Raw genomic sequence first — 57,293 nt, forward strand, 5'->3', positions numbered from 1 at the left:
GCACCCCGGCCTCGACCAGGACCGACCCCAGCCCCGCCGACGGTCGGGACAGCGTGAGCAGCGCGTCCATCGCCCACGAGTGGGGGAACAGGTAGCCGATCGTGCTCAGCGTTTCGCCGGCCACCTCGCGCGGCCACAGGCAGCCGCCCAGCATGCCCAGCACGATGCCGACCGGGGGACCGATGGCGGGAGCCTGCTGCGGCGAGCGCACCAAGGCGCCGACCAGCATCGCGGCACCCGTGGCGATCAGGCAGAACAGCGCGACGACCACCCCCACGCCCAGCGGGTCGCCCCACCGCACGTCGAACAGGAGCCGGCTCACCACGATGATCAGCAGGGACTGCGCGAGCGCCACCGCGAACCGGCTCACCGCCTCACCCAGCAGCACCTGGCTGCGCCGCACCGGTGCGGCCAGGGAGCGGCGGACCATGCCGATGCGGCGGCTCTCGACCAGCGCGGCGGCGACGGCCATCGAGTTGACGAACGTGAACAGCAGCAGGTTCGCGGGCGCGGTGTAGGCGAAGCCGGTCGGCTTGGCGGGCTCCTCGGCTCCCGTCGAGGTGACGGTGACCGCGACCGACTCCTCCCTCGCCTTGCGCACGTACTCGTCGGCCCGGTCCGGTGACGCGCCCGCTGCCCGCGCCGCGCGGGTCGCCTCCAGCACCGCGGCCACCCTGCCGACCGCCACGTCGATCTCGCTGCGCGCGGCCATGCCACTGCCGCTGGTCTGGGTCATGACCAGTTCGAGGGTGGTGTCGCCCGGGGTCACGAGCAACCCCGCGGCGAGCTCACCCTGGCGGACGCCGTCGCGGACCTCTTCCGCGGACCCCGCGCGACGCACCTCCAGCGCCTCGTCGGACTCCAGTTCGGCGACCACGGCCGCCGACACCGGGTCGGAGGTGTCGGCGACCACGGCCACCGGCAGCTTCGCGTCCGCCGCGTCGCCACCCAGGGCCATGCCGACGAACACGATCGTCACGAACGGCATGACGACGATGAAGAACATGCCGACCTTGTCGCGCAGCTGGCGCTGCAGGTTGGCCAGCACCAGCGCGGTGACGGGACGGGGCCTCATGCGAACCTGCCTTTGCGGAAGCCGAGCAACGCCACCGTGCCGGCGACGACGCCGATGCCGGTGACCACGGCGATCGGCACGAGCACGGCGGACGGTCCGGCGCCGGTGCCCGCCAGCTCCGACAGGCCCGCCGACACCCATCCGTTGGGCGTGATCAGCGAGATGCCGCGCAGCCACTCGGGCAGGTTGTAGACGGGAACGATGCTGCCGCCGAGGAACGCGAACACGAACGCCACGCCGAGCGTGTAGCCGTCGGCCTGCGCATCGGTCTTCGCGCGGCTGGCCACGAGCATCACGATCGCGGTCGCCGCGAACACGTGCGCCAGCAGCAGCGGGAACACCCCGAGCGGGTCGCCCCAGCTCGCGCCGAAGACGAGCACGGACGACAGCCAGGTCGCGCACATGCTGAACAGAGCCAAGCCGAACCCGACCGCGCTCTTGCCCACCAGCGCCGTCCACAGGGGCACCGGCGCGGCGCGGATCCGGTCGAGCGTGCTGTTCTGCCGCTCGACGAGCAGGCTGCGGGCCGTGGTGCCGACGACGAAGAACGCGAACATCACCGCCATGCCGGCGCCGTAGTGCACCGCCAGGTCGACCCGGCCGCCCGCGACCGGGTCGCCGACCAGGGACAGCGCCGGGCCGGCCGCGCCGTTCTCCTCGACGAACAGCTGCACCCGGTCCGCGGGCACGCCCGCCTCCAGCGAGGCGCGCACGGCCAGCGTCCTGGCCTCGACCAGGGCCGAGATCCGGTCGACCATGCTGCGCGCCACCACACCCGCCAGGGGCGACTGGGGCGACTCCAGAACGGACACCTGCCCGCCGCGGCCCGCGCCGACACCCTCGCTGAACCCGGCGGGGAACACCAGTGCCGCACCCGTCTCGCCGCCGTCGACCGCGCTGCGCGCCGCGGCCTCGTCCGGGTACTGGCGGAAGGTCAGCACGCCCTTCAACTCGTCGGTGTTCAGCGCTTCGCGCTGCACGCTGGCCGGGAACTCGCCACCGTCGAGGTCGACCACGCCGATGGTCGCCTTGAGCGGCGGGTCGTCGTCACCGCCCAGCGCCAACCCGAACAAGGTCGCGAGCAGAATCGGCGCGACGAGCGCTATCAGCGGCGCGGTGCCGTCCCGCAGCCGCGACCGCAACTCGTGGCCGCCCACGACCAGCAGGGCACGCAAAGTGCTCTTCCCCAAGGTTTTCGCCCAATCTCTGGCTCGGTCCGCGTCAGTCCCGCAGAGTGCTACCGGTGAGGTGCAGGAACGCCGCCTCCAGGTCGGGCTCGACGACCTCGACACCGGTCACCGCGCCCGCGTCGCCGACGGCGGCCAGCAGTGCGGGCAGCAGGTGCCGCCCGCCGGCGACGAGCAACCGGATCGACGACGACCCGGTGACCACCGCCTCGGACACGCCCTCCACGGTGCGCAGCTTCTCGGCCGCCGCGGTGACGTCGCCGTCCAGCGCCAGCTCCACGCGGTCCGTGCCGCCCAGTTCGGCGACCAGTTCGCGTTTGGTGCCGTCGGCGACCACGCGGCCCTGGTCGATGATCCCGACCCGTGTGCACACCCGCTCCACCTCCTCCATGTAGTGGGAGGTGTAGAGCAGGCTCATGCCCTCGCCGACCAGCGCCTCGACGCGGTCCAGGATGGCGACGCGGCTCTGCGGGTCAACGCCGACCGTCGGCTCGTCGAGGATGAGCAGGCGCGGCCGGTGCAGCAGGGCCACGGCGATGTTGGTGCGCCGCTTCATGCCGCCGGAGTAGGTGTCCACCTTGTCGTCGCCGCGACCGGTCAGGCCGACCAGGTCGAGCACCTCGCCGATGCGCGAGGTGAGCTCGCGCCGCGGCAGGCCGTAGAGCCTGCCGAAGTAGCGCAGGTTCTCCCGGGCGGTGAGCTCCGGGTACAGCGCGATCTCCTGCGGCACGTACCCGATGAGCCGTTTGGCCGCCACCGGGTCCTCGTCGACGTCGATGCCACCGACCCGCACCGAACCCTCGTCCGGGCGCAGCAGCCCGACGAGCATGGAGATGGTCGTGGTCTTGCCGGCCCCGTTGGGGCCGAGCAACCCGTACGCCTCCCCCTCGTCGATGTGGAAGCCGACCCGGTCCACCACAGTCTTGTCGCCGTAGCGCTTGACCAGGCGCTCGCACACCAGCGCAGGCGTCATGTCGTCCTCTCGATCAAGATCCGCACCCGTCGATCAGCTCTGGCTGGGAGGTGCCCACCACGTTGTTGCGGAAGCGCTGGTTGCCGGGGTCGGTGCCGATCTGCACGTCGAACGGGCTGTTGCCGGTGATGGTGTTCCACTCGAAGGAGTTGTCGACCGAGTCGGAGCCACCCCAGTCCGCCGACGAGGCCAGCACCAGCGCGGCGCCCATGACCGACGGACCCGTGGGTTCGTTGCCGTGCAACCGGTTGTCGACGACCGAGACGCGCTGGACGCCGATGGCGGCGATGCCGACGCCGGACATCGGCGGTCCGGCGAAACCCAGCACGCCGGGCTCGTCGCCACCGGAGGCCAGGGTGTTGCCGGTGATGTCGTTGTCCGCGACGAGCACGTCGGCGACGCCGCCGGGCAGCTCACCCTCGTAGGTCTGGTGCAGCAGCAACACGCCCGCCGCGTTGCCGTGGCAGCGGTTGCGCAGCACCCGCGCGCGGCTGGAGTTGTCGACGAACACGCCGAAGGCGTTGGCGGTGCTCTCGCTGTCGGCGATCAGTGCGTCGGCGGCCGGGCAGAACGCCAGCGCGATGCCGCCGTACTGGCTGCCTTCCGCGCGGCAGCGCAGCACTTCCACCACGGCCGACTCGCGCACGTACAGGCCCCACACCGCGTTGCCGGCGGACTCGACGTCGACGAGCCTCAGTCCGGTGGCGGTGTGCGCGTAGACGCCCGCCCCGGAGAAGCCGCGCACGGTGAGGCCCTCGACGGTCACACCGGACACGTCGTGCACGGTGATGCCGTTGACCACGTCGGCGGGGGCGTCGTGCAGTGCCGGCACGGCGCTGGGCGCGACGGGGCCGGGCACGACCACCGTGCGGCCCGCGCCCGCGCCGACGAGCGCGACGTCCGGGCGGCCGACCACCAGGCTGCCCTCGTACGTCCCTTCGGCCAGGCGCAGCACCGTGCCCGGTGCGCAGGTGTCGAGCGCTTCCTGGACGGAGTCCCCCGGTCGAATGCGAACCTCGGTCCTGACCTCGGTCACGGACATCGCAGCGCTCCTCTCGGCATGGTGATCAGTATGGCAAGGGCGACGATCAGGTCACCGCGAAAACCCCAGCGGGCCATGCCCACGACGGTGGCGCTGTCGCCAGGGGCCGCGGATCGCTCGGTGAGCCGGGCCAGGGCGGCCGACCCGCTGGCACCCAGCACGGAGTAGACGCACCGCTCGGTCATCGAGACCCTGGTGGCCGCCTCGACCTCGGGCACGGCGGCGGCCAGCAGCGGGTCCGCCCACTCCGCACCGGGCAGCGGCACCTCGCCGCACGCCTCGAAGTCGTGCCAGGAGAACCCGCGCGGCCGGCCGCCGATCGCCTTCACGAGGCACTCCTTCACCGCGACCGCGGCGGCGGTGGCGAGGCCTGGGTCGGCGTGCAGGTCCCGCTCGGCGGGGGAGGCGACGTGCCGGGTGTAGGCGGGCCCGCTGTAGGACATGGCGCGGGTGACCCTGGCGACGTCGACCACGTCCACCCCGAACAGCATCGGCGGCGCGGTCACCCGGTGACCTCGTCGAGGAACCGCAGCAGTTCAGCGGTGTAGACCTCGCCGCGCTCGATCATCGGGATGTGCCCGCAGTCCTCCACGGTGACGAACTCGGTGTTCACGTGCTGTGGCACCAGTTCGAGCCACGGCTCGATCGGCGTCATGCGGTCGTGGCGGCCCCAGATGTACAGCGACGGGCACGTGACCTTGTCCATCGCCGGGTCGACCCGGTAGGTCCTGGTGGCGCGGATGCTGCGGGCCATCGCGACCATCGCCGAGCCCTGGCGCAGCAGCTGCGCCGTCGACTCCACCTGCTCGTCGGTGAACAGCGGTTCACCGTGGAAGAGGGCGGCCAGCATGCGGTCGCGGAACTGCTCGCCCTGCAACCGGACGTCGCCGCGCCGGTCCATGTTCAGACCCACGTCGGGGTCGGCGCTCAGGCCGGGTGCGCCGCTGACCGCGATGGCCCTCACGCGGTTCGGGAAGCGGCCCGCGAGGTCGATGGCGACCAAACCTCCCAAGGAGTTCGCGCAGACCACCACCTCCTCCGCGCCGACCTCGTCCACGGACTCCATCAGGGCGTCCCCGAGTCGTTCGATGGAGCCCGCGATCTTCGCGTCCACCCCGCAGATGGGTTCCTCGGTGCGCAGCACCGGCCACCCGGCGTCGGCGAGGGCGGCGAACGGGTGGTCCCAGATCCAGCCGCCCGCGAACAGGGCGGACATGAAGACCACCAGTGGTCGACCGCCCGCCGCGGGCCGGTGGTCGGCGGTGAAGACCGTCATCGGGCAGCTCCTGGCGTCATCAGAACAGGGGGTCGGGGGTCGGGGTGGTGCCGCACGCGCAGGTCTTGCCCGCGCCCGCGTCGACCATCTCCTCGCAGCCGGGGCAGCGCAGGTGCAGGGTCTCGCGCTCCAGCACCCACACGCTGGTGTACGCCCCGGTGCACAGGCCGCCGCGGAAGAACTTCCGCAGGGACCGCTGGTGCGGCCGGGCGTGCACGGCGCGGATCGACTCCGGGCGGTCGAAGGCGCTGATCGTGTACTTGCGGGTGCCGATCTCGAACGTGCTCACGCCGAGGAAGCCCTTGGAGGCGCGCATCGACTTGACCACCTCGGTGCTGAGCAGGTCGACCTCCGCGCCCTCGACGTCGTCGCGGACGTCGAGGTAGGTGAACGTCAGCACCCGCGGGTAGTCGGTCCTGTCCATGGTGGTGCGTGCGCTGATGCCGTACTCCTGCACCTCGTCGCGGCTGAGGAGGAAGCGCGCCGTGTGGCCGAGCGACGAGGCCAGGGCGACCCGGTCGAAGTGGCGGCGCACGCGCACCGCGCCGTCCACGACGGTCAGCACGTCCACGCCGTCCACCCGCGCCGTACCACCCGTGCCCGGTATCCCGAGGTAGGGGGCGCGGTGCGTGCCGGTCAGGGTCCAGGTGAGCACGGCGGTGCCGCCCGAGTCGGCGGCCGGCGCGAAGTCGAGCACCACGTCCGGGAACCGGGTCAGCACGGCCTCGACGTGCGCGACGAGCCCCGCGCCCGCCACCGGCTCCGGGGTGTCCGGGTCGGAGAACTCCGCCACCGCGTCCGCGACGGCGGCGGCGTCGCGCTCGCGCCAGGCCGCGGCCCACCGCGCGGCGATCTCGATCAGTTCCACGTGGTCACCGCTTCCAGGTCGTGGTCCTCGGCCAGCCGGGCCGCGGTCAGCGCCACCGCGAACGCGAGGTCGGCGGTGTGGCTGACGGAGACCCGGACGCGGGTGCCCGCCGCCTCCCGCCCGTCGAGCGGGCCGATCAGGCGCACCCCCGGCGGGTGACCGTGCAGGCAGGCCGCCGTGCGGCTGCAGAGGGGAGCGGGCAGGGGGAGCACCTCCACGGCCCCCAGGTGCTCCGCGGTCACGGGTTCGTCCAGCAAGCGCAGCACGGCGTACTTGGCCGCGAGCCTGCCCGCCCAGTGCTGCAGGGTGCGGCCGGCGCCGGACCGCAGCCGTTCCGGGCGGGTGAACACGGCCTCCAGCGGCATCGGCTCGACCAGCTGCCACGGTGCGGTCAGCCCGCCGAAGGCGACCGCGGCGCTGCCCCACCTGGTCATGCCGCGGGCTCCGGGCGGCGCAGCCTGCGCACGGCGGCCGGGTCGGCCATGCTGACGCAGCTCGAGCCGACGCCGCGCAGCAGGCCGGCGAGCACCTTGCTGTCACCGACCTCGACCAGGGTCTCGGCATCGGCGAGCACGCGCATCGTCGCGGTCCACCGCACCCGCTCCGTGAGCTGCGCGATCAGCGCCTCCACGATGGTCGGCAGGTCCGTGGTGGGTTCGGCGGTCGCGTTCGGGACCACCGGGACGCGCGGCGAGCGCATCGGGGTCGCGCGCACCGCCTCGGCCCAGCCGTCCAGCGCGCCCGCCATCAGCGGCGAGTGGAACGCGTTGCTCACCTTGAGCGCCACCACCTTGCGGGCGCCGGCCGCTCCGGCCAGCGCGACGAGCCGCTCGACGGCGGCGGTCGCGCCGGAGACCACGGTGTGGTCCGGGGCGTTCTCCAGGCCGACGACCAGCGGCTCACCCGGCTCGGCGGCCTCGGCGGCCAGTTCCTCCACCCGCTGCGCCGTCAACCCCAGCACGGCCGTCATGCCGCCGGTGCCCGGCAGGTCGGCCATCAGGCGGGCGCGGACGGCGACCAGGCGCAGCGCGGTGTCGGCGTCCAGCACCCCCGCCGCGCACAACGCGCTGATCTCACCGACGCTGTGCCCGGCGACGACGTCCGGTTCGACGCCGCGTTCCCGCAGAACCGCGAGCGCGGCGAGGTTGCACGCGATCACGGCGGGCTGCGCGTGCAGGGTGTCGACGAGCTTGTCCAGCGGCCCGCGGGCGCACAGCTCCGACACCGGTTCGGGCAGCAGCCCGTCGGCGCGCGCGACCACCGCCGCGCCCACCGGGTCGCGGCGCAGCCAGCCGCCCATGCCGATCCGGACCGTTCCCTGGCCCGGGAACACGAAGCCGATCACCTGCGCACCTCCAGTTCTCGCGCTGTCCTTGCCGACGAGCCGGGCACGGGGTCAGAGCCGGCGCCGCCGGGTGGGCACCGCCGCGGCCTTCTCGGTGCCCAGGAAACCCAGCAGCAGCTTCGTGACGATCTCCGGCTGGTCCAGCGGGATCCAGTGGCTGGCGTCCTCGACGCGCTCGTAGCGCCACGAACCCTTGACGAACTTCACCGAGCCCGTCATGCCCTCTTCGAGCAGCGCCTTGTCCCCGGTGGACCAGATGCCGAGGGTGGGCGCGAGCACGGGCGGGAAGTTGCCCTCCACGCGCAGCTCGGCCTCGGGCGAGCGGTTGGCGCGGTACCAGTTCAGCGCCGCGGTGAGCGCGCCCGGCTTGGCCAGCTCGCGCGGGTAGCGCTGGTGGTCGCCCTCGCCGCCCATGATCTCCTTGAACAGCCGCCACCCGTTGCGCCGCAGCAGCTGCTCGCTCACGCCGGGGAACTGGTAGAAGAGCATGTACCAGCTGGCCTTGCGCTGCTCGATCGACGGCGTGCCGAACACGCCGGGGTGGCCGACCGACAGCACGGCGAGGTGGTCGACGCGGCGCGGCATCAGGAACGCGTACATCCACGCGATGGCGGCGCCCCAGTCGTGTCCGACGATGTGCGCCTTGGGGATGCCGAGGTGCTGCGTCAGCGCCACGACGTCGTTGACGATCGTGCGCATGTCGTACGCCTCGACCTCCTGCGGCTTGCCCGACTCGCCGAAGCCGCGCAGGTCGGGCGCGATGACGCGGAAGCCGGCCTCGACCAAGGGGTCGATCTGGTGCCGCCACAGGTAGTGCGAGTCGGGGAAGCCGTGCAGCAGCACGACCGGGTCGCCCTCTCCCTTGTCCACGTAGGCGATGTCGATGCCGTTGACGTGTGCCGACCCGGTCAGCAGGGTGTCCTTGACGCTCATGCCCTCTCCCTGAACAGCCTCTCGGCGAAGAACTCGCTGAACCCGAACTCCGGCACGTCCTCGGGCGGGACCATGTTGAGCAGGCCGGTCACCGACGCGGCGAAGTTGTCGGCCATGAGCTCGCGCGCCCGGCGGCGGCGCTCGGCCGCGACGGGACCGAACTCGCAGTGCAGCTTGGCGATGATGTCCGCGCCGAAGTGCAGCCGGTCCATCCGGAACTTCCGCTCGGCCAGGTATCCCTCGAAGGCGGCGGGGGACCAGTCGTCGCCTCCGGTCAGCACCTCGCACACGGCACGGGTGTCGCGCAGGCTGCACGACAGGCCGGTGCCGAGCACGGTGTCGGCGTTGCCCGCCTCGTCCCCGACGAGCACCACGCCGTCCATGACGATCGGCTGCTCGGGGAACATCGCCACCGACGGCCACAGCTTGAGCGGCCCGATCGGCTTCGCGGCGCCGTGCACGGCCTTGCCGCGGTCGGGCAGGGACGCCAGCTCGAAGTCCGCGATGAACCGCCTCTCGCCCTCCGGGCCCTGGTAGAGCTTCCGGTTGGCGGTGGGGAAGTTGATGTAGAGCCGGGCGTTGCCGTCGCCCTGCGGGAACACCATGAACATCTTCTCGTCCTCGGTGCCCATCGCCTGCACGTCCATCGGCCAGTCGTCCAGACCGGTGACCCGCAGCCCGCCGCCCCAGTGGTGCACCGAGGTCGCCATGGACACGCCGACCTGGCGGCCGACCGTGCAGCCGCGGCCGGTGGCGCCGATGACGATGCGCGGCCTGGCCAGGTGTTCCTGCCCGGCGTGGGTCCAGCGGACCTCCGGGCTGGTTCCGGCGGTGACCCGGACCCGCTGCGCGCCCATGACCACTCTCGCGCCGCCGTCCTCGGCCTGTTCGGCCATCAGCGCGCAGACCTCGTGGTGCGGGAACGACATGGGGCCGCCGACACCGGGCACGAACCGCGTCATGTCCACGGTCTCCGCCTCGGCCGGGTCGACCGTCTCGTCCCACTGCGTCCACTCGCGGATCTCCCACGCGCCGCCGAGTCCGAACGCCTCTTCGACGCCCAGCGTCTGCGCCTCGCGCAGGCCCCACGGCGCGATCCACTCGCCGCGCACGATGTCCTGGTAGGTCTCCTGCTTCTCCAGCAGCACCACGGACAGGCCGTTCTGCACGAGGTTGGCCGCGGCGGACGCGCCGGCGATCCCGCCGCCCACCACGACCACGTCGATCCCGTTGTGCTCGACGGTCATGCCTGCCACCTCTCCCAGGACGTGCGCTCCTTGGCCGGAACCCGCTTGGCCGGGCGGAAATCGGTGCCGATCGTGTAGGCGACCGGTACCAGGCAGACCTGGGTGACACCGGCGGGGATGCCGAGCAGCTCACCCACCTGCCGTTCGAACGGCAGGTGCATGCACGTGATCGTGCTGCCGAGGCCGCGGCTGCGCAGGGCCAGCTGGAACGACCAGACCGCGGGGAAGATCGAGCCGTAGAAGTTGCTGGCCCGCATGGCCCCGATCCGCACGCCCTCCTGCCAGGTGCCGAGGTTGCGGGTGCCGGTCGCGCCGAGCCACTCGGCGTCGATCGCGCCGATGTCCGGCGGCCGGCCGAGCACGCACGGGATCACCAGCGCGGGCACCCCGGCGATGGTCTCGGCCAGCGCGGCGGCGGAGGCGTGGTTCTTCATCGCCTGCGGGTTGGTGCGCCGGCGCCCGGACCGCGTCCACACCTCCTTCTGGTGGAACTGCCAGGAGATGTCGAACAGCTCGGCCAGCTGGTCCTTCACCGCCTGCTCGGTGATCACGACCCAGCGCCAGTTCTGCTGGTCGTTCGCGGTCGGTGCCTGGACGGCGATCTCCAGCGCCTCCTCGAGCACCTCGCGCGGCACGGGCCGGTCGAGGTCGAGCCGGCGGCGCACCGACCGGGTGGTGGTGAGCAGCCGGTCGGTCTCCAGCACGTCGAAGGGCAGACCGGTCATACCGCACCCAGCAGGGTTCCTCCGCGCACCGAGCCCGGTGCGGCGCTGAGCACGAGGGCCTTGGCCGGCGTGGCCGGCAGCTCGGGCTTGGTGACGTAGGACTCGACCGTGCCGGCACGAGGGCTGTTCAACCCCGGGATGGCCGGTGCGACACCGTCGCGCAGGGCGAGCGCGGCCAGCGCCAGGTTCAGCGCGCCGGTGGCCGCGCCCGCGTCACCGGTCAGGCCCGCGGTGGCGGTGAGCCGGGCGGACGGGACGGCGCCGAGCACCGCGTGCGCCTCCGCCTCGTCGGCCGCGCCGCCGGTGGCCGCACCGACCACCAGGTCCACGCCTTCGGTGGGCAGCGCGGCGATGCTGCGCTCCACCAGGGACCGCTCGTCGCCCGCTCCCGCGCTCGCGTGGGCGCTGCCCAGCACCCGCGCGTACGGGGTCGCGCCCCTGGCCGCGGCGTGCGCGGCGGACTCGACGACCAGGGCCACCGACGCGGACGCGGGCGCCTCGCCCGAGTCCCGGTCGTAGGGGTCCACCCGCGTGCCGTCGCCGGGCCTCGGCGCCTCGTCGGCGGCGACCACGATCACCACGTCCGCCTTGCCGGCCCGGATGGTCTCCACCGCGCAGTCCAGCGCGATGGACGCCGACGCGCCGCCGTTGCAGATCGTCGTGGTCGGGCCGCGCAGGCCCAGGGTCTGGCAGACCGCGCCGCCGGTGGCGTTGAGCACCACGTTGGAGAAGCTGAGCACGGCGGGCTTGTTCGGGTTGGCCAGCACGCTCTCGTCGAACCCGTCGGTGCTCTCCACCGAGCCGGCCGCGGTGGCGAAGATGACGCCCACGTTGTCCAGCGCGGCGCGGGGCAGCTTCAGGCCGGCGTCCTCCCAGGCGAGCCGGGAGGCGGCGATCGCCATGCGGGACAGGTTGTTCATGTGCCGCCACAGCGAGCGCGGCGCGAACGTGCGGCCCTCCAGGGACGGCTCCGCGCCGACCGCGGTGCGGCCGTTGGCGACCGCCTCGGCGACCTCGGCGATGCCGGTGCCCAGGCCGGTGACGGGTCCGAGACCGGTGAGGACGACCTCGGTGGCGGGCAGTTCGTCGTACTCGCGCGGCCCGCCGGGGCGGCGCAGCACGAGCGATGCGTTGTTGCCGCCGAACGCGTAGTTGTTGGACACCACGACGTCCATGTGCAGAGGGCGCGCGGTGTTCGGCACGAAGTCCAAAGTGGACTCCGCGATGGCCTCGTCGGTGAACCCGATGGTGGGCGGCGCGGTCGCGGTGCGCAGTGCCAGCACGCTGGCCACCGCCTCGACCGCGCCCGCCGCGCCCAGCGTGTGCCCGATGAAGCTCTTGATGCTGCTGGTCGGCACCTGCGGCGCCCGCTCGCCGAACACGGCGCGCATGACCTTCTTCTCCATGGCGTCGTTGGCGGGAGTGCCGGTGCCGTGCCCGTTGACGTAGTCCACGGCATCGGGATCCAGACCGGCGTCGGACAGCGCCCGGCGCATGGCCGTGGTGCCGCCGCGGCCGGTCGGGTCCGGCGCGGTGGCGTGGTAGGCGTCGGCGGACAGGCCGTAGCCCGCGACCTCTGCCAACGGCTCCGCGCCCCTGGCCAGCGCGTGGTCGAGCGCCTCCACGACCAGGAACGCGGCGCCCTCGCCCAGGTTCAGGCCGTCCGAGCGGCTGTAGGGGCCGCACGGGCGGGCGCTGAGGGCCTGCAGACCCGCGAACCCCGCGTAGGTGCCGAACAGCAGCGGGTCGACGCCACCGGCGAGCACCACGTCCGCTTCCCCGGTGAGGATCTTGTCCTTGGCCAGGCCGACCGCGTTGCCGCCCGCCGCGCACGCGGTCGAGACCAGGATGCGCGGTCCGGTCATGCCCAGCTTGCCGGCGACGACGTCACCGGTGGCGTGCATGGGCTGGTAGCCGCCCGCCGCGGTCGGGGTGGCCTGGCACTTGCCGAGGACCAACCCGAACCGCTCTCCAGGCAGGTCCGCGCTCAGCCCTGCCTGGGTGACCGCCTGACGGGCGGCGACGAGCGCGAGCCGGGCCGTGCGGTCCAGCCCGGTGTCCTCGGCCGGCAGCTGCGCGTCGATCCACTCGTCGGGCACCTGGCCCGCGAACCTGGCCTCGAACGCGGCGAACCGTTCGTCCTCCACGGCGGTGATGCCGCCCGCGCCCGCGGTGAGCCGCGCCCAGAACTCCTCCGGGTCCCTGCCCACCGCGCAGATCACCCCGACTCCGGTGATGACCACTGGCCGCAGCGCCATGCTTGCTCCTCCTCGCGACCCCCGGGCGACGGCCCGGGTGACCAGATCAGATGATCGGGGTGCTCCAGCTCTTGGGCGTGACGTACGGGCTGGTCAGCGTGACGACCTCGGTGTCGCCGACGGTGAGGGTGAGCCCGGCGGCGGCCAGGTCCGGCGGCAGCCGCAGCAGGCCGAGGGAGGACTTCAGCCCGACGCTGTGCACGGCGTGGACGACCTCGCCGATCTTCTCCCCGCCCACGGTGACCGGCGTACCCGGTGCGGGCACCTCGGTGCCGCCGGAGAAGCCGACGGTGCGGCGCTCCGCCGTGCCCTCGAAAGCGGCCACCACGGCGTCACGTCCGACGAACTCGTCCTTGGTGATGTCGACGAGCCAGCCGGCGCCCATCTCCAGCACGTCGACGCCCTCGCCCGCCTCGTGGCGCACGACCGGCTGGCGCACCTCCAGCATCGCCAGCTCGACGGCCTCCTGACCGGCGGGCACGGCGTGCTCCAGGGCTTTGGACCACAGCCGCTCGGCCGACTCGCGCGGCACCAGCACCTTGTAGCCGTACTCACCCGTCACGCCGGTGCGTCCGAAAAGGATGTCCACACCGTCCCACTGGCTGTCCACAACAGACTCGAACGGCAGCGAGGCCAGCTCGCCGTCGATCAGCCGGCCGACCACGCCCCACGCGTACGGGCCTTCCAGGCCGAAGAGCGCGTACTCGGCGGTGCGGTCGGTGATCTCCACGCCGGGCTCGGCGTGTGCGCGCAGGTGCTCCAGCAGCCGGGTGCCCGCGCCGGTGGACGACTCCAGCAGCAGGCCGTCCTCCCGGCCCCACACCACGACCTGGTCCACGACGGTGCCGTCCTCGGCGAGCACCAGGCTCGTCATGCAGCGCTCGGCGGTCAGGTACTCCACGTCGCGCGCCAGCACCTTCTGCGCGAAGTCGACGGCGTCGCCGCCGGAGAGCTCGATGATCCGCTCGCCGGACAGGTCCAGCAGGGCGGCCCGCTCCCGGATCGCCTCGTACTCGGCGTCGAGCGTGCTGAACCGAAGCGCGACCTCGGCGTCCAGGACGGTGCCGTACGCGGCGCCCTCGGGGTGCGCGGCCTTCACCGGCGACGTCAGGGATTCCATTGGCGTGTCAGACCTTTCCGGTAGGGCTGGTGGCTGCCGGGTCGGCGATGGTGATGGTGCCCTCGGCGGCGACCTGGCCGTCGACCCTGGCGCTCACCTTGAACTCGGTGAAGCCCCGGCCTCCCGCCGTGCGGTCGGCGGTGAGGAGGAGCTGGTCCCCTGGCACGACGGGGCGGCGGAACCGCATCGCCCGCACGCCCGCCAGGTAGCCGATGGGCCCCGCGCCGGCGAGGGCGACGACCACGCCGGCCAGCTGGGCCATCGCCTCGACGACGATCACGCCCGGAAGCACGGCCGCGCTCGGGAAGTGCCCCTGGAACCACATCTCCGTGGCCGCGACGTTCTTGATCCCGACCGCGCCGACGCCGGGGGAGACCTTCTCGACCCGGTCGATCAGCAGGAAGGGCCACCGGTGCGGCAAGATCTCCCGGAGCTGGTCGTTGGTCAGCGACGTCCCCGCCCGCACGGGCTCCCGGGTCGCCGTCATGCCGAACCGGTCGGCGCCCGCTCGGCCAGCGCCGGGTTCACGTGGTCGGCCAGGCGTGACACCGAACCGAACACCGACATGTCGCTGTCGTAGAGAGCGACGCCGAACTCGGCCTCGATCGCCACGTACAGCTCCAGCACGTCGAGGCTGTCGAGCTCGAGTCCGCGGCCGAACAGGGGCTGGTCGTCGGTGATCCACGCGGGCTCGATCGGCAGGTCGAGCCGCGAGACGATCATCTTCTTGATCTGGGCGCACGTGTCGTGCCGGGCGGCCGCTGTGGCGCGCAGTTCGTCGAGGGTCACGCTTGTCCTTCCGTCCACTGTGTACTGCGGCTCGGTGGTGTTCCGGCTCGGGGGTCAGCCGAGCCCGCCGCCGTTGGCGACGAACGTCTCGCTGGTGATGTAGGACGCCTTGTCGGAAGCCAGGAACGTGACCAGGTTCGCGATCTCCTCCGGGCGGCCCATGCGGCCGAGCCGGATGCGCGAGGCGTAGCCGTCGCGCAGCTTCGCGGGGATGACCTTGGTCATGTCGGTCTCGACGAATCCCGGCGCCACCACGTTGACGCGCACGCCGTGCGGAGCCGCCTCGTAGGACAGCGCCTTGGTGAACGCGATGATCGCGCCCTTGGACGCGACGTAGTTCGTCTGGCCGGGGAAGCCGCCGTCCAGGCCGCTCGCGGAGCTGAGGGTCACGATCGCGCCGCGCCGCTGGTGCTGCATGATGCGCATCGCCTCGCGGCAGGCCAGGAACGTGCCGTGCACGTTGATGTCCATCGTCTCGCGGAACAGGTCGCTGCTCATCGCGACCAGGTGCCGGTCCCGCGTGACGCCCGCGCTGGTGACCAGCACGTCGAGCCTGCCGTGCTCGGAGCGCACGGAGCGGAACAGCTCCCGCACCGCGTCCTCGTCGGTCACGTCGGCCCGCACCGCGCTCGCGCTGCCGCCGTTCTGCTCGACCTGCGCGACCAACTCCTTGGCCTGTTCCTCCGAGCGCGAGTAGTTGACCACGACGTGGACGCCGTGGGCCGCCAGGTCGACCACGACGGCCCGCCCGATCCCGCGCGACCCGCCGGTGACCACGGCGACCGATCCTTCGGCGAACATGCTGCCTCCCCACGTTGTCCAAGGCTTGCCCGCTGCGCACGCCGTCGTTCGGCGCAACGCTACTGACCTGCGATTTCAGTGCTCTATCACTTCGATATCCGCCTCCTTGACGTCCCCGCGGCGGTGTCGCAGGCTCCTGCTCATGGCTGACTTCGAGGTCGACGTCCTGATCATCGGTGGTGGCCCGGTCGGCCTCGCCGCGTCGATCGAGTGCTCCCGGCACGGGTTGACGTCGCTGCTGGTGGAGCGGCACGCCGGGACGTCGATCTTTCCCAAGGCGCGCCTGGTGTCCACCCGCACGATGGAGCTGGTGCGGTCGTGGGGACTGGCGGAGGAGGTCGAGCGCGCCGGCCTGCCGCGCGAGGACAGCCTGGCCGTCGGCGTCGGCTCCTCGCTGACCGCGGACGACTTCCACCGCGAGGTCGCGCCTCTCGCCGAGGACGCGCCGCAAAGCCCCACGTACACCTACATCTGCGCGCAGGACAGGTTCGAGGTGGTGCTGCGGGGCCTCGCCGAACGCTCGCCCGGCTCGGACGTCCGGTTCGCCACCACACTCACGTCGCTGGACCAGGACGAGTCCGGTGTGGACGGTGTGGTCGAGTCCGCCTCGGGGCGCGCCACCGTGCGCGCCCGCTACGCCATCGCGGCCGATGGCGGGCGCAGCACCGTGCGCGACCGGCTCGGCATCGGCGTCGAGGGTCCGCCTCCGCTCGGGCACATGATCAGCATCATGTTCGACGCCGACCTGGTGCCGCTGCTGACCGACAGGATGTGCGCGCTGTACTTCATCCGCAGCGCGATCCCGTGCGCGGTGGAGGCGGTGGACAACCAGCGGCGCTGGATCATCCAGACCGGCTACGACCCGGCGGAGGGCGGAAGCGCCGCCGACTTCACGCCCGAGTTCTGCGTGCGGGTCGTGCGCGAGGCCGTCGGCGTGCCGGACCTGGACGTCGAACTGGTCGGAGTGATGCCGTGGCTGCAGCAGGCGGTGACCGCGACGCGCTTCCGCTCGGGCCGGGTGTTCCTGGCGGGCGACTCGGCGCACGTGTCGACGCCGCAGGGCGGGTTCGGGATGAACTGCGGCATCCAGGACGCGCACAACCTGGTGTGGAAGCTGGCGGCGGTGTTGTCCGGCACGGCGGGCGAGGCCCTGCTCGACACCTACGACGCCGAGCGCCACCCGATCGGCGAGCGCACCGTCGGCGAGAGCCTGGCGAACGCCTTCATCACGTTCCGGATGATGGAGGGCGAGCTGTCCATGAAGGAGGCCATCGCGCGGCAGGCGGGCCGGCGCAGCTGCGAGGGCTTGGTCCTGGGTTTCCACTACGACTCCGCCGCCGTCGTGCCGGACGGCACCGGCGCGCCGGTGGTCGAGGACCCCTACCGGACCTACGTCGCGACCGCGCGACCGGGTCACCGCGCGCCGCACGTGCCACTGACGCGGGGTGCGGAAACCCTGTCCACATTGGACCTCTTCGGTGCGGGGCTCGTCCTGCTCACCCCGGCGGGCAGCGGCTGGGCGCAGGCGGCGAAGGAGGTCGGCTCCCGGACCGGCGTGGCGATCACGGCGGTCGAGGTGTCGGCCGACGGCTCGACCGCGGTGGTGTCGCCGGACTGGGCCGCCGTCTACGGCGTGGGTGCGGCAGGCGCGGTGCTGGTGCGGCCGGACGGTCACGTGGCCTGGCGCAGCACGGCCGCCGCGTCGGCGGACGCGCTGTCGGCGGCGGTCGACGCCGTTCTCGCACGTGGTTGACCGGCTCACCGGCCGGGGTGGTGCCGCCCGCCGCGCGGTTGGCGGGCAGCACCGGTCAAGCAGGCACGCCGGCCAGTCGCCGGCGGTCCTGGCGGTGCGGTGCCGCCCGGACACCCGCCGCCGCGCGGCGCAGCGACAGCGGGAAGCCGTCCGCCGAGCCGACGATCCTGTTCGCCTCACCGCGTTCCTCGGCCACCCAGTCGTGCCCGAGCAGCATGGTCAGCAGCTGCCACGACTCCTCCGCCGTCAGCGGTTCCAGGAACGCCCGGTGCGCGCCCTGACGGGCGACCAGCTCGTCCATCGGGTGTCTGCTGGTGACGATGACCCTCGTGTGCGCGCCGCCGGGCAGCAGCGGCCGGACCTGCGCGTGGTCCACCGCACCGTCCAGCACCACCAGCACGCGCTTGTGCGACAGCGTGCTGCGGTACAGCGCCACTTTCTCACCCGGATCGTCCGGGATGGACGCCGCGGTCACGCCGAGCGCCCGAAGGAACCGGTCCAGCAGCACGGTCTGCGGTACGGGGCGGCCGAAGTCGTCCACCAGGTCGGCGTGCAGCTGCCCGTCCGGGAACCGGTCCTGGCGGTGGTGCGCCCAGCGCAGCGCCAGCGCCGTCTTGCCCACCTCACCGGGACCCGACAGCACGGCCACGCCGGGCGCGTCGGGGCCTGCCGCGAGGGCGGCGTCCAGCTCGGCCAGCTCGGCCGACCGACCGGCGAACGGCAGGACCTGGCGCGGCAGCTGGGACGGCGCCACCGCCTGCACCTCGACGCGGACCGGCGCGAGCAGCGCCGGCGCGTCACGCAGCACCTGCTCGTGCAGTTCCCGCAGTTCCGGACCGGGTTCCAGGCCGATCTGCTCGACCAGCACCCGCCGGGCGTCCTGGTAGGTGCGCAGCGCGTCGGCCCGCCGGCCCGACCGGTACTGGGCGAGCATCAGCTGGGCCCGTGCCCGCTCGCGCAGCGGGTGCTCCGCCACCACCGCGGCCAGTTCCTTGCCGACCCGGTGGTGCAGCCCGAGCCGCAGCTCCAGCTCGGCGCACGCCTCCACCGCGTCCAGCCGCGCGGACTGCAGCGCCACCGCTTCCGCGCGCAGACCGGGCAGGTCCTCGAACGGCACACCGCGCCACAACCCCAGCGCCTCGCGCAACAGCGCCGCGGCGCCCGCCACGTCACCACTCGCCGCGCGCGGCCGGGCCCGGCCGACGAGTCCGTTGAACCGCAACCAGTCCACGGCGTCCTCGTCCAGTCGCGCCACGTAACCGGGGCTCGCGGTGTCGATGACGCGGCCAGCCTCGCCGAGCGCCCGCCGCAGCCGGGACATGCAGATCGCGATCTGACCGCGTGCGCTGGCCGGCGGGTCGCCGTGCCACACCGCCTCGATGAGCCGGTCCACGCTGACCACGCGGTTGGCGTCGAACACCAGCCGCGCCAGCACCGCGCGCTCGCGGGGACCGCCCACCCGTTCCTCCACGCCACCGCGGAGGAACCGGACCGGGCCCAGCACGCCGAACTCGGCCTGGGTGGGGATCAACGCGACCGCGCCAGGTGCTTCTCGACCTCGTCGGCGGCGCGCACCGCACCGCCCGCTTCCGCGACGGCCTTGCGCATGAGCTCCGACCGGGCCGCGACCTCCGGGTCGCCGAGCACCGACGTGACCGCGTCGGCCAGCGTCGCGGGCGTGAGGCCGGCGGGATCCAGCACGGTGCCGAGGCCCAGTTCGCGGACCCGCCACCCGGTGGGCCGGTCGAGCGCGGAACCCGGCACGCACACCATCGGCGTGCCCGATCGCAGTGCCTCCATCACGGTGCCCATGCCGGCGTGGGTGACGCACAGCGCCGCGTGCTCGAGCACCGCCACGTGCGGCACGAAGTCGTGCACCTCGACGTTGGGCGGCAGGTCGCCGAGCGAGGCGCGGTCCACACCGCCGCCGGTGGTCATCACCGCATGCCACGGCCTGCCGCGGAACGCTTCGACGCACGTGCGGAAGAAACCCTCGTCCTCGTTGAACACCGCGCCGAGCGACACCAGGACCACGGGCAGGTCGCCGGCGGGCGGCGTCCACGTCCCGAGGAAGCTGCGGTCGCCGACGCACGGCCCGACGAACGCGAACCGCTCGTCGAAGGTCTCGCCCGCGTACTGGAACTCCCGCGGCACGGTGACCAGGCTCAGCGGCGGCACCTCGAACCACACCTCGTGCGGCGCGGCGGCCACCCCGTAACGGGCGCACAGCGCGCCGATGCGCCCCATCGTGGCGCCGACCCACTCCGGCATCTCCTTCGGCCGTTCCGCGGCCGGTCGCTCGGCGGCGTCGGACTCGGGGTTGTACATGGCGTTGAGGAAGGAGAAGTGCTCGTTGGAGGCGAACACCGGGATGACCTGCGTGGCGGGGAGGTCCCAGTGCCGGGCCAGCACGCGGGCCGCGTAGAGCACCGAGGTGTCGTAGACCAGGCAGTCCGGCCGGTCGCCGTCGAGCTCGGCCGTCGCGGTGGCGAGCATGGCCTCGCTCTCGTCGAGCAGCACGCCCATCAGGTAGCCGGGATCGTTCGCCACGCGGGCGAAATCGGCGTCGCGGTACCGGGACGGGTAGGTCACGACGGTGGCGCTGGCCTCGGCGGCGATCTCCGCCATGCTCGGCGCGGTCAGGTAGGTGACCCGGTGCCCGCGCGCGGCCAGTTCGGTGACCACAGCGAGGTTCGGGATGACGTGCCCGTGATCCGGGTGGCACATGAACAGGAAATGCCGCGACATATTGTCGTCCTCGCCCCGATTGTTGTGCTGGAATCCGGCGACCCTGCCGGGAGCGTGGTCACCGTAAAGCGCCCGCAAGCAGCCTGGACACCCCTATCACCCCTGTTCCCGCGACGCGGCCGGACGAGTGGCCGTGCGCCTTCGCGCGGCCTCCGGCGACCACCCTGACCTGCAGATTAGGGGTTACCCCCTAGTCGGGGGCCCGACCTAGGCTGGCCGGGATGCCGACCACAGCGAAAGGGCTGCCGATGGCCACGCTCGTCTGGGACTACTCGCGCGAATACGAAATGGAGCGCAAGGACATACTCGACGCGGTCGAGACGGTTTTCTCCTCCGGCAGACTCGTCCTCGGGCCGAGCGTGTCGTCCTTCGAGGCGGAGTTCGCGGCCTACCACGGCGTCGCCCACTGCGTCGGCGTGGACAACGGCACGAACGCCATCCGCCTGGCGCTGCAGGCGCTCGGTGTCGGCCGCGGCGACGAGGTGGTCACGGTGGCCAACACCGCCGCGCCGACCGTGCTGGCGATCGACGCCGTCGGCGCCACACCGGTGTTCGTCGACGTGGACCCGGACACCTACCTGATGGACGTCGCCCAGGTGGCCTCGGCGATCACACCGCGCACCAAAGCCCTTCTGCCGGTGCACCTGTACGGCCAATGCGTGGACATGGAACCATTGCAGGAGCTCGCACGGCGGCACGGCCTGCTGGTGCTGGAGGACTGCGCCCAGGCGCACGGCGCGCGCCACCACGGCCGGGTGGCCGGGTCGATGGGCGACGCCGCCGCGTTCTCGTTCTACCCCACCAAGGTGCTCGGCGCCTACGGTGACGGCGGCGCGACGATCACCGACAACCCGGAGGTGGACGCGAACCTGCGCCGGCACCGGTACTACGGCATGGAGAAGACCTACTACGTCGTGGAGACGCCCGGCCACAACTGCCGGCTCGACGAGGTGCAGGCGGAGATCCTGCGCCGCAAGCTCGTGCGCCTGGACGACTACGTGGCGGCGAGGCAGGCGGTGGCCGCGCGGTACGCGGAGGCGTTGGCGGACACCAACCTGGTGCTGCCCACGACCGCACCGGGCAACACGCACTCGTACTACGTCCACGTGGTGCGCCACCCGCGGCGCGACGACATCCTGGAACGCCTGAAGGCGCACGACATCCAGCTGAACATCAGCTACCCGTGGCCGGTGCACACCATGACCGGTTTCGCGCACCTGGGCTACGCCGAGGGCAGCCTGCCGGTGACCGAGCGGGTGGCCCGCGAGATCTTCTCGCTGCCGATGTACCCGTCGCTGCCCCAGGAGACGCAGGAGCACGTGGTGGACGCGCTCAAGCACGTGCTGGCGACGCTCTGACCGAGCCGGTGGCGGGCGGCGACGCCCGCCTCATCCGCGCGCGAGGAGACTCCGCAGGCACAGCAGCAGGCTGCGCGCCTGGATGTTGACGTAGAAGCTGTGGCGCAGCAGCTCTTCGTACTGGTGCAGGGTCAGCCACCGGTACTCGGGGTCGTCCCGTGCGACCTCGGCGTCGGTCTCGACGACCAGGTAGCGGTTGCGGGCGCCGAGGAACCGGCCGCCTTCCTCGGACAGCACGGCGTCGAAGCGGATCCTGGCCGAGCCGAGCACCTCGTCGAGGAACCGGGGCCGCACCGGCAGGTGCTCGTGCGTCTCGGGGACGCATTGCACGGTGGGCGCCAGCTCGGTCACGTCGGCGTAGCCGGCCTCGGTGCGCGCGTGGGTGAGCACGTGCAGCACGCCGCCGATCTCCTTGACCAGGAACGCGATCACCCCCGTGCCGACCGGTTCGATCATCGGCTGGGACCAGGTCCCCACCTCACGCCCACCGGCCCGCACGTCCACGCCCACGACGGTGAAGAACCCGCCGCCGCGGTGCGCGATGACGCCGTCCTCGCGGGTCCAGTCCGGCAGCCCGGCCAGCGGACCGAGGGTGGCGTGGAGGTCGGTGCGCGTGCGGACCTCGGTGATCCAGCTCAGCACCTCCCCGGTGGTGTGCACGCCGGGAGTGGCCGGGTCGCCGGAGCGGACCAGGGCTTCGCCGAACGGGTCGGCCGCCGCTGCGGCGAGGGCCGCGCCACCGCCGGGCAGGCAGGCCAGCACCGTGCGGGCGTCCATGTTCACCAGGTCCGGCACGGTCATCAGGCCGGCGATCTCCCCGAGGGTGAACCAGCGGAACCCCTCGCGCACCTCGACCTCGCCGTCGACCTCGACGACCATGTTGCGGTTGCGCTTGCGGTAGAACCACGCGCCCTGCTCGGACTGCCGGATGTCCACCAGCACGTGGTGGCCGGAGGTGTCGCGGAAGTGCTCCAGGTAGGGGATGGGCTTGCCCTGGTGCACGCGGGTGTAGTTGCTGCGGGTGGCCTGCACGGTCGGCGACAGCTGCAGGCCGTTGGCGTTGCCCGGTTCGTGCTTGGCCTGCATCAGGAAGTGCAGCACGCCGTCGAACTCCCGCACGAGGATGCCGAGGATGCCGATCTCCGGCTGGTTGATGATCGGCTGCGACCAGCGCGGCACCGGCGTGCCCGGCAGGTCGACGGCCAGCCCCTCGACGCTGAAGAACCGGCCGGTGTGGTGGCGCAGGTTGCCGGTGCCCGGTTCGGTGAGCCAGCCCGCGAGGCCGTCGAGCGGCACGCGCTCGACGGTCATCCAGCTGTGTTCGGCGGTGCGGGCGAGCCAGGCGTGCACGGCGTCGGCGTCGCGCGTGGCGAGCATCGACTCGGCCAGGCGCGTCCGGGTGGGACGGCGGGTGGGCGCGGTCACCTGGTGTGCTCTCCTCGGCTCAGGCGGCGTGTACCGGAAGCAGTCCGTTGTCCCGTGCGAGGACCAGGCCCGGCGCGGTGCGGTCGCGTTCGGACAGCACGGCGTCGGCGGGCACGGGCAGCGCCAGGTCCGGGTCCACGATGGACACCGCCAGCTCGTCCGCGGGTTCGTAGGCGCGGGAAAGCAGGTAGTGCACGGTGGAGTGGTCGTCCAGGGCGATGAACGCGTGGCCGAGTCCGGGCGGGAGGTAGACGGCGCGGAAGTCGTCTCCCGCCAGCTCGACGGAGTCCCACGTGCCGAACGTCGGTGAGCCGACCCGCAGGTCCACCACGATGTCCAGCACCCGCCCACGTGAGCAGGTCACGTACTTCGCGCAACCCGGTGCCGTGCGGGCGTAGTGCACGCCGCGGGCGACCCCGCGGCGTGACACGCTGGCGCTGGCCTGGGCCACGGTGAACAGCGGCGCACCGACCGCTTCGGCGAACGCCTCGTGCTGGAAGGGGGAGACGAACAGGCCGCGGTGGTCCGGGAAGACCTCGGGCTCGAACTCCCAGGCTCCGCTGACAGAGAGTGCGCGGGCTTTCATCGACGACCTCCGTCTCAGGACGGTGATCAGCGTGCAGAGGCCCGGACCGCGCGGTCAACCAGCTTAGGGGAACCCCTATCCGTGCTTAGGGGTGCCCGGCGGCACACCGTCCACTGAGGACCGGAGGAGGTGGCTGACGGTTCTCGCCACCGCGTCGGCCAGTGGCACCCGGGGCCGCCACCCGGTGACCAGGGTGAAACCGGCCGGGTCGGCCACGAGGCTGCGGAAGTCCGACGCGGTGGCGTACGGCGGTGGCGGCACCGACCGCACCGGCACGGCCGGGCGACCGGTCAGCTCCGCGACGGTGGCGGCGACGAGCTCGAACAGCGCGCGCACCTCGACCCCGGCGCCCGAGCCGATCAGCCACGCCCGCCCGGCCAGCCGGTCGGGGTGCGCCACGGCCGCCGCGAACGCCTCGGCGACGTCCTCGACGAACACCAGGTCGCGCCGCACGTCCCCGGCTCCCCACACGGTCAGAGGCTCGCCCGAGAGCGCGCGCCGCGCCATCGCGGTCACCACGCCCCGGTCCGGGGAGCCGGTGGAGGGGCCGAACACCGTGGGCAGCCTCAGGGAGCAACCGCCCGCATCGAGCACGAGCCGTTCGGCGGCGCACTTCTGCCGGTCGTACTCCGACTCGGGGTGGTCGGTCTCGGTGCCCTCGATCCGCTCCGGCGCACCCGGCCCCACCTGGGAGGTGGAGCCGGCGAACACGACGGTCCCGCGAGCCGCGTCCACCGCCTCGGCGACGATGCCGACGTTGACCCTGGCGGCGTCGGCCGCGCCGCCGTCGGCGACCCGCCAGGTGCCGCTGCCGGTGAACAGCACCAGCGGTAGCACCACGTCCGCACCCGCGACCGCGGCGGCCACCGCGCCGGGTTCGGTGAGGTCGGCCGCGACGACCTCGGCCGGGAACGGCGGCACGCCGGGGTCGCGTGCCACCACCCGCACCCGCGCGCCCCGCGCCGCCAGCCGTGCGGACACGGCGGAACCCACGAACCCCGACCCGCCGAGCACCGCGACGAGCGCGCCGGTCAGTTCTCCCGCCACGCTCACACCACGTGGACGTCGGGCACGTACAGGATCCACTTGCCGCCCGCCTCGCGGAACGCCTGCTCCTTGGCCATGATCTCCGCGGCGTGGTTCCAGGCGAACAGCAGCGCGTAGCCGGGGTAGGGGTCGGCGAAGGCGGCCGGCGGGCGCACCGGGATGCCCGAGCCGGGCGCCAGCCTGTGCTGTTTGGCGGGCGTGGTGTCGCTGATGAACTCGACCAGGTCCGGTCCGATGCCGCAGAGGTTCGTGACGGTGGCGCTCTTCGCGGTCGCGCCGTAGCCGACGACCCGCTCTCCCTTCGCCTTCAGGTCCTCCAGCAGCGCCAGGAGGTCGGTGCGGATCGTGCGCACCCGGTCTCCGAACCCGTCGAGGACGGCGCGGTCGTGCAGGCCGCGCGCTTGCTCCTCGGCGAGCAGGGCGGCGACGGCCGCGGAGGGCGTGCGCGCACCGGGCAGGGCCAGGGTGTAGCGGACCTCACCGCCGTGCACCGGCAGGCGTTCGACGTCGACCAGCTCCAGGCCGTGCCGGCGGGCCATGGCGTCCACGGAGGTGGCGCTGAACAGGAAGAAGTGCTCGTCGTAGATCTGGTCGAACGAGGTCTGCTCGACGATGTCGCCGAGGTAGGGGTCCTCGAACACGAACGCCCCACCGGGCTTGAGCAGCGCCACGACGCCGCGCAGGATCGAGTCCGCGTAAGGGATGTGGCAGAACGTGTTCGCGGCGTACACGAGGTCGGCCGGACCGTCCTGGTCGCGGATGGACAGCGCGGTGGACTCCTCGAAGAAGTCCTTGCGCACCCGCACGCCCGCCTGGGCGGCCAGGTCGGCGACGGCACCGGACGGTTCCACGCCCAGGTGCCGCACGCCCGCCTCCGCGACGGTGCGCAACATGGTGCCGTCGTTGCAGCCCAGCTCGACCACGAGCGGGTCCTCGCCCGCCAGCTCGGTGCTCAGGAACCGCTCGGCCAGGGCGCGGAAGTGCTCGCGCATCACCGCGGACCCCTGGGACAGGTAGGGGTAGTCCTGGTGGAACATCTTCTCCCTGGGCACCTCTTCCATCAGCTGCACCATCGCGCAGTCCGCGCACGCGCCCACGGCGAGGCGGTAGGTGAACTCGACGGAGGTGTCCTCGGGCAGCCGGAACGCGTCGGACAGCGGCTGGGAACCGAGGTCGAGGAACTCGGTGACCGTCCCGGCGCAGACGCGGCAGGGGGACTGGTTGGGCATCGGCGGGTTCTTTCTGCTCGGTCTGCTCGGGGGTGGTGCGGAGGTCAGCCTCGTGCTTGGAAGGCACGAGGGGCGGCGCCGGTCCGTGGGGACAGGCGGTGCGGCAGGTCCGCCCGGCTGCGCATGCCGAGCTTGCGGTAGACCCTGGTGAGGTGTTGCTCGACGGTGCTGACGGTGATGTAGAGGATGCCGCTGATCTCGCGGTTGGTGTGGCCCTTCGCGGCGAGCTCGGCGACGCGCAGCTCGGAGTCGCTCAGGACCGATCGCCCGTCACCGGCGTCACCGTCCCCCCGGTCGACCGGGAGGGGCAGCGCACCGGAGCAGGACGTCTTGGTCCCGGCCACCGCGATCCGGGACAGCTCGCGGGCCTCGCCGTGCTCGCCCGCGGTGCCGAGCGCTTCATCGAGATCGGACAGGGCGCGGGCCAGCTCGACCCGGTCACCCGCCCGCCGCAGGTGCCGCACGGCCTCGCGCAGCAGCGCGGGTCGCTCGGCGGGCTCGCCCGCGGCGGCGAGCACCCGCAATGCCGCGCCGCGGGTGCGGCGGTCCCCGGCCGGCAGCAGCATCTGCTCGCTGATCAGCTCGCGAGCCGCCTCCGTGCGGCCGAGGGTGAGGTTGGCCTGGGCGAGACCGCAGCGCCACGGCGCGAGCACCGGCAGGTCGACGCGCCACTCCCGCATCCGGGTGCCGCAGTTCTGGAAGTCGCTGATGGCCGCGAGCACCCGCCCGACGGCGAGGTTGCCGTTGCCGCGGGCGTGCAGGTAGCGCAGGCCGGCGGCGGTGGCGAACATGGCGTCGGGCACGCGCAGCCGCATCACGTCGGCGATCGCGCGGTGCCGGCCCAGCGCGGTGTTGGCCTCCATCAGCACGGCCAGCGGGTAGCCGATGGAGAGCCCCCAGCCCTGGTGCGGCAGCAGGGCGAGTGCGGCTTCGGCGCGTGCGGCGGCCACCACCACTTCTCCGCGCCGCAGGTCGATGTCGGCTCGGACGACCTCCAGGATCGCCTGCCAGGTCACCGCGCCACCGCGGACGGCCTCGGCGGTGAGCCGGTCGCACCACCGCTCGGCCCGGTCGGGGTGACCGCTGTGCACCAGGATCAGCAGGGCGGTGAGCACGACCTCCAGCGACATGTCGCCGAGCCGGCAGCTCCGCAGGACGTGCTCGGCGCTGGCGATGGCGTCGGGGTGGAACTCGGCGGTCCAGAAGGTGCCGATGGCCTGAGCCGCGGCCACCCACGGGTCCGCGTCAGCCACCACGTCGGCGGCGACGGCGGTCGCCGGACCGAGGCCGTGGAACCACTGGCAGACGATCCGCAACTCGGCCGCGCTCTGCGCGTCGAGCATGCCGGGGTTCTGGTCGAGCACGGCGAGTGCGCGCACGGCCGTGGCCTCGTCCCCGATCCACAGCGCGTGGTGCACGACGGTCATGGCGTCCCGGCCGCGCAGTTCGCCCGCCCACATCGCCTCGTGCAAGGGGTCCATGTGCACGACGGCGGCGGCCGGGTTGACCCGCCACAGCGCCCGGACCAGGACGCTGGTGACGCCCAGCCGCTCGTCCGGCTCGACCGCGGGCAGCGCGGGTTCCAGGTAGCGCACGGCCGCTGCCACGTCGTCACCCATCAGCGCCTGTTCGGCGGCGATGCGCAGCACGGCGACCGGCCAGCCCGAGGTGATCCGATCGGCGGCCACGAGGTGGTCGGCCACCACGGCCGCCGCCGCGCCGCGCTGGTAGAGCAGTTCGGCGGCACGCGCGCGCAGCCGCACCCGTTCGGTGCCCGGCGTGCTGTCGAGAACCGCCGCCCCCACTCCCGGGTGGCGGAAACGACCGTCGAGGAGCAGGCCGGCGGCGGTGAGCACGTCGACCGCCTGCTCGACGGCCTCGGGTGTGGTGCCGGCCAGCCGGCCGAGCAGGACCGGGGTGCGCTCCTCGCCGAGCACGGCGATGGCGCGCGCGACCTCGAGCAGCCCCGCCTCCCAGCGGTGCAGGCACTCCAGCACCGCGCGCTTGAACGCGGGACCGACCTGGTCGCGACCGGTGTCGTGGCCGGCCTCGAAGTCTTCGACCAGGGCGCGGACCAGCATGGGGTTGCCGCCGCTGAGGGCGTGCCAGGCGGGCGCGAGCGCCTCGGCATCGGGCACCCGGTCGCGCAGCAGTTCGACGATGCCGCGCTCCGACAGCGGTGCGAGCCGGATGCGGTGGTGCGGCCGCCGGGTCAGCTCGGCGTGGAACAGCGGCAGCGTCGGCTGCGGCTGCTGCCACTCGGCGAGCACGACGACCACCCGCCCGGCCCTCATCCTCCGCCGCAGGTAGAGGATGAACTGCAGCGAGGAACTGTCGGCGAATTGCACGTCGTCCACGCACACCACGACCGGGCGTTCCCGCGACAATTCGAGAAGAATTTGACACAATTCGTGCACGGGCCGCACGTAAGAATGATGGATTCCCCGCACGTCCGCGCCGGAGTCGTTCACGGCCGTGGCGATCGGTGTGATGAGGTGGGAAACGCGGTCCGCTATTTCCGGCGGCAGTCCGGCGCCGTGGAACAACTGGTCGATGACACCTGCCTGCAGGGGCCGCTCGGCCGGTGAGCCGGTCGCGGTCAGCAACAACGCCCCCGAGGCGGCGGCGTGCCGCTGGAAACGCTGGAGCAGTTCGGTCTTCCCGCAGGCCAAACCCCCGCTGACCAGCGCGAGCCTGCCAGGCCCCGCTGAGCACTCTGCGAGCAGGCCGACCAGTTCAACGAGCGCATCACCATGGTCCGTCGGCACCAACCGTCCAGTTCCCTCCAACATGGCCACCGATGGTCTTTCCAGTCCAGCGCACCCCCAGGTGCACGTTTTATAGCACGGCTTCCCGACTTGTCGAGAGCATCTTGCAGCACTTCCCTGGAACGGCGGTCAAACGTCTTCCTGCGCTTCATGCGGCTATTGGAATTACGAATACGAATTTGAGCAGCCGCGTCTCAACAGGTGCCGAACGGGTCAACCGGTTCGGCCGAATCGCCGACCGCCGAACCTCGGGTGCGCGATTCCGGAACGCCCCTTAGCACAGCTCGGGCGGCGCATCATCGTGTTGATCGGATCCGTGTCGCAACCGTAGCCGTGTCTCCGCGGTGGGCCCGTACCGGCGACGTCCGGTGCGTCCGGGTCGCGACCGGGATCCGCAACCGGCCGCGGTCGGCAGGCCTTCGGCCGGTGGAGGGCAAATGACATGGGTAACCGATACATCGCCGGAACGGTGAATCCTTCCCCTGAATCGGACATAACACCGATATGCAGATTCGAGTGTGGACGCTCGAGCCGGCCGTTTCGTGCACCCGTGACGTGTGATCGATCATGTCGTCGCGACGGCGTCGGCGCCTTTCCGTCCACAAAGGTTTTCCGCGAGCATTGATCACCTGGTCGTGATCCGGGAGGCGGATCCGAGCCGCCCGCAGCGACGGGTGCCCCGGGACCGGGGGATGGGCGGCAGGGTCGGCTTCGGGGTGGGGACAGCGTGCCGTGGTTGAAGCGGGAAGCTGGTCTGCGTGGCTCCCGGGCCCTGCCGCGGGCGCAGGCGACGGCGGCCATCCGGCGCGGCCACCCCCGGTTCACCCCGCGCCGTCCGGCCGGTCCGTTGTGGACGACGTGGCAAAGGTTCGCGGATCGGGCGATGCGGCGTTCACCGCGACGACGGCCTTGGTGACGCGCGGTCCGGTCAGGCCGTCGCGGACCGGCTGCCCGTCATCTGGTGGCGATTCAGTGTCACCGGGAAATACCGCCGACCTGTACCAACGGGTCCACCGTGAGCTCGGCGCCCGGCGGGAAGTGGTCGCAGGTCGTGCCCATTTCTTGACAGATGCGCTCCCACGAGGACAGTCGTCCTCCGGTTCCGGACCGCGCAATCCGCGATCACTCCGCTACTCCCAGTAGCAGAGCGCGTAACGATGTTGTGGTGCTCCTTGGAATCCCTGCGGCCGAACTGCTGGTCCAGCCGGTTTCGTGGTCTCATCACCGCGTGCCGGCGTTGCCGGACGTCGAAGGCTGATCACCCGCGCTGTCACACCGCGTGACGGGACACGGGAAGGGCGGATCGGTGAAATATCGGATTCTGCACCTTCGGACGGTATTTTCGGACCCGGCACACCGCTAGCCTGTACTCCGGTACACACTTAGACGGGAGTTCACACATGGCGGGGACGCGGCGCGTGGCCGAGCCCGCGGCGCCGGCTCAGGCTGTCGGGAGGCGCGAGCGGCACAAGCGGGCCACGTACGAACGGCTGTACACGGCGTCGATCGACCTGTTCACCGGACAGGGCTACGAGGAGACGTCGATCGAGGAGATCACCGAGCGGGCCGATGTCGCACGAGGCACCTTCTTCAACTACTTCGACAAGAAGGAGGAGGTCATCGCGGCGTGGGGTGCGCGGCGACGAGACACGCTGCGGGCGGAGCTCGGCGCGATCGCGGGTGAGAACCACGACGTGTCGACGTGCCTGGAGAACTGCATGCGGGCGCTCGCGAAGATCAACAAGATGGAGTGGCGCACCACGCAGGTCATGCTCACGGCCTGGGTGCGGTGCGGCCACCCCATCTTCGAGACGCCGTACGCGACGTCGTTGTTCGCGGAGATCATCGCCACCGGCAAGCAGGCCGGCGAGATCGCCGACCACGTCGACCCGACACTGGTCGGCAACATCCTGCGGGACGTCTACCTGGGGACGCTCTACCGGTACGTGGGCCGTGGCAAGCAGCCGACGACGCTCGCCAACGAACTCGTCACGACCCTCCGGCTGGTGATGAACGGCGTACTTGTCAGGTGAGGCTGTCGGCGAGCGCTCCTACGTCCTCAGGCCCCAGCAGTTGCGTCGCCGGAACCGTTCGCCCGAGGGACTTCTTCAGCCGGGCGGCGAGTTGCGCGGCCATCAGGGAGTCGAGTCCCAGGTCGCGCAACGCCCTCCGGGTGTCGAGGCGGTCGGGCGTCGTGCCGAGCACGGCGGCCACGTGGCCCAGCACCACCTCGCGGACGGGCTCGCCGGGTTGTTGAACGACCACGGGCTCCTCGCGCCGGGTGGGAGTCCGCTCGGGCAGCGGTGCGGGCGTCCTGGCTGACCTGAGCAGGTTCGTGACGCTGCTGACCAGCTCGGTGAGGCGGCCGAACGGCGCCGAGGCCCCGGTCCTCACGGTGATGCCGGTCAGCTCGGCGAAGCAGTCGTGCCGGTCGTCGTACAGGCGGACGTCGACAACGGGTTTGCCGCGCCGCCGCCGTGCCACCGCCCAGAACTCGCCGGTGGCCCTGCCGGTGATCCGCACGCGGTCCACACCCAGCGGGATCGCCGAGGAGCCCAGTGCGAGCATCACGGTCTGCATCCCGGTTTCCAGCGCCACCGGCCCCGATCCCGCGGCGCCGAACCGGGCGACGGCCATGTCCTGGCCGCGCCACGCCTGGCGCAACGAGCGGAACGGGCCCTCGAACTCGTAGCCGTGCCGGGCGGCCAGCTCCCGGAAGTCGCTGTCGCGCACGTACTCCCGGCAGCGTTCGAACGCCCAGTCCAGCTCGACCGTGCTGATCGACCCGCCGCGTTCGAGCTCACCGCTCGCCAGCAGGAGGCCTTCGCCGGTGTGCACCGTGAACGCCCGCACCCCGCCGCGTTCCGGTCGCAGCGCGACCGTCAAGGTGGGCAACGACTCGGGGTCGACGGTGCACAGCTCGTGGAACCGGACGTTCTTGAGCGCGTGCGCCGCGGACGTGCCCGTGCCGCGGGCGACCGAGAGCACGGCCTCGAACAGCGCCGCGCACGGAAGTGGTGTGAGACCGCGAAAACGCAGCCCCTTCAGCGCTTCCCCGATGCCGAGCGCGGCAGCGTCGACCTCGCGGACGAGTTCGGTGTCCTCGGTGAACGACTCGAACCAGTACTCCTGGTGCTGCCACGGGTAGGCCGGCAGGGGCACGCACCGGCCGCCGCCGAACCAGCTCGCCCAGTCGATCGGCACACCCGCGGTGTGCAGGTGCCCGAGGGCTCTGGTGATCGTGCGCAGTTCGGGTTCCCCGCGCAGCAACGACGGCACGGTGACGGCCTCGCCGATCTCGCCGACGGCGGCCAGCAGCACCGGGTGCGGGCTGATCTCCAGCACCACGGTGTGACGGGAGTCGGTGAGGATGCGGCGCATGGTGTCGTTGAGCCGCACGGTGCGCCGCACGTTGTCCGCCCAGTAGCGGGCGTCGAGCTCACGCCGGCCGTCATCCACGGTGGAGCGGAAGTCGATCCGCGGTGCCTCAGGGCGCAGCGCGTCGAGCTGTTCGCGCAGCGCCGCCGCGACCTCGTCCATCAACGGCGAGTGCGACGCCACGTCGACGTCCTTGACCGGGCGGTGCGCGACGCCGAGCGAGGAGAGGTCCTCCGCGACGGTCTTCATCAGCTCCACCGGACCGGCCAGGACGCACGTGCCGGGGGAGTTGTCGGCGGCCACGCACACTTCACCGCGATACCGCCGCAGGAGCCCTTCGGCGTGCGCGGCGGACAGCTCGGCCCACAGCATCGCGCCGCTGCCCGCGGTCTCCTGCATCAGCGCGCTGCGCCGGCAGATCACCGCGGCCGCGTCCCGGGTGGACAACGCGCCGGCGACCTGTGCGGCGGCGACCTCACCCATGCTGTGCCCGACCACGACGTCAGGGTGCACTCCCCACGACCGCCAGTGGGCGGCCAGCGCGACCTGCACCGCCCAGAGCACCGGCTGGATGACCTGAATGGTCTCCTGCCACGGCGCCGCGCCGGTCAGGACGTCCACAACGGACCAACCGGCTTCGTCGCGCACCGCGGCGTCGCACTCGTCCAGCGCGGCGCGGAACGCCGGTGACACCTCGTACAGCTCACGGCCCATGCCGCGCCACTGCGAGCCCTGGCCGGGGAACTGGAACACGACCTGCGGCCGTTCGGACGCCCGGCCCGGTGAGGTCTCGCCCGCGAGGAACGCGCGCAGTTCCGACCGGAACTCGGCGGTGCTCGTACCGGTGACGGCGAGCCGGTGCTCGTGGTGGTCGCGACGCACCGCGGCGGTGTAGCAGGTGTCGTGCACCGCGCCGGTCCCGTCCAGGTGGGAGAGGTACGCGGTGGCGGCGTCCCGCAGCGCGGTGACCGACTTGGCGGACAGCGCGAGCACACGTGGCCGGTCGTCGTCCGCGGTGGAAACGGGATCCGGTGGCGAGGTGAGCACTACGTGAACGTTGGTACCGGAGATGCCGAACGAGCTGACCCCGACTATCGGTTGTTCGGCGGTCAGCGGCTGGTTGCGGGTGACGAGCCGCAACGGTCCGTCCGCCAGGCCCTCGGCGGGCACGTGGGCGTGCAGCGAAGCCGGAACCGTGCGGTGTTCGGCGATCAGCACGGCCTTGATGAGCCCCGCGACCCCCGCGGCGGCCTCGGTGTGGCCGATGTTGCTCTTCACCGAGCCGAGCAGCAGCGGCTTTTCGCGTCCCTCGCCCGCGATCTCGCGCAGGGCGGCGAGCTCGACCCGATCGCCCACGCTCGTGCCGGTGCCGTGCGCCTCGATGTAGTCCACAGTGGAGGGTTTCAGTCCCGCGTCCCGGTAGGCGGCCTCGAGCATCTCGGCCTGGCCGTGCACGGCCGGTTGCAGCAGGAGACCGCTGCCGCGTCCGTCGTTGCTCACCGCGCTGCCGAGCAGGACGGCGTGCACGCGGTCGCCGTGCTCCACCGCGTCGTCCAGGCGTTCGAGCACCACCGCGCCGATGCCCTCGCTGCGCACGAACCCGTCCGCCCGCGCGGAACCGAACTTGCAGCGACCGTCGGGAGCGAGCATCGACGCCTGCGAGTAGGCGATCGCGTCGTCGGGCAGCAGGATCACGTTGACCCCCGCGGCGATCGCGACGTCGCACTCGCCCGCCAGCAGGGCCTGCCGGGCGTTGTGCACGGCGACGAGCGACGACGAGCACGCGGTGTCGACCACGACGGACGGTCCGCGCAGGTCCAGCGCGTAGGAGAGCCGCCCCGAGGTGACGGCCCGGAGCTCCCCTCCCGCCGCGTGCCGCACGTCGTGGTTGCCCGCGTTGCGGCTCGCCTTGCCGTACTCGGCGGTGGCCTGGCCGACGAACACGCCGACGCGCCGCCCGGCGAGCCCGGACGGCCGGATCCCCGCGTCCTCCAGGGCTTCCCACGCCACCTCCAGCAGCAGCCGCTGCTGAGGGTCCATCGCGCGGGCCTCGCGCGGTGAGATGCCGAAGAACTCGGCGTCGAAGCCCCGGACGTCGGCGAGGAACCCGCCGTGCCGCGAGATCGTCCTGCCGGGAGCGGGTTCTGTCGAATACCAGTCGTCGATGTCGAATCGATCGCGCGGGATCTCGCTGACCGCGTCGACGCCGCCGGTCAGCAGGTCCCAGAACTCGGCCACGGATCCGGCTCCGGGGAAGCGGCAGGACATGCCCGCCACCGCGACTTCCCTGGAGGTGCTGCCGGGTCTGGTGGAGGCAGGGCGGTGTGTCACGGTTCCCCCGGTGGGTTCAAAGTGGTTTCAAGTACAACCCTGTACCCGGAGCCAACTTTAGTCCGGCCGCAGTCTCGTTGGAAGCCAAACTACGCAATTGCCGGTTCGGGCCGGGAGTGCGGCAACGACGTTCTCGCAAGGTGGAACGTGACGCCCTACACTCAAAATAGGTCTTGCGTTCAAGTTTGTACTGGCGTACTCACTACAGCGGTCGACGGTCCATCAAGGGGGAGATCCACATGGCCAGGTTCGTGGTCGAGATGGTGTTCGAGACAACGGACGAGCGGTTGGCCGAGGTCCGGCCCGCTCATCGCAGATACTGGGAGGATCTGGCCGTACGTGGCGTGCTGCTGGGGGGCGGCCTGTACGCGGACGAGTCGGGCGGGCTGATGCTGTGCGAGGCGGCGGACGACGACGCGTTGCGCCGTCTGGTCGACGGAGATCCCTATGTGCAACGGAAACTCGTGCGCAGCGTCAAGGTTCGCGAGTGGCACGTGCTCGTCGGTGGACTGACGCTGTCGTCCGGCCGCGATCCCGAGCCGCAGCAATTGGGATTGACTATGGCTTCCTCCGAGATCTCCGGTTCGCTGATCTCCCGGATCGAGAGCGGCCCGCGCATCACCCGTGCCGCGGTGGCGGACGGTCGCGCTCTCACCGCGCACGAGCACCGGATCGCCGCGTTGATCGTGGGCGGCAAGACCAACCGGGAGATCGCGCACCAGTTCCGGGTCTCGGTCCGCGCGGTCGAGCTGCACATCACCAGCATCTACCGCAAGCTCGGCATCAACCGCAGAGCGCAGCTCGCCTCCGCGCTGGCCGCCTGACTCCGGGAGCACCTGATGAGGTTCGGCGTCAACATCCCCAACTACGGCGACCGCGCGGCGCCCGGCGAGATCCTGCGCTGGGTCCGGCACGCCGAACAGCTCGGCTACCACCTCGCGATGGTCTCCGACCACGTCGCGCTGACCCCGGACGTCGAGCGACTCTTCCCCGCGCCCTTCTACGACCCGTTCGCCACGCTGTCGTGGCTCGCGGGCCAGACCAGCCGCGTCGAGCTCGGCACGACCGTGATCGTGCTGCCGTACCGGCACCCACTGCTGATGGCCAGGATGGCCGCTGCGGTCGACCAGTTCAGCGGCGGACGGCTGGTGCTGGGCGTGGCCGCGGGCTGGGCACCCGGTGAGTTCGCCGCGGTCGGCGCGGACTACCGGTCCCGCGGCCGGATCGCGGACGAGTCGCTGCGCGCCATGAAAGCGTTGTGGAACAACGACATAGCGAAATTCGATGGCTCTTTTGTCCGTTTCGGACCGGTCGCGACGGGTCCGCGGCCCGTGCGGTCCATCCCGATCTGGGTCGGCGGGCACAGCACGGGTGCGCTGCGGCGAGCGGTGGTGCACGGCGACGCGTGGCATCCGACGTCGGTGCCGCCGGGCTACCTCGAGCAGATCGGGATGCCGCAGCTGCGACGTGTCGCCGAGCAGGAGGAACGGCCGGTGCCGGCGCTGGCACCGCGCATCAAACTGAGGATCACCTCGCGGCCGTTGCCCGATCGCGACCGCATCCTGGGGGAGGGCACGGTCGACCAGCTCCGCGGCGACCTGGCCGCGCTGGCCGAGCTGGGGGCCACCCAGGTGGTCCTGGACACGACCTATCCGGGTGAGACCGTGCGCAAGCCGGCCGAGCACTACCTGGGGTTGCTCGAACTCGTCGCTTCCGAGATCGTGGATCTCGGAACCGGTGGGCTGCGGTGAACCGGACGTGCACGCCGTGCGCTGAGGGGGCGTGATGGGGGACCTGGACGTCCGCAAGCTGCGGATGCTGCGCGAACTCGACCAGCGGGGCACCGTCGCTGCTGTCGCACAGGCCCTGCACCTCACACCGTCCGCGGTGTCGCAGCAACTCGTGGCGCTGTCGAAGGAGGTGGGGGTCCGCCTGATCGAGCCGGTCGGCCGCCGGGTCCGCCTCACCGACGCCGCACGCGTGCTGTTGCGGCGCGCCAACGACATCTTCGCCGAGCTGGAACGCGTGCAGGCCGATCTCCTCGCCCATTCGGAGGGCTCGGTGGCCGAGGTGCGCGTCGCGGGGTTCGCCGCCACGCTGTCCGGCCTGGTGCTGCCCGCCGTGCGCGAGCTGCGCGACAGCCATCCCGGTGTCGCGGTGCGGCTGGTCGAGTCGGATCCGCCGCACTCGTTCGACCAGCTGGTGCGCGGCGACGTGGACGTGGTGCTGAGCCTCGAGTCCAAGGACAGTCCCGCGGCCACCGACCGCCGCTTCCACCGGGTCGCGTTGCTGGCCGAACGCTTCGACGTGGCGTTGCCGGTTCACCACCCGTTCGCGCACGCGCCGGTCGTGCGGCTCGCGGACCTGGCGAACGAGGCGTGGATCTTCTCCAACACGGGGACGTGCCGCGACATCTCGTTCGCCGCGTGCATCGCGGCCGGCTTCACGCCCGAGATCGTGCACCACATCGGCGACTGGGAGGCCACCCTGGGGGCCGTCGCGCTCGGGCTGGGCCTGGCGCTGGTGCCGAGGCTCATCAACGCGGGACCGCGCGACGACGTGGTGATCAGGGTGCTCGACGCGGAGCAGCCCACCCGGCACGTGTTCGCGGCCGTGCGCAGGGGCAGTGAGGAGGCGCCGCACCTCGCCGCGGTGCTGGGCGCCCTGGCCGAGGCGGCCGAGGTCAAGGTGGCCCGGCGGGGCTGATCGTTCAGTTCCGCTGCACGGTCGAGAGCGCAAATTCTCGATGGAACTCCACGCACGCGCGTGTGAAGCTCGTCCTGCAACTACTCCGGTCTGGATTCCCGACGTGAGGAACAGGGATTTTCGATGTCTGCTGCCGTGTCCAGGATGAGCCTGGTGAGGTTGATCGCGCTCGGCCTCATCTGGGGCTCGGTCTTCCTCTTCATCAAAATCGCCGGATACTCGTTTTCCCCGGTGCAGATGGTGTTCGCCCGGCTGGTGCTCGGGGCGGTCGTGCTGCTGCCGTTCGTCTACAGCCGGGGCGGAAGGCTGCCCAAGGGCGGTGCGATCTGGGGCCACCTCACCGTCGCCGCGTTGCTGGGCAACGCCATCCCCTGGGTGCTCTTCGCGTGGGGTGAGCAGCACGGTTCGTCGAGCGTCGCGGGCGTGGTCAACTCGACGACGCCGCTGTGGACGATCGTCGGTGCCTACGTGCTCGGCCAGGACCGCAAGCTGACCGCCACCAAGATCGGCGGTGTGCTGTTCGGCATGGTCGGCACGATCATCATCGCGGCGCCGTGGCAGTCGGGGTCGGCGGGGACCACGAGCAGCATCGTCGCGTTCGTCGTCGGCACCGTCAGCCTCGGCGCGAGCTTCGCCTACATGGGCAGGTTCCTCGCGGGCAGGGGCATCCCGCCGCTCACGCTGGCCGCGGCCCAGCTGACGGCCGCGAGTGCGTTGTTGCTGGTCGCGATGCCGTTCGCCGGTCTGCAGCCGGTGCACCTGCGGACCGACGCGCTGATCGCGATCGCCGTGCTCGGGCCGATCTGCACGGGTATCGCCTACGTCCTGAACTTCCAGCTGATCACCAAGGACGGCCCGACCGTGGCGTCGACCGTCACCTACCTGTTCCCGATCGTCTCGGTCGCGCTCGGCGCGCTGGTGCTCAGCGAGCCCGCCGGCTGGCCGTTGTACGTCGGCGCGATCGCTTCCGTCGCCGGGGTGATGCTCGTGCGCCGCAAGCCCAAGGCCGCGGCGCAGGCACCCTCTCCCTCCCCGGCACCCGCGGCGGCGAAGGGCTGACCCCCACCCCTGTCCGCCCGGCGAAGGGCCTCCCGGAATGCGACCCGGGAGGCCCTTTTTCGTGACGAGAATCGCTTCGGATTCCCGAAGTCCATTATCCACGCGGCCATTCTTCGGACTTCCGTAGTGAATTCCTTCCGTCCCGCCAATAACGTCGGTTGCAGCGCCAACAGAGCCGCATCGGGACGCGAGGAGGACATGGGGGAATGGTCAACCCAACCGCTCCACGACTGGGTGTCGTGGTGCCGTCAGGAAATGCGGCGGTCGAGCCGGAACTCGCCGCTCTGCTGTCCGGTCACGTGCACGTCCACGCCACGCGTTTCCCGTTGTTCACCGAGTTCGAGCAGCGGGAGCGGATCGCCGAGTACAACGAGGCGCTGGCGCCGGCGATCGCCTCGTTCGGCAGGCTCGGCGCGCGGGCGATCGTGGCCGAGTGCAGCGGCTCGCACTACCTGCAGGGGCCGGCGCGCGAACAGGAGTTCTGCGACGACCTGAGCGCGCGGTTCGGCGTCGAGGTCACCACCGTGACGCGCACCGTGCTGTCGGCGTTGGCGAGCATCGACGCCACCGAGGTCACGCTCGTGTCGCCGTACGCGCAGTGGCTCACCGATCTCTCCCAGGCGTACTGGGAGGCGGCGGGCATCAAGGTCCGCGACATCGTGAAGGTGCGGTCCAGCCGGGGTTTCTCGCCCTACGACGTCACCACCGGCGAGCTGGTCGAGCAGGTCCGCGCGGCTGATCGCCCGAAGGACGAGGTGCTGCTGATGACCGGCACCGGCATGTTCACGCTCGCCGCGCTGGAGGAACTCGAGGCGGGCACCGAACGCACGATCATCACGTCGAACCTGGCCACCGCCTGGTGGGCGCTGACCAGGCTCGCGCCGGACGCCGTCGTGGATTGGCGGCTGGCGCCGTGATCGCGGTGATCGGAGCGGGCCCGGTCGGGCTCACCGCGGCCCTCGTGCTGGCGCGCGACGGCGTTCCGGTGACGCTGCTGGAACGAGGTCCCGCACTCGGCACGACCTCGCGCGCCTCGACGTTCCACCCGGCCACGCTCGACCTGCTGGCAGGGCTCGGTGTCGCCGACGAGTTCATCGCGCAGGGCCGCAAGGTCCACGACCTGCAATGGCGCAGCCGGACCGGTGCACTGCTGACGCGGATGAGCTTCGACGCCATCTCCGGCCGGACTGCGCACCCGTTCCGCCTGCACGCCGAGCAGACTGTGCTGACCCCGTTGCTGCTCAGGCGGCTCACGGCCGAGATCCGGTGGAACACGGCGGTCGCCGAGGTCCACCAGGACGGGGACGGCGTCGAGCTGATCACGAACAACGGCACGGTCCGCGCCGACTACGTGATCGCGGCCGACGGCGCGCACAGCACCGTCCGCACGGCGCTGGGCCTCGACTTCCCCGGCAAGGAGTACCCGACCTACGCGCTGCGCGTCATCACGACCACCGAGCTGGACCGGTTGCTGCCGGGCCTCTCGCCGATGACGTACTTCCGCGACCCCGTGCAGTCCTGCAGTGTCCTGGGCCTGCCCGACCACTGGCGGGTCATCCTGCGCCTGCCGCACACCGCCGATCCGGCAGCGGTAGCGGTGGAAGCGCTGCTGCACAAGGCTCTGCCGACACTGGCCGACCGGATCGAGGTGCGCGAGGCGCACACCTACCGCACCTCGCGCCGCGTGATCGACGACTACCGGGTGGGACGCGTCCTGTTCGCGGGCGACGCGGCCCACCTCACCTCCACCGCCGGTGGCATGAACATGAACTGCGGCATCCACGACGCGGTCGACATCGCCACGGCACTGTCCCACGTGGTCAACGGCGACCACGGAAGCGCACTGCTCGACGAAGCCGCGCGGCGCCGCCGGAACGTGGTCACCGACCACGTCATCCCGGCCAGCGAAGCACGAGTGTCCGGGGTGGACGGACAGGCGGGCTCGGTCGACGCCGCGGTGCGCGAACTCGCTGCCACAGCGAGCAATCCAATCGAAGCGGCGCGGTACCTGGTGCGGGCGTCGATGCTCGACTCGGCTCCCAGGTACCCCGCGCCCACACTCGAAGGGTCCGTCGCCCCGTGAAGATCTGGTTCCACAAGCACACCGTCGAAGGCCGCCTGCCACTGCTCGACGAGTGGTACCGCAAGCACCTGGCCGAAGTCACCTCACCCGGCACCGAGATCGTCATCAAGACCCTGCCGGAAGGCACCTACGACACCGAAACCCCGTTCGACCTCGTCAAGTTCGGCGCGCTGCAGATCCACTTCAACGCGTACTTCGCCCGTGGCGCGGTCGAGGCCGAACGCCAGGGGTTCGACGCCTGGGTGATCGCCGCGGGCCAGGACCCCGGCCTGCACGACGGCCGGGCCCAGACGTCGATCCCGACGCTCGGCTACGGCGAGACGAGCTTCTTCTACTCCGCCATGCTGGGCTACCGCTTCGGCGTCCTCGGTTTCATGCCGGCGTTGCGCGAGATCATCGTCGAGAACATCGAGCGTTACGGCCTCACCGGCAGGCTGGCGGCCTACGAACTGGTCGACGACGGCCACGAGGCCGTGCGCCAGGCACTCGACGGCGACTTCGACCGGTTCGTCGAGGTGTTCGACGCAGCCGCGAAGAGGGCCGTCGCCGCCGGCGCCCAGGTGCTGATCCCGGGGGAGGGCATCCCGGCGGAGATCTTCTGGCACCTCGGCACCAAGGAGCTGCACGGCGTCCCGGTGATCGATCCGGCCGGGCTGCTCGTGCGCCAGGCGGAACTCGCGGTGCACCTCAAGCGCCTCGGCGTTGTTTCGCGTTCCACGGCGGGCTACTGGTTCCGCCGCCCCGACGACGCGCTCACCGAGCACGTCGAGAACGTCTTCCTCGGAAAGGCCGTCTGATGTCCTCCCACTCCTCCCTGGCACAGTTCCCCGTCGCCCGTCCCCGCAGGCTCCGCCGCACGCCCGCGTTGCGCAGGCTCGCCACCGAGACGCGGCTGCACCCGAGCAACCTGGTCCAGCCGCTGTTCCTGCGCGAGGGCATCGACCAGCCGCGCGAGATCAGCTCCATGCCGGGCGTGTTCCAGCACACCCGCGAGTCGCTGCGCAAGGCCGCCGCGGAGGCCGTGAGCGTCGGTGTCGGCGGTCTGCTGCTGTTCGGCATCCCGGTGGAGAAGGACCCGCTGGGCCTCGGCGCGACCGACCCGGACGGCATCCTCCAGGTGGCGCTGCGCGACGTCGTCGAGGAGGTCGGTGACGCGACCGTCGTCATCGGCGACGTGAACCTCGACGAGTACACCGACCACGGCCACACCGGCGTGCTCGGCCCGGACGGCGACGTCGACAACGACGCCAGCATCGAGCGCCTGGCGGACATGGCCGTCGTGCAGGCGGAGGCCGGTGCGCACGTGATCGCGCCCAGCGCCATGATGGACGGCCAGGTCGGCAGGATCCGCGAGAAGCTCGACGCGGCGGGCTTCCCGCACGTGCCGATCATGGGCTACTCGGCCAAGTACGCCTCGGCGTTCTACGGCCCGTTCCGCGATGCCGTGGAGTCGTCGCTGAAGGGCAACCGCCGCGCGTACCAGCAGGTGCCGGGCAACATCCGCGAGTCGCTGCGCGAGGTCGACCTCGACCTGGCGGAGGGCGCGGACTTCGTGATGGTCAAGCCCGCGGGAGCCTACCTCGACATCGTCCGGCTCGTCGCCGACCACGTGGACGTCCCCGTCGCGGCCTACCAGGTCTCCGGTGAGTACTCGATGATCGAGGCCGCCGCCGCGAAGGGCTGGCTCGACCGCGACCAGGTCGTGGTGGAGAGCCTCAACTCCATCCGGCGCGCCGGCGCGTCGATCATCATCAGCTACTGGGCGACCGAGTTCGCCACACGTCTGGAGCGGTGACCGTGGGAGACGTCAAGCTGACCCTGCTGGGCATCAGCCACTCGTCGGCGCCGGTGGACGTGCTGGAGCGCGTGGTCATCTCCGGCGAGGAGCTGGACACGGTCCTCAGCGAGATCAACTCCGCCGAGGAGTTCGGCGCCGTCTACGCGCTGTCGACGTGCAACCGGATGGAGTTCTACGTCGAGAAGCGGACGGACGAGGCCGCTTCCCTGCTGCACGCCAGGCTCGTCGAGCGGCTGGGGCTGTCCGAAGAGGACGCTTCGCGGTTCCTGTACCGGCACGAGGGCACGGACGCGGTGCGGCACCTGTACTCGGTGTCGAGCGGCCTGGAGTCGATCGTCATCGGCGAGGACCAGATCCTCGGCCAGGTCAAGGACGCACTGGACCGGTCGCGCCGCCTCGGCACCGCCGGGCCGTTGATCAACCAGCTGGTGCAGTCCGCGATCCGCCTCGGCAAGCGGGTGCGGACCGAGACCGACATCAACCGGGCAGGGCGTTCGCTCGCCACGGTCGGTCTCTCCGCCCTGGAACACGTGGTGGGGGCGATGTCCGGCCGCTCCGCGCTGGTCGTCGGCGCGGGTGCGATGGCAGGCGTGGTCGTGGCGGCGTTGCGCGGCAGTGGGCTGGGCCGCATCGACGTGGCGAACCGGACGCCGGAGAAGGCCGCCCGCCTCGCGGAGACCACCGGTGGCAGGGGTTTCGGGCTCGACGAGCTGCCGAGGCTGCTCGCGGACGTGGACCTCGTCGTGACGTGCATCGGCGGCACCGGGGCGTTGATCACCGCCGCGGACGCGGAGGAAGCCGCGCGCCATCGCGGCGGTTCACCGTTGTTCCTGCTCGACCTCGCCCTGCCGCGCAACATCGCGGGCGACGTGGCGAAGGTCGAGGGTGTGTCGCTGGTCGATCTGGAAACGCTGGCGGGCAACCGTCCTGACGAGGCGGCGCTGTCCAGCGTGGCCTCGGTGCGGTCCTTGATCGACGGCGAGGTCGAGGCGTTCCTCGCCGCGCAGCGGGCGGCGAAGGTGGCGCCCGCGCTGGTGAAGCTGCGGACGGTCGCGTCGACGACGGCGGAGGCCGAGCTGGGCAGGTTGTTCCGCAAGGTGCCGACGTTCGACGAGCAGCACCGCTCGGAGATCACGCTGTCGGTGCACCGGATCGTGGAGAAGGTGCTGCACGGGCCGACCGTGCGGGCACGTGAGCTGGCGGGAGCCCCGGACGGCTCCCGGTACGTGGAAGTGCTGGGGAAGTTGTTCGACGTCCCCGGCGAACGGGATGAGGTCGTGGCATGAGTGAGTTGTCCCTGTTGTGGAACGCCGAGTCGGTCGCGGTCATCGGCGCGACCGAACGCGAGGGCGCGCTGGGCCGCAAGCCCGTCGCGTACCTGCAGCGGTACGGCTACGCCGGCCGGATCCTGCCGATCAACCCCAAGGGCGGCACCATCCTCGGCTACCAGGCCTACCCGTCCGTCCTCGAGGCGCCGGGCCCGATCGACCTCGCGTTCATCGTCGTGTCCGCGGACCGCGTGCCCGCCGCCGTCGACGACTGCGTGGCCGCCGGGATCAAGGTCGCGATCATCGCGTCGTCCGGGTTCGCCGAGACCGGCGACGAGGGCGCGGCGCTGCAGGCCGAGACCGTGGCGCGGGCACGGGCCGGTGGACTGCGCCTCGTCGGCCCGAACTGCATCGGTGCCGTCGGTTTCGGCAACAGGGTGATGGCCACGTTCAGCCCGCTGTTCTCGGCTGACGCCGTGGTGTCGCTGGAGCCGGGCGGTCTCGGCATCGTCAGCCAGAGCGGCGCGCTGGGCTTCGGCGCGGCGTCGCTGGGCATCGAGCGCGGCATGCGGCCGGGCTGGGTGATCACCACCGGCAACGACGCCGACGTGTCCGCGCTGGAGGTGCTCGCCGAGCTCGCCGGGGAACCGGCCTGCACCGGGCTGCTCGGCTACCTGGAGAACGTGCCGGACGTCGGCGCTCTGCGGTCGCTCGCGAACTCGGGCAAGCCGGTGGCGCTGCTGAAGTCCGGCCGCAGCGAGGAGGGTGGCCGTGCCGCCGCCTCGCACACCGGCGCGCTGGCCACCGACGACCGGGTGCTCGACGCGGCGCTGCGCCAGTTCGGCATCGTGCGCGCCGAGGACGTCGACGAGCTGCTCGACGCCGGTGACGCGTTCACCTCCCCGCGCAGGCCGAAGGGTCCGCGGGTCGCGATCGTGACGACCTCGGGAGGTTCGGGCATCCTCGCCGCGGACGACGTGGTGGCGCGGGGGCTCGAGCTCACCCCGCTGGAGGACGGGACGCGGGCGGCGCTGGCGGAGATCATCCCGAGCTTCGGCTCGGCGAACAACCCGGTCGACATCACCGCCGCCGTCCTGAGCGACCCGTCGCTGTTCGACAGGTCGCTGGAGGTCATCGCGGCCGACGACACCGTCGACATGATCATCGGTTGCTTCTGCGTGATGACCGACGGCGACGTCGACAAGGCCGTGCGGGCGCTGGCGAAGGTGGCGGAGAAGTCCGGCAAGCCGGTGCTGGTCTCCCGCACCGGTGCGGACTTCCTCGCCCCGAACGCCCGGGCGACGCTGCGGGAGGCCGGTTTGCCGGACTACCCGTCGCCGGCGCGTGCTGTTCGTGCCGCGGCGGCCCTGTGGCAGGTGAGCAAGCCGCGTGCCGCGGACTCGCTGGCCGGCCTGGGGGTCGCGACCCCTCCCGCCGAGCTGACCGAGCCGGAGCTCAAGGCGTTGCTGGCGCAAGCCGGTCTGTCGGTGCCGGTCGGGAGGGTCGTGGCGACGGCTTCCGAGGCCAAGGCGGTGGTGGACGAGGTCGGCGGGACGGCCGTGTTCAAGGCGGTCGTGCCGGGCCTCGTGCACAAGACCGATGTCGGCGCGGTGAAGGTCGGCGTGTCGTCCGCCGACGCCGCGGACGCGTTCGACGAGCTGTCCGCGTTCGGCGGTGGCGTGCTGGTCGAGGAGCTGGTCGGTGACGGTGTCGAACTGATCATCGGTGTGCACACGTCCGACCTCGGTCCGGTGCTGACGCTCGGGCTCGGCGGCATCTTCACCGAGGCGCTCGACGACGCGACCTCACGGCTGCTGCCGCTCGCGGACGGTGACGCGGAGGCGATGGTCCGCGAGCTGCGCGGCAAGGCACTGCTCGACGGTGCGCGTGGCCGCGCCGCCGCGGACGTGCCGTCGCTCGTCCGCACCCTGGAGACCGTCGCGGCACTGGTCTCGGGCTGGGAGGGCGGTTTCGAGCTCGACCTGAACCCCGTGCGGGTCCTGGAGTCGGGCACGAAGGTGCTGGACGCCGCGCACGTGATCGCAAAGGAGGCGTGACGGATGACTCTGTCCATTGTGGATTCTGATCGCATCGGCGAGCCGGCGGCGGCTCCCGCGTCGGACGCGCTGTTCCACCGGGCGCAGAAGGTCGTGCCCGGTGGCGTGAACTCACCGGTGCGGGCGTTCCGCGCGGTCGGTGGCACGCCGCGGTTCATGAAGAGCGGCAAGGGTGCGTACATCACCGACGCCGACGGCCGTGAGTACGTCGACCTCATCTGCTCCTGGGGTCCGATGATCCTCGGGCACGCGCATCCCGCCGTCCAGGAGGCCGTGTACGGGGCGATCGGGCAGGGCACGTCGTTCGGCACGCCCACGCTGAACGAGGTCCTGCTGGCGGAGGAGATCGTGGCCCGCGTGGACCCGGTCGAGTCGGTGCGCCTGGTCAGCTCGGGAACCGAGGCCACGATGTCCGCGATCCGGCTGGCGCGCGGCTTCACCGGCCGCACCAAGGTCGTCAAGTTCGCGGGCTGCTACCACGGTCACGTGGACGCGCTGCTGGCGGCGGCGGGCTCCGGTGTGGCGACGTTCGCGCTGCCGGACACGCCGGGCGTCACGGGTGCGCAGGCCGGCGACACCATCGTGTTGCCGTACAACGACCTGGGCGCGGTGCGGGCGGCCTTCGAGGCGAACCCCGGCACGATCGCGTGCGTGATCACCGAGGCGTCGCCGGGCAACATGGGCGTCATCCCGCCCGCACCCGGTTTCACCGCGGGGCTGCGCGAGCTGACGTCCAGGTACGGCGCTCTGCTGGTCTCGGACGAGGTCATGACCGGGTTCCGGCTCTCCCGCTCGGGGTGGTTCGGGCGCGAGGGCGTGGCCGCGGACCTCTTCACGTTCGGCAAGGTCATGGGCGGCGGGTTCCCGGCGGCCGCGTTCGGCGGGCGGGCGGACGTGATGGCCCACCTCGCGCCGGCCGGCCCGGTGTACCAGGCGGGCACGCTGTCCGGGAATCCCGTTGCGACGGCGGCGGGCCTGGCCACGCTGCGGCACTGCACGCCCGAGGTGTACACGCACCTCGACGCCACGGCGACGGTCGTCGGCGGCATGATCTCCGACGCGCTGACCCGCGAAGGCGTGGCGCACCAGGTGCAGCACAGCGGGAACATGTTCTCGGTGTTCTTCGCCGAGCAGCCCGTCACCGACTTCGAGTCGGCGAAGGCCAGCGAGACGTTCCGGTACAACGCGTTCTTCCACGCGATGCTGAACCAGGGCGTCTACCTGCCGCCGTCGGCGCTGGAGTCGTGGTTCCTGTCGGCCGCGCACGACGACTCGGCGCTCGACCGGATCGCCTCGGCGCTGCCGCTGGCCGCGAAGGCCGCGGCTTCGGCCTGACAGAACGGGAAAGGGGGATGCCGGCGATCAACCGGCATCCCCCTTTCCCGCGCGTTCTCAGACCTTCGCGGTGACCTCGACGTCGATGTTGCCGCGGGTGGCCTTCGAGTAGGGGCAACGCCGGTGCGCCTGGCCGACCAGGTCGTCCGCCCGCTCCTGGGTGAGACCGGGCAGGACGGCGACGATCCGTGCGCCGAGGTGGTAGCCGTCGTCGCCCTTCACCAGGTCCACCGAGACCGTCACGGTGCTGTCGGTGAGGTCGGCCTGGGCGTTGCGGGCGACCAGCCGCAGCGCCGAGTGGAAGCACGCGCCCCAGCCCGCGGCGAAGAGCTGCTCGGGGTTCGTGCCCGCGCCGCTGCCGCCCACCTCCCTGGGGCTCGCCAGCTTCAAGTCGAGCACGCCGTCGGCGGACGTCGCCGCGCCCTGCCGGCCGTCGCCGCTCGACGTCACGTCCGCCGTGTAGACCACAGACATTCTCGTTGCTCCTCAGGGTTCGTGTTTGGCGCCGAAACTAGGAGCCGTTGCGGTGGCAGGTCACTACGGAACCTCGTAGGGACATCGCGCGCCCGCGCGGGAAAGGTGGGCGGTGTTGACGTTCTCGAGTTGTGGGAGGGACCGTGCCTGGTCCGTTGGAAGGCGTGCGGGTGCTGGAGGTCGGCGGGTCGGTCGCCGCGGCGTTCGCCGCGACCGTGCTCGCCGACCTCGGCGCCGACGTGCTGCGCATCGACCGTGCGGCGCAGGTGCCGGACGCGCCGGCCGAGCCGTTGCCGGACCCGTTGGCGCGTGGCCGCCGATCCGTGGCCGTGGACCTGAAGCACGCGGACGGCCCGGCGGTGGTCCTGGACCTGGTGGAGCGGGCCGACGTGCTGGTCGAGGGCGGACGGCCGGGCAGCGCGGAGAAGCTCGGCATCGGCCCGGAGATCTGCCTGCGGCGCAACCCCGGGCTGGTCTACGGCCGGGTCACCGGATGGGGACAGGACGGCCCGCTGGCCAGACGGGCCGGCCACGACATCACGTTCCTCGGTGTCACGGGCGCGTTGACGGTGCCCGGCCAGGCGCCTGCCACGCCGCCGCCGTACTACCTGTCGAGCTTCGCGGGTGGCGCGCTGCAACTGGTGATCGGCGTCCAGGCGGCGTTGCTGGAGCGCGCCAGGTCCGGTCAGGGCCAGGTGGTCGACGCGGCGATGGTCGAGGGCACCGCGCTGCTGTCGGTGATGGTCGACCAGTGGCGCAGGACCCCCGGCCGCGTCACGGTCGTCGACGCGCCGTTCTACACGACCTACGAGTGCGCGGACGGCCGCTTCCTGTCGGTCGGCGCGGTGGAGCCGCACTTCTACCGCGAGCTGCTCGACAAGCTCGACCTGGGCGATCTCGACCTGCCCGGCCAGTACGACGAGTCCGGCTGGCCGCTGCTGACCGCCAAGATCGGGGAGGCGTTCCTGTCCCGGGACAGCGCCGAGTGGGAGAAGGTGTTCGCCGACTCGGACGCGTGTGTGGCACCGGTTCTGGCACCGGGGGAGGTCGCCGACCATCCGCACCTGCGGGCTCGACGGTCGTTCGTGGACGTCGGAGGTCAGCAGCAGCCCGCACCGGCGCCGCGCTTCTCCCGCTCGGAGGGTGTGGTTCCGGCACCCGCTCCCTACGTGGGGCAGCACACCGCGTCGGCGTTGCGCGACTGGGGAGTGGACGGCTGGACGGACAGCGGCGCGGTCCGAGGCGTCTGATGCCGCGGGTGTTTCCGCTCCTGCCCGGCATGGTGGCGCTGGGGCTGGACGCGTACGTCGTCGCCGGCGTGCTGCCCCAGCTCAGCGCCTCCCTGCACCAGCCGGTGCCCGCGGTGGGCCAGCTCGTCACCGTGTTCACGCTGTCGTACGCGCTCCTGTCGCCGATCGCCGCGACACTGCTGACCGGCAAGCCGATGCGCGCGGTGCTCCTGACCGCGCTGGCCGTCTTCACCCTCGGCAACGCGCTGAGCGCGGTCGCGGAGACGTTGACGTTCCTGTTGCTGTCACGGGTGGTCGCGGGCTTCGGTGCGGGCCTCTACTCACCGATGTCCGCCGCCACCGCGGCCGCACTGGTGCCGCCCGAACGCCGCGGCCGAGCCTTGGCGCTGATCACCATCGGCCTGAGCTCCGGCACGGTCGCGGGCGTCCCGCTCGGCCTGCTGCTCGCGGACCACGTCGGCTGGCGCGGCACCTTCTGGCTCGTCACCGCACTCGGGGTGGTGGCGATCGGCGGGGTGGCGGTGTTGTTGCCCGCCATCCCGCCCGCCGCACCGCCGTCGCTGAGGGCACGCCTGGGCGTGCTGGCCGACCGGCACGTCCTGTCGATCGTGCTGGTGACCGTGTTCTCGACGCTCACCAGCCTCGGCACCTACACCTACATCGCACCGATCCTCGGCCGCGACGACGTGGTGGTGTACCTGGTGATCTGGGGTGTCGGCGGCCTGCTGGGCAACCTCCTGACCGGCGCGGTGATCGACCGCTGGCGGGACACGAGAGCGTTGATGGGCGTGCTGCTCACCGTGATGGGCGTGAGCCTGGCCCTGCTGCCCGTCGGTCCGCCCGGCCTGCTGGTCTTCCTGTGGGGTGCGAGCGCGTGGAGCTGCCCGGCGACGCAGCAGCACCGGGTGATGGCCGCCAGACCCGCCGAGGGCCCGGTGGCCGTGTCGCTCAACGCCTCCGCGATCTACCTCGGCTCGTCGCTGGGCGCCGGTCTGGGCGGCATGGTGCTCGCGAGCGGGGGAGCGCCGGCCGCGCTCGCGTACGTGTTCGGCGGCCTGGCGGTGTTCGCCGCGCTGCTCAACCACCTGATCACCGCCAGGCCGGTGCCCAGCAGCGCCTGACCGCACGGTGCCGGTGTTCTCGGCCCCGATGAGGTGCCGTAGGACCGTGCCGCTCGCGCGGACTTCGGTTCCGCGCGAGCGGCTCTGGCCGGGCTGCACCCGACCCGAGGTTCGGGCGATGAGGCCTACGGCGCCATGTCGCCGTGTCAGGCCCGAGGCTCGTCCTCGATCGCGCCGACCAGCTCAGGGTCTTCCGGGGCGGGCATGTGGCGGATGCTGTCACTGCCCTTGTGGTCGTGGGCACGGGTGTAGCGGGAATCCAGCACCCTTCCCAACTTGTGCGCCGCCCCGGTGTACGCGTCGTCCACAGTGGTCGCGTGGTGGGTGACCGCGACCGGCTGCTTGCCTCCCGGCCGTGCCTCGATGACGCACTTCTTGTCCTCCGGCTTGCTGCCGCCGTCCTCGCTGAGGTGCACTTCCACGCGGGTCAACCATCCGCTGAACCGGGACAGGCTGCTTTCCAGGTCGGTGGTCACATAGGTGGCCAGTCGTTCGCCACCGTGGATGTTGTGGTCGGTGTTGACCTGGATCTGCATGAGCACCCTCCGGAACGAGTATCAAATGGTCTTGGGCGATACCACGGGAGCGGCCGGTTCAAACGTTGCCACCGGCCCGTTCCGGGCCTGAGCCGGTCAGCGGCCGTTGCCCGGGTGGAACACGCTGAGCTCGCCGTAGGCCGCCAGGGCACCTGCCAGGTCACCGGTTCCGTTGCGCAGAACCGAATCCAGGAACGTCAGAGTGGCTGCGGCGACGACGCGCGGGCTCTCGGCGCGGCCCAGCGAGCCGACCACCGAGGGCACCGGCGGCAGGTACAGAGGGCCGTCCGTGAAGGTGAGGTGCGCGGCACCGGGGACGGTGAGCCGGTGGTTCGTCGCCGTGCCGCGCGTGAGCACCTCGGTGAGCTGGGGCAGGTAGCGGGGATCGGTGGCCGGGGTGATGGCCTGGGTGAGCGCGAGCGTCGGCCGGCCGAGGTCGGGCGTCAGGGGACCGCGGGGGTAGCCGTCGAGGTCGATGACGGCGTCGAACCGGTGGTCCTGCCGGGCCGCCTGCAGCGCGGCGGCACCACCCATGGAGTGACCGGTCGCGGCGACCCTGCCGGTGTCCAGGCGCCCGGCCAGCGCGTCGGCGCCGTCACCTCGGTCGAGACCCTCCAGCCGGGTCAGCGCGAAACCGAGGTCGGCGGCCCGGACCGCCGTCCAACCGGCACCCAGCCTGTCGTCCTCGTCCCGGTCGCCGGTGGAGACGGTCGCGGTGGTGATCGTCCTGCCGTCGGCGAGCACGACGGCGGCGGAGTCGTACGGGTGGTCGAGCGCGGCCACCACGTAGCCGTGGGAGGCGAGTTGCTCCGCCCACGCGGTGTTCTGGGTGCGCACTCCGCCGGATCCCGGGGAGAACAGCACGATCGGGAACCGTTCTCCCGCACCGGCCACCGGGGCGTCCGGAATCGCGTGGGTGCGGGCGCGCGGCAGGCCGTCGAGGAGGAAACCCGGCAAGCCGACCCCGCCGGCCAGTGCTTCGGAGACGGTGCGCGCTTCGTCCTCGGTGCGTCCGAGGTACCGGGCACGTGCCACGTCCGCCGAGCCGTCCCGCGCGGGGTACCAGAGTTGCGCCACGACCGTGCGCCGGTCCAGCGGATCGGCGGTGAAGGTCTCCGGGCGGTCCGGGTCGGTCCACTGCAGCACGCGGGTGCCGACCGCGAAGCCACCGGAGGGCTCCGGGAAGACGGGGACGGGAAAAGCCCACGCCGTGACGGGGCCTGTGGCGATCAGGCTGGCGCACGCCAGCGATCCCGGCAACGCCAGCCACCAGCGGACCCGCCGGGCACGGCCTCGCACCAGCGGGGAGAAGGCGAACGGCGCCGCGACGGCCGCCCCCGCCAGCACCGGCAGCAGTTGCCAGCGGATCCCCGTCACGCCCAGCCAGATCGCGGACAGCAGGAACACGGCCCCCGCCGCGGTGGTGACGCGGGGGCGGGCAGCGGCGGGCAGCCAGCGCGCCACCACCAGCGCGACGGCGCTGAGCAACGCCAGGACTTCCAACGGGGACAGGTCCAGTCCCGTGATGATCTCGGTCACCCGGCCATGGTCGGTGCCGGACCCGCGCGACCGCATCGCTCGCCGGGCGCGATCCCGGTGCCGTCTCCGGTGGCAGTCGGGCGCCCGGATCAGCGGCCGGACTACGACCACGGGAGGTGTCGGGAGTCCTACCGCAGTCGCAATCCGGCTCGCCGTAGTCAGACGGCAGGCTCATGTACGGGGCGGGCCGTCGGCCTACGATCGCCGTGTGACTACCGAGCGGCGCTGGGCGTCCCGGCTGCCGCCGGCGGTGTGGGACGCGCTGCTGCCGGCGCTTCTCCTGCTGCACGTCCTGACCACGTGGCCGCCTGCGGAGCTACCGGTGGCCGCCGCGCTCACCGCCGCTCTCGCGCTGCCCCTGCTGTGGCGGCGCCGGGCCCCGCTCGCGGTGTTCGGCGTGGTGGCGACCGCGGCCCTCGTCCAGTGGCTGGTGGACGTCCAGCTACCCGCGGACATCGCACTGCTGGTGGCGCTCCACACGGTGGCCGCGGAGTCGAGCAGGCGCGTCACACTCGTCGCCGCCACCGTCGTGGAGATCGGGGCCGTTCTGGCCTGCCTGCGCTGGGCGTCGGAGGGCGCGTTCCTGACCCCGTTCGCCGCGCTCACCGCGATGGTCGTCGCCGCGGCTGTCCTCGGCGTGAACGACCGGGCCACCCGTGCCTACCTGGAAGCCGTGCGAGGACGGGCCGTCGCCGAGGAAAGAGCCAGGATCACCAGGGAGATGCACGACATCGTCACCCACAACCTGTCCGTCATGGTCGCGCTCACCGACGCGGCCGTCCACGCGCAGCACCGGTCGCCCGCCAAAGCCACCGCCGCCATGCTCCAGGTCGCCGAAACAGGCAGGCAGGCACTGACCGACATGCGGCGCTCGCTCGGCGTCCTGCGCACCGACGAACCGGACGCGGCGCGCCACCCGCTGCCCGGCATCGCGCACCTGGAAACCCTCGCGGGCCAGATGCGCACCGCCGGGCTCCCGACCACTCTCGACATCGCCGGCGGCTACACGCACATCCCCGCCACCGCGCAGCTGACCGTCTACCGCCTGGTGCAGGAAGCCTTGACCAACACCCTCAAACACACACCCACGGGCACCCGGGCGGAGGTCCGGATCGAGTGCGCCGCCGAGACCGTCACCGTCGCCGTCACGGACACCGGCCCGCCGACTTCCCCCGCCGCCTCCTCCGGCCACGGCATCACCGGCATGCGCGAGCGTTCGGCCGGCTACGGAGGGACGGTGCTGGCCGGACCGCTTCCCGGCGGCGGCTGGGGAGTGCACACCCGCCTCGTCTTCGGCGGCGCGGCGGCGTCCGCATGACGATCCGCGTCCTGATCGCCGACGACGAGGCGCTGTTGCGCATGGCGTTCGGCATGGTCCTGGAGGCGCAGCCGGACCTGGCACCGGTCGGCGAGGCCGAGGACGGCGCCGCCGCCGTCCGCCTCGCCGCCGACCTGCGCCCCGATGTCGTCCTCATGGACGTCCGCATGCCGGGAACCGACGGAATCGAGGCGACCCGGGAGATCGTCCGGACCTGCCCGCGGACCAGGGTGCTGCTCCTCACCACCTTCGACCTCGACGAGTACGCCTTCGCCGGGCTCGAAGCCGGAGCCTCGGGCTTCCTGCTGAAGAACACCAGGCCCGAGGAACTGCTCACCGCGATCCGCACCGTGGCCGCGGGCGACGCGGTGGTTTCCCCGCGCATCACCCGCCGCCTGCTGGACAAGCTCCGCCCGCACATCCCCGGTGCCGCCGCGATCGCCCGCGACGGGCGGCTGAGCAGGCTCAGCGCCCGTGAGCGCGAGGTGCTCGTCCAGGTGGGCTCCGGCCTGTCCAACGCCGAGATCGCCGCCGCCCTGCACCTCGCGGAGGCGACCGTGAAGTCCCACCTGGGCCGGATCCTGCACAAGCTCGAGCTCCGCGACCGGATCCAAGCCGTGGTCTTCGCCTACGAAAGCCGTCTCATCCATCCGGCGTGATCACAGGACTGACCGGACCGCTCAGGTGAAGTCGACGACGGCGCGATAGCGCACGTTTCCCTTGCGAACCCGGTCGAGCGCCTGGTCGAAGTCGGCCAGCGCGAACATCTCCACTTCGGGCCGGATGGCATGGCGAGCCGCGAAGTCGAGCATCTGCCGGGTCTCCGCCACCGTCCCGACGATGCCTCCCACGATCTCCTTCGCCTCGGACACCAGTCCCAGGGCCGATACCGAGATGGGTCGCTCCGGCACCCCCGCGACGCAGAGACGGCCTTGGGGGCTGAGGATTCCCAGGTAGTCGTCCCAGGGCAGGTCGCCGGAGACGGTGGACAGCACGAAGTCGAACGAGCCGGCTGCCGCCCGCAGGGCTCCCGGCTCCCGGGAGGCGATGAAGCCGGTGGCGCCGAAGCGTTCGGCGTCGGCCTGCTTGTTCTTTGTGGTCGAGATGGCGGTGACCTCGCACCCCCACTTGTTCAGGAACTGGAGGGCGAGGTGGCCGAGTCCGCCGATGCCGACGACGGCGACGCGGTGCGTCGGGAGCACCCGGTTGGCGATCAGCGGTGAGAACACCGTGGTGCCGGCGCACATCAGCGGTGCGGCGTGCTCGGACGGCATCGAGTCCGGGATCGGGTAGACGTGCCGCCAGTCGCTCGCCCTGACGTGGTGGGCGAAGCCACCGCGGTCGCCGCGGAGCACCAAAGCGTCGCGGCGCGGGCACAGGTTGGTGCGCCCGCTGATGCACGACTCGCACCGGAAGCACGACCCGGCGAGCGCGCCGACGCCGACGCGCTGCCCGATCGGCAACGCCGCCTCGTCGACGGCGGCGCCGATGGCGACCACCTCGCCCACGACCTCATGCCCGGCCACGGCCGGGAACCGGGCAAGGCCCCACTCGTCGTCGATGGCGGCGAGATCGGTGTGGCAGATGCCGCCGTGAGTGACGCGCACGTCGACTTCGTTGGGGCCCAGCGGTCCTGACTCGTACTCGTAGGGCTGCAAGGCGCCGCCGGCGGTGCGGGCCGCGTAGGCGATGACCTTCATGGTGAAGTCCTCTCGGGACAGGTGAGGGCGATCGATCACCCGTTCGGTGATCGACGGAACTGGCGGGGGTACTACCTGCGGAGCAGGGATCAGCCCTGTTCGCGGGTGATCGCAGCGAGGACGATGTGCTGCACCGCGCGAACGGTGGCGGGGAGTCCGTCAGGGTCCCTGTTGATCCGGTCGATGCCGGCGCGCACGGTGCCGGTCAGGAGAGCGACGGTGAGCGAGACGTCGTCGACTCCACGGAACTCGCCTGCGCCGATGCCGTCGCGGACGACGCTCTCCACTTCGGTCACCAGGGTGGCGAACGGGTTCTCCGGCCCTGCCGGGAGATCGGCGACCAGCGTTGTGGAGTTCGGGAGGAACATCAGGCGCATGGCGTGGTTCGTGGAGGCCGACAGGATCGCTTCGATGATCGTCCGCATCCTGTCGGCAGCCGGAGCCGCGGAGCGTGCGGCGATCGCGGACACCTGGTGCACCAGCGGACGGCTGGCTCGCCGGGCCAGTTCGAGGACCAGCGCGCGTTTGTCGCCGGCGTAGTTGTAAAGGGTGTTGCGCGCGAGTCCTGCCTGCGCGGCGATGTGGCCCATGGTGATGGAGTCGTAGTCGCGTTCGAGCAGCAGGTGCCGCAACGCCTCGGTGAGGTCGGCCCACACCTTCTCGTGGTGTTCCTCGATGGTGGCGGCTTTGATCCGCGGCATCCGGCCGTTCTCCTCAGGAGGTCGGCGGGGACAGGTCGCGTCCTACGCCGTCGGCACGGCGTCCGGCAGCCGAGGCTGGTTCTCCTGGTGAATCGCGGTCAGCTTGACGTGCGTGAGCCGCCAGCCGTTCGGCGTGCGGATCGCCTCGTTGTCGTAGAAGCCGACCACCAGCCATGGACCGACGCCGTCGGCGGTGAACTCCTCCGGCAGCCAGTGCTCGGCGCGGACGTGGGCGTGGATCCTGGCCTTGTCGCCGTCGATCTCGATGACATGACCGGTGATGGCGTGGTGCGTCGCCTTGAACGGCGCGAAGCTCGCACGGAGACCTTCCACGTACTGGCCCAGGGCGATCGTCATCGGTGGAGTCCCCGTGACGGACGAGAAGTCGAGCGTGACCTCGTCGGTGAAGACCCGGCCGGGCAGCACGTCGAACTCCTTCAGATCTGCGATGTCGGCGTAGTGGCTCATCACTTCGATGAGCTCGTCGCGATCGTTCAGCGTGGTCATGTCTGTCCTCGTTCTCTCATGGTGTCGCTGCATCCGAGGTGCCGGTGCGTCTTTGCGACGATCTGTCGTAAACATTACGACAGATCGTCGCAAACAGCAACACGGCGGACCTGCCGCGCGTCGGGGTCAGGATGTGCAGACGGCGCCTGGGACACTGGAGCCTCGACCATCCGCTAGACCAGGAGTGCACCGTGCAGCAGGGAACCGTCCGTTGGTACGACCTCGAGCGAGGCTTCGGCTTCCTCGCCCCCGACGACGGCAGCGCCGACATCTTCGTGCACGTCTCGCAGGTGCAGGGCGAGGGCGCGGCCCGTGGGCTGCGCGAAGGCCAGACGGTGGAATTCGAGACCGGTGAGGGACCCCGCGGTCCGCAGGCGCTGCACGTCGTTGTCACCGGGGACACCGCGCCCGACGCGACCCTGGGCGTGCTCGCCACCGTCTCCTGGTACGAGCCGGCCAAGGGCTACGGGTTCGCCGCGCCGGACGGCGGGGGTGCGGAGGTGTTCGTGCACTCCTCCGCCATCGTCACCGGGGGCGTGCTCGCGGCCGGGCAGCGGGTGGCCTTCGTCGTCACCGCAGGGGAGAAGGGGCCGCAGGCCCAGCACGTGGTGCCGCTGAGCTTCGACGCCGGAGTCCACCGCGCTCCTCTGGTCGCGGCCGGCGACGGCGCCGACGGCTCCGTGCTGTGGTTCGACGAGGAGAAGTCGTTCGGTTTCGCGGCCGCCGACGACGGGGCGGGCGACGTCTTCCTGCACGTGCGCGCCCTGGTCGACGAGTGGTACCTGCCGGCCGAGGGCGACCGGATCTCGTTCACCACGGTCACCGTGGACCAGGGTCGTCAGGCGCGCGACGTGCGGTTCGTGGCCAGCGGCGAGCCGGTGCAGGCCGCCGCGGCCCCCGGCCAGGCCCGTCCTGCCACCCGGCCCGCGGCCCGCGCCGGCGACGGCACGGTGGCCCGCTACGACGCCGACCGCGGCTTCGGCTTCATCACCCCCGACGCGGGCGGGCCGGACCTGTTCGTGCACGTCTCGGTGGTCTCCGGCAGCGAGCCCCTGGTGGCCGGCGAGCGGGTGCACTTCCGCATCCGGCAGAGCGACCGGGGCCCGCAGGCCGACTCCGTCGAGCGCGCCTGACCGCCCCGGTGGTCGTAGTGCGCCCGCACGTACGTGATCACCTCGGCGGTCGGCATCCCGTCCAGGACGGACAGGCACGCCAGCAGGGTGCCGGTGCGACCGCGGCCGCCACTACGGCTGCCGACCCGTCGGGCTCTTGCGCCGGGACGTCGCCAGGCAGCGTGCAGGCGCCGATGACGATCACGAGTTGCACAGCGGCCGACCAGCAGGCCTGCAACCTGACGGCGATACGTCAGAGGTTCCCAAAGGCAAGTACGACAGAGCCCGGCCCTGAATACAATGAAGATCAAGAAGCACTTCGAACGAACTGGCGGAGCGATTCGGATGGGCGACCGGGTTTTCCTGCTCTGGCACGTGCATCACGTCGCCGAAGACGAGAGCGGGACGGTCAAGCACTTCGAACCTGACGGCGAGTTCTCGGCCCACGAGGAGGAGGGTGACGACGT

At 71.8% G+C, this 57,293-nt stretch carries 51 protein-coding genes and 1 pseudogene (1 of these 52 cut by a window edge); 21 read left to right on the forward strand and 31 right to left on the reverse strand.

Features of this window, described 5'->3' with window-relative positions; all coding sequences use genetic code 11:
• From L6E10_RS31395 to L6E10_RS31475, 17 genes are all read right to left on the reverse strand, one after another.
• Nucleotides 1–1,075, reverse strand: a 1,075-nt coding sequence (locus L6E10_RS31395) for an ABC transporter permease (protein ID WP_236223774.1), incomplete at its 3' end; no start/stop codon positions are given.
• Nucleotides 1,072–2,250 (reverse strand): ABC transporter permease, encoded by a 1,179-nt coding sequence (locus L6E10_RS31400; RefSeq protein WP_236223775.1) that lies wholly within the window; start codon nt 2,248–2,250, stop codon nt 1,072–1,074. The genes L6E10_RS31395 and L6E10_RS31400, both read right to left, overlap by 4 nt.
• Before the next feature lie 46 nt (nt 2,251–2,296).
• Complete coding sequence (locus L6E10_RS31405) at nt 2,297–3,235, reverse strand: ABC transporter ATP-binding protein (RefSeq protein ID WP_236223776.1); 939 nt, start codon at nt 3,233–3,235, stop codon at nt 2,297–2,299.
• Nucleotides 3,236–3,248: 13 nt separating this feature from the next.
• Complete coding sequence (locus L6E10_RS31410) at nt 3,249–4,277, reverse strand: nitrous oxide reductase family maturation protein NosD (RefSeq protein ID WP_236223777.1); 1,029 nt, start codon at nt 4,275–4,277, stop codon at nt 3,249–3,251.
• Entirely contained in the window at nt 4,268–4,783 is a 516-nt protein-coding gene (locus tag L6E10_RS31415) for a 4'-phosphopantetheinyl transferase superfamily protein (RefSeq protein ID WP_236223778.1), read from the reverse strand. Before L6E10_RS31415 ends, L6E10_RS31410 begins: the two co-directional genes overlap by 10 nt.
• Nucleotides 4,780–5,553 (reverse strand): alpha/beta fold hydrolase, encoded by a 774-nt coding sequence (locus L6E10_RS31420; RefSeq protein ID WP_236223779.1) that lies wholly within the window; start codon nt 5,551–5,553, stop codon nt 4,780–4,782. The genes L6E10_RS31415 and L6E10_RS31420 overlap by 4 nt, the downstream gene beginning before the upstream one ends.
• 19 nt (nt 5,554–5,572) lie before the next feature.
• Nucleotides 5,573–6,421, reverse strand: a complete 849-nt coding sequence (locus L6E10_RS31425) for an ester cyclase (RefSeq protein WP_236223780.1) — start codon at nt 6,419–6,421, stop codon at nt 5,573–5,575.
• On the reverse strand, nt 6,412–6,855 hold the full coding sequence (locus L6E10_RS31430) for a phosphopantetheinyl transferase (RefSeq protein ID WP_236223781.1): 444 nt from the start codon (nt 6,853–6,855) through the stop codon (nt 6,412–6,414). Before L6E10_RS31430 ends, L6E10_RS31425 begins: the two co-directional genes overlap by 10 nt.
• Nucleotides 6,852–7,766, reverse strand: coding sequence for an ACP S-malonyltransferase (locus L6E10_RS31435; RefSeq protein ID WP_236223782.1), 915 nt, complete (start codon nt 7,764–7,766; stop codon nt 6,852–6,854). The genes L6E10_RS31430 and L6E10_RS31435 overlap by 4 nt, the downstream gene beginning before the upstream one ends.
• 51 nt (nt 7,767–7,817) lie before the next feature.
• A complete protein-coding gene (locus L6E10_RS31440; protein ID WP_089926939.1) occupies nt 7,818–8,699 on the reverse strand; it encodes an alpha/beta fold hydrolase in 882 nt (293 codons plus the stop codon).
• Nucleotides 8,696–9,946 (reverse strand): NAD(P)/FAD-dependent oxidoreductase, encoded by a 1,251-nt coding sequence (locus L6E10_RS31445; protein WP_236223783.1) that lies wholly within the window; start codon nt 9,944–9,946, stop codon nt 8,696–8,698. The genes L6E10_RS31440 and L6E10_RS31445 overlap by 4 nt, the downstream gene beginning before the upstream one ends.
• Nucleotides 9,943–10,671, reverse strand: a complete 729-nt coding sequence (locus L6E10_RS31450) for a nitroreductase family protein (RefSeq protein WP_236223784.1) — start codon at nt 10,669–10,671, stop codon at nt 9,943–9,945. Before L6E10_RS31450 ends, L6E10_RS31445 begins: the two co-directional genes overlap by 4 nt.
• Nucleotides 10,668–12,929, reverse strand: a complete 2,262-nt coding sequence (locus L6E10_RS31455; RefSeq protein WP_236223785.1) for a beta-ketoacyl-[acyl-carrier-protein] synthase family protein — start codon at nt 12,927–12,929, stop codon at nt 10,668–10,670. The genes L6E10_RS31450 and L6E10_RS31455 overlap by 4 nt, the downstream gene beginning before the upstream one ends.
• Nucleotides 12,930–12,975: 46 nt before the next feature.
• Entirely contained in the window at nt 12,976–14,049 is a 1,074-nt protein-coding gene (locus L6E10_RS31460) for an aminomethyltransferase family protein (protein ID WP_236223786.1), read from the reverse strand.
• A gap of 7 nt (nt 14,050–14,056) precedes the next feature.
• Nucleotides 14,057–14,536, reverse strand: a complete 480-nt coding sequence (fabZ, locus tag L6E10_RS31465; RefSeq protein ID WP_090104597.1) for a 3-hydroxyacyl-ACP dehydratase FabZ — start codon at nt 14,534–14,536, stop codon at nt 14,057–14,059.
• The gene (locus L6E10_RS31470) at nt 14,533–14,838 is read right to left on the reverse strand and encodes an acyl carrier protein (RefSeq protein WP_090104595.1); all 306 of its coding nucleotides are present in this window, start codon (nt 14,836–14,838) and stop codon (nt 14,533–14,535) included. The genes fabZ and L6E10_RS31470 overlap by 4 nt, the downstream gene beginning before the upstream one ends.
• A 54-nt stretch (nt 14,839–14,892) precedes the next feature.
• Nucleotides 14,893–15,639, reverse strand: coding sequence for a 3-oxoacyl-ACP reductase family protein (locus L6E10_RS31475; RefSeq protein ID WP_236223787.1), 747 nt, complete (start codon nt 15,637–15,639; stop codon nt 14,893–14,895).
• A 142-nt stretch (nt 15,640–15,781) separates the two neighbouring features.
• On the opposite strand from L6E10_RS31475, the gene L6E10_RS31480 reads away from it, so the two are divergent.
• Nucleotides 15,782–17,392, forward strand: coding sequence for an FAD-dependent monooxygenase (locus tag L6E10_RS31480; RefSeq protein WP_236223788.1), 1,611 nt, complete (start codon nt 15,782–15,784; stop codon nt 17,390–17,392).
• A 55-nt stretch (nt 17,393–17,447) separates the two neighbouring features.
• Here the strand turns inward: L6E10_RS31480 and L6E10_RS31485 are convergent, their stop codons facing one another.
• Together L6E10_RS31485 and L6E10_RS31490 are read right to left on the reverse strand one after the other, a co-directional pair.
• Nucleotides 17,448–18,923 (reverse strand): BTAD domain-containing putative transcriptional regulator, encoded by a 1,476-nt coding sequence (locus L6E10_RS31485; RefSeq protein ID WP_236223789.1) that lies wholly within the window; start codon nt 18,921–18,923, stop codon nt 17,448–17,450.
• Nucleotides 18,920–20,140 carry a macrolide family glycosyltransferase gene (locus L6E10_RS31490; protein WP_236223790.1) on the reverse strand — a complete coding sequence of 407 codons (1,221 nt, stop codon included), beginning with the start codon at nt 20,138–20,140 and terminating at the stop codon, nt 18,920–18,922. Before L6E10_RS31490 ends, L6E10_RS31485 begins: the two co-directional genes overlap by 4 nt.
• A 248-nt stretch (nt 20,141–20,388) precedes the next feature.
• On the opposite strand from L6E10_RS31490, the gene L6E10_RS31495 reads away from it, so the two are divergent.
• A complete protein-coding gene (locus L6E10_RS31495; protein ID WP_236223831.1) occupies nt 20,389–21,498 on the forward strand; it encodes a DegT/DnrJ/EryC1/StrS aminotransferase family protein in 1,110 nt (369 codons plus the stop codon).
• A gap of 30 nt (nt 21,499–21,528) precedes the next feature.
• Here the strand turns inward: L6E10_RS31495 and L6E10_RS31500 are convergent, their stop codons facing one another.
• From L6E10_RS31500 to L6E10_RS31520, 5 genes are all read right to left on the reverse strand, one after another.
• Nucleotides 21,529–22,923 (reverse strand): NDP-hexose 2,3-dehydratase family protein, encoded by a 1,395-nt coding sequence (locus L6E10_RS31500; RefSeq protein WP_236223791.1) that lies wholly within the window; start codon nt 22,921–22,923, stop codon nt 21,529–21,531.
• 19 nt (nt 22,924–22,942) lie between these two features.
• Entirely contained in the window at nt 22,943–23,509 is a 567-nt protein-coding gene (locus L6E10_RS31505; RefSeq protein ID WP_236223792.1) for a dTDP-4-dehydrorhamnose 3,5-epimerase family protein, read from the reverse strand.
• A gap of 75 nt (nt 23,510–23,584) precedes the next feature.
• Nucleotides 23,585–24,556, reverse strand: coding sequence for an NAD(P)-dependent oxidoreductase (locus L6E10_RS31510; protein WP_236223793.1), 972 nt, complete (start codon nt 24,554–24,556; stop codon nt 23,585–23,587).
• A gap of 2 nt (nt 24,557–24,558) precedes the next feature.
• Nucleotides 24,559–25,785 (reverse strand): class I SAM-dependent methyltransferase, encoded by a 1,227-nt coding sequence (locus L6E10_RS31515; protein ID WP_236223794.1) that lies wholly within the window; start codon nt 25,783–25,785, stop codon nt 24,559–24,561.
• Between the two features lie 44 nt (nt 25,786–25,829).
• Nucleotides 25,830–28,553, reverse strand: a complete 2,724-nt coding sequence (locus L6E10_RS31520) for a LuxR C-terminal-related transcriptional regulator (RefSeq protein ID WP_236223795.1) — start codon at nt 28,551–28,553, stop codon at nt 25,830–25,832.
• A 1,400-nt stretch (nt 28,554–29,953) separates the two neighbouring features.
• Here L6E10_RS31520 and L6E10_RS31525 point away from each other — a divergent pair.
• Nucleotides 29,954–30,586: a TetR/AcrR family transcriptional regulator gene (locus tag L6E10_RS31525; RefSeq protein WP_236223796.1), complete on the forward strand. Its 633-nt coding sequence runs from the start codon at nt 29,954–29,956 to the stop codon at nt 30,584–30,586.
• Here L6E10_RS31525 and L6E10_RS31530 read toward each other — a convergent pair.
• Nucleotides 30,579–34,262, reverse strand: coding sequence for a beta-ketoacyl synthase N-terminal-like domain-containing protein (locus L6E10_RS31530; RefSeq protein ID WP_308102921.1), 3,684 nt, complete (start codon nt 34,260–34,262; stop codon nt 30,579–30,581). The genes L6E10_RS31525 and L6E10_RS31530 overlap by 8 nt on opposite strands.
• A 239-nt stretch (nt 34,263–34,501) precedes the next feature.
• Between L6E10_RS31530 and L6E10_RS31535 the strand changes: the two genes are divergently transcribed.
• The 11 genes from L6E10_RS31535 (at nt 34,502) to hemL (ending at nt 46,568) form a co-directional block, all read left to right on the forward strand.
• On the forward strand, nt 34,502–35,086 hold the full coding sequence (locus L6E10_RS31535) for a LuxR C-terminal-related transcriptional regulator (RefSeq protein ID WP_236223798.1): 585 nt from the start codon (nt 34,502–34,504) through the stop codon (nt 35,084–35,086).
• 15 nt (nt 35,087–35,101) lie between these two features.
• Complete coding sequence (locus tag L6E10_RS31540) at nt 35,102–36,013, forward strand: TIGR03619 family F420-dependent LLM class oxidoreductase (RefSeq protein WP_236223799.1); 912 nt, start codon at nt 35,102–35,104, stop codon at nt 36,011–36,013.
• A gap of 34 nt (nt 36,014–36,047) precedes the next feature.
• Nucleotides 36,048–36,968, forward strand: coding sequence for a LysR family transcriptional regulator (locus tag L6E10_RS31545; RefSeq protein ID WP_236223800.1), 921 nt, complete (start codon nt 36,048–36,050; stop codon nt 36,966–36,968).
• A 144-nt stretch (nt 36,969–37,112) separates the two neighbouring features.
• A complete protein-coding gene (locus L6E10_RS31550) occupies nt 37,113–38,027 on the forward strand; it encodes a DMT family transporter (protein WP_236223801.1) in 915 nt (304 codons plus the stop codon).
• Nucleotides 38,028–38,233: 206 nt separating this feature from the next.
• Nucleotides 38,234–38,944: a hypothetical protein gene (locus L6E10_RS31555; RefSeq protein WP_236223802.1), complete on the forward strand. Its 711-nt coding sequence runs from the start codon at nt 38,234–38,236 to the stop codon at nt 38,942–38,944.
• Nucleotides 38,941–40,110, forward strand: coding sequence for an FAD-dependent oxidoreductase (locus L6E10_RS31560; protein ID WP_236223803.1), 1,170 nt, complete (start codon nt 38,941–38,943; stop codon nt 40,108–40,110). Before L6E10_RS31555 ends, L6E10_RS31560 begins: the two co-directional genes overlap by 4 nt.
• The gene (locus L6E10_RS31565; protein WP_236223804.1) at nt 40,107–40,907 is read left to right on the forward strand and encodes an aspartate/glutamate racemase family protein; all 801 of its coding nucleotides are present in this window, start codon (nt 40,107–40,109) and stop codon (nt 40,905–40,907) included. The genes L6E10_RS31560 and L6E10_RS31565 overlap by 4 nt, the downstream gene beginning before the upstream one ends.
• Entirely contained in the window at nt 40,907–41,905 is a 999-nt protein-coding gene (gene hemB / locus L6E10_RS31570; RefSeq protein ID WP_236223805.1) for a porphobilinogen synthase, read from the forward strand. Before L6E10_RS31565 ends, hemB begins: the two co-directional genes overlap by 1 nt.
• Nucleotides 41,906–41,907: 2 nt before the next feature.
• Nucleotides 41,908–43,194: a glutamyl-tRNA reductase gene (gene hemA, locus L6E10_RS31575; protein ID WP_236223806.1), complete on the forward strand. Its 1,287-nt coding sequence runs from the start codon at nt 41,908–41,910 to the stop codon at nt 43,192–43,194.
• On the forward strand, nt 43,191–45,233 hold the full coding sequence (locus tag L6E10_RS31580) for an acetate--CoA ligase family protein (protein WP_236223807.1): 2,043 nt from the start codon (nt 43,191–43,193) through the stop codon (nt 45,231–45,233). The genes hemA and L6E10_RS31580 overlap by 4 nt, the downstream gene beginning before the upstream one ends.
• A 3-nt stretch (nt 45,234–45,236) precedes the next feature.
• Nucleotides 45,237–46,568 (forward strand): glutamate-1-semialdehyde 2,1-aminomutase, encoded by a 1,332-nt coding sequence (gene hemL, locus L6E10_RS31585; RefSeq protein WP_236223808.1) that lies wholly within the window; start codon nt 45,237–45,239, stop codon nt 46,566–46,568.
• 57 nt (nt 46,569–46,625) lie between these two features.
• Here hemL and L6E10_RS31590 read toward each other — a convergent pair whose 3' ends face one another.
• Nucleotides 46,626–47,042: an organic hydroperoxide resistance protein gene (locus L6E10_RS31590; RefSeq protein WP_236223809.1), complete on the reverse strand. Its 417-nt coding sequence runs from the start codon at nt 47,040–47,042 to the stop codon at nt 46,626–46,628.
• A 143-nt stretch (nt 47,043–47,185) separates the two neighbouring features.
• Here L6E10_RS31590 and L6E10_RS31595 point away from each other — a divergent pair, with 143 nt between their 5' ends.
• The gene (locus L6E10_RS31595; RefSeq protein WP_236223810.1) at nt 47,186–48,292 is read left to right on the forward strand and encodes a CaiB/BaiF CoA-transferase family protein; all 1,107 of its coding nucleotides are present in this window, start codon (nt 47,186–47,188) and stop codon (nt 48,290–48,292) included.
• Nucleotides 48,293–48,300: 8 nt separating this feature from the next.
• Nucleotides 48,301–49,413 carry an MFS transporter gene (locus L6E10_RS31600; protein WP_236223811.1) on the forward strand — a complete coding sequence of 371 codons (1,113 nt, stop codon included), beginning with the start codon at nt 48,301–48,303 and terminating at the stop codon, nt 49,411–49,413.
• Between the two features lie 146 nt (nt 49,414–49,559).
• Here L6E10_RS31600 and L6E10_RS31605 read toward each other — a convergent pair whose 3' ends face one another.
• Nucleotides 49,560–49,949, reverse strand: a complete 390-nt coding sequence (locus tag L6E10_RS31605) for an HPF/RaiA family ribosome-associated protein (protein ID WP_236223812.1) — start codon at nt 49,947–49,949, stop codon at nt 49,560–49,562.
• 96 nt (nt 49,950–50,045) lie between these two features.
• The gene (locus L6E10_RS31610) at nt 50,046–51,488 is read right to left on the reverse strand and encodes a hypothetical protein (RefSeq protein WP_236223813.1); all 1,443 of its coding nucleotides are present in this window, start codon (nt 51,486–51,488) and stop codon (nt 50,046–50,048) included.
• Nucleotides 51,489–51,696: 208 nt separating this feature from the next.
• On the opposite strand from L6E10_RS31610, the gene L6E10_RS31615 reads away from it, so the two are divergent.
• Both L6E10_RS31615 and L6E10_RS31620 read left to right on the forward strand, forming a co-directional pair.
• The gene (locus tag L6E10_RS31615; RefSeq protein ID WP_236223814.1) at nt 51,697–52,806 is read left to right on the forward strand and encodes a sensor histidine kinase; all 1,110 of its coding nucleotides are present in this window, start codon (nt 51,697–51,699) and stop codon (nt 52,804–52,806) included.
• A complete protein-coding gene (locus tag L6E10_RS31620) occupies nt 52,803–53,465 on the forward strand; it encodes a response regulator transcription factor (protein WP_236223815.1) in 663 nt (220 codons plus the stop codon). Before L6E10_RS31615 ends, L6E10_RS31620 begins: the two co-directional genes overlap by 4 nt.
• A gap of 21 nt (nt 53,466–53,486) precedes the next feature.
• On the opposite strand, the gene L6E10_RS31625 is transcribed toward L6E10_RS31620, so the two are convergent.
• The 3 genes from L6E10_RS31625 to L6E10_RS31635 all read right to left on the reverse strand — a co-directional run bounded on the left by L6E10_RS31625 (nt 53,487) and on the right by L6E10_RS31635 (nt 55,714).
• Nucleotides 53,487–54,506 (reverse strand): NAD(P)-dependent alcohol dehydrogenase, encoded by a 1,020-nt coding sequence (locus L6E10_RS31625; RefSeq protein ID WP_236223816.1) that lies wholly within the window; start codon nt 54,504–54,506, stop codon nt 53,487–53,489.
• A gap of 89 nt (nt 54,507–54,595) precedes the next feature.
• Nucleotides 54,596–55,207: a TetR/AcrR family transcriptional regulator gene (locus L6E10_RS31630; protein ID WP_236223817.1), complete on the reverse strand. Its 612-nt coding sequence runs from the start codon at nt 55,205–55,207 to the stop codon at nt 54,596–54,598.
• A 42-nt stretch (nt 55,208–55,249) separates the two neighbouring features.
• Entirely contained in the window at nt 55,250–55,714 is a 465-nt protein-coding gene (locus L6E10_RS31635) for a nuclear transport factor 2 family protein (RefSeq protein WP_236223818.1), read from the reverse strand.
• A gap of 191 nt (nt 55,715–55,905) precedes the next feature.
• Here L6E10_RS31635 and L6E10_RS31640 point away from each other — a divergent pair.
• The 3 genes and pseudogenes from L6E10_RS31640 to L6E10_RS31660 all read left to right on the forward strand — a co-directional run.
• Nucleotides 55,906–56,109 (forward strand): annotated as a pseudogene (locus tag L6E10_RS31640) (cold-shock protein); the annotation flags it as partial.
• Between the two features lie 30 nt (nt 56,110–56,139).
• Entirely contained in the window at nt 56,140–56,847 is a 708-nt protein-coding gene (locus tag L6E10_RS41285; protein WP_374237582.1) for a cold shock domain-containing protein, read from the forward strand.
• Between the two features lie 279 nt (nt 56,848–57,126).
• Nucleotides 57,127–57,293 carry the 5' portion of a hypothetical protein gene (locus L6E10_RS31660; protein ID WP_236223819.1) on the forward strand. Its footprint extends 157 nt past the window's final position, so 167 of the gene's 324 nt are visible here — the first part of the coding sequence; it begins with the start codon at nt 57,127–57,129; its stop codon lies beyond the right edge, outside the window.

The sequence above is a fragment of the Lentzea sp. CC55 genome (genome assembly GCF_021056325.1).
Classification (GTDB): domain Bacteria; phylum Actinomycetota; class Actinomycetes; order Mycobacteriales; family Pseudonocardiaceae; genus Lentzea; species Lentzea jiangxiensis.

What these genes read in the sequence shown, in the direction of transcription:
- L6E10_RS31405 (WP_236223776.1), bottom strand. Translation starts at nt 3,235, where the DNA reads ATGACGCCTGCGCTGGTGTGCGAGCGCCTGGTCAAGCGCTACGGCGAC.
- L6E10_RS31410 (WP_236223777.1), bottom strand. Translation starts at nt 4,277, where the DNA reads ATGTCCGTGACCGAGGTCAGGACCGAGGTTCGCATTCGACCGGGGGAC.
- L6E10_RS31420 (WP_236223779.1), bottom strand. Translation starts at nt 5,553, where the DNA reads ATGACGGTCTTCACCGCCGACCACCGGCCCGCGGCGGGCGGTCGACCA.
- L6E10_RS31430 (WP_236223781.1), bottom strand. Translation starts at nt 6,855, where the DNA reads ATGACCAGGTGGGGCAGCGCCGCGGTCGCCTTCGGCGGGCTGACCGCA.
- L6E10_RS31440 (WP_089926939.1), bottom strand. Translation starts at nt 8,699, where the DNA reads ATGAGCGTCAAGGACACCCTGCTGACCGGGTCGGCACACGTCAACGGC.
- L6E10_RS31445 (WP_236223783.1), bottom strand. Translation starts at nt 9,946, where the DNA reads ATGACCGTCGAGCACAACGGGATCGACGTGGTCGTGGTGGGCGGCGGG.
- L6E10_RS31450 (WP_236223784.1), bottom strand. Translation starts at nt 10,671, where the DNA reads ATGACCGGTCTGCCCTTCGACGTGCTGGAGACCGACCGGCTGCTCACC.
- L6E10_RS31455 (WP_236223785.1), bottom strand. Translation starts at nt 12,929, where the DNA reads ATGGCGCTGCGGCCAGTGGTCATCACCGGAGTCGGGGTGATCTGCGCG.
- L6E10_RS31460 (WP_236223786.1), bottom strand. Translation starts at nt 14,049, where the DNA reads ATGGAATCCCTGACGTCGCCGGTGAAGGCCGCGCACCCCGAGGGCGCC.
- fabZ (WP_090104597.1), bottom strand. Translation starts at nt 14,536, where the DNA reads ATGACGGCGACCCGGGAGCCCGTGCGGGCGGGGACGTCGCTGACCAAC.
- L6E10_RS31475 (WP_236223787.1), bottom strand. Translation starts at nt 15,639, where the DNA reads ATGTTCGCCGAAGGATCGGTCGCCGTGGTCACCGGCGGGTCGCGCGGG.
- L6E10_RS31480 (WP_236223788.1), top strand. Translation starts at nt 15,782, where the DNA reads ATGGCTGACTTCGAGGTCGACGTCCTGATCATCGGTGGTGGCCCGGTC.
- L6E10_RS31490 (WP_236223790.1), bottom strand. Translation starts at nt 20,140, where the DNA reads ATGTCGCGGCATTTCCTGTTCATGTGCCACCCGGATCACGGGCACGTC.
- L6E10_RS31495 (WP_236223831.1), top strand. Translation starts at nt 20,389, where the DNA reads ATGGCCACGCTCGTCTGGGACTACTCGCGCGAATACGAAATGGAGCGC.
- L6E10_RS31505 (WP_236223792.1), bottom strand. Translation starts at nt 23,509, where the DNA reads ATGAAAGCCCGCGCACTCTCTGTCAGCGGAGCCTGGGAGTTCGAGCCC.
- L6E10_RS31515 (WP_236223794.1), bottom strand. Translation starts at nt 25,785, where the DNA reads ATGCCCAACCAGTCCCCCTGCCGCGTCTGCGCCGGGACGGTCACCGAG.
- L6E10_RS31525 (WP_236223796.1), top strand. Translation starts at nt 29,954, where the DNA reads ATGGCGGGGACGCGGCGCGTGGCCGAGCCCGCGGCGCCGGCTCAGGCT.
- L6E10_RS31535 (WP_236223798.1), top strand. Translation starts at nt 34,502, where the DNA reads ATGGCCAGGTTCGTGGTCGAGATGGTGTTCGAGACAACGGACGAGCGG.
- L6E10_RS31540 (WP_236223799.1), top strand. Translation starts at nt 35,102, where the DNA reads ATGAGGTTCGGCGTCAACATCCCCAACTACGGCGACCGCGCGGCGCCC.
- L6E10_RS31545 (WP_236223800.1), top strand. Translation starts at nt 36,048, where the DNA reads ATGGGGGACCTGGACGTCCGCAAGCTGCGGATGCTGCGCGAACTCGAC.
- L6E10_RS31550 (WP_236223801.1), top strand. Translation starts at nt 37,113, where the DNA reads ATGAGCCTGGTGAGGTTGATCGCGCTCGGCCTCATCTGGGGCTCGGTC.
- L6E10_RS31555 (WP_236223802.1), top strand. Translation starts at nt 38,234, where the DNA reads ATGGTCAACCCAACCGCTCCACGACTGGGTGTCGTGGTGCCGTCAGGA.
- hemB (WP_236223805.1), top strand. Translation starts at nt 40,907, where the DNA reads ATGTCCTCCCACTCCTCCCTGGCACAGTTCCCCGTCGCCCGTCCCCGC.
- L6E10_RS31580 (WP_236223807.1), top strand. Translation starts at nt 43,191, where the DNA reads ATGAGTGAGTTGTCCCTGTTGTGGAACGCCGAGTCGGTCGCGGTCATC.
- hemL (WP_236223808.1), top strand. Translation starts at nt 45,237, where the DNA reads ATGACTCTGTCCATTGTGGATTCTGATCGCATCGGCGAGCCGGCGGCG.
- L6E10_RS31590 (WP_236223809.1), bottom strand. Translation starts at nt 47,042, where the DNA reads ATGTCTGTGGTCTACACGGCGGACGTGACGTCGAGCGGCGACGGCCGG.
- L6E10_RS31605 (WP_236223812.1), bottom strand. Translation starts at nt 49,949, where the DNA reads ATGCAGATCCAGGTCAACACCGACCACAACATCCACGGTGGCGAACGA.
- L6E10_RS31620 (WP_236223815.1), top strand. Translation starts at nt 52,803, where the DNA reads ATGACGATCCGCGTCCTGATCGCCGACGACGAGGCGCTGTTGCGCATG.
- L6E10_RS31625 (WP_236223816.1), bottom strand. Translation starts at nt 54,506, where the DNA reads ATGAAGGTCATCGCCTACGCGGCCCGCACCGCCGGCGGCGCCTTGCAG.
- L6E10_RS31630 (WP_236223817.1), bottom strand. Translation starts at nt 55,207, where the DNA reads ATGCCGCGGATCAAAGCCGCCACCATCGAGGAACACCACGAGAAGGTG.
- L6E10_RS31635 (WP_236223818.1), bottom strand. Translation starts at nt 55,714, where the DNA reads ATGACCACGCTGAACGATCGCGACGAGCTCATCGAAGTGATGAGCCAC.